Below are 57671 nucleotides of genomic sequence, written 5' to 3'. Positions count from 1 at the left end.
TTGTCAAATGCGTTCTTGGCACCGGAATTTGATAACAATGTATTGAATGCATTCAATGCAAAAAAAGTTGATTTCAAATATGGTGATGCAATGAAAAACTTCATCGATCTTCAAAATAAATACTCTGTACAGCCGACTGTAAGCCTTGATTACTCTCAGCAGGTTGAAGAATTATTCTCCACTGGAAAAGTGGCGATGATTCAGCAAGGAAACTGGGTATACGGTTCTATCGCTGGAATCGATGAAGATCTTGCACAAAATAACGTAGGACTTCTGCCAATCCCGGTTCAAGGCTACAAAGAAGACGCTGTTCCTGTAGGAATTCCAATGTACTGGGCAGTCAACAAAAACAAAGACAAAAAAGTTGTAGCTGAATCCAAGAAATTCTTGGATTGGTTATACACTTCTGACGAAGGAAAGAAAGCCGTATTGCAAGATTTCAAATTCATTCCTGCATACAAAGGATATGATCTGGATAAAATCCAAGATCCAATTTCTAAAGAAATCTATCAATATGCACAAAGCGGAAACACAATCGGCTGGGTATTCATGGGCTATCCAAGCGGGTGGGGAATGGACACACTCGGAGCGGACATCCAAAAATACCTAAGCGGAAAAGCAAGCTGGGATGAAGTTGTGAAAGATTCTCAAAAAGCTTGGGAAGTTGCACGTAAATAATCATTCCATTGAATAGTTGAAATGTGAACAAAGTAGCAGAAGAGGTTCCTGCTACTTTGTTTTGCTAATAAATGTTCCTTTCATCCAGATATATAGACTGAAATGTTTTGGAGGTATTCATATGCGTACTCGCGATCTATCCTATTGGTTATTTCTCGCACCTGTTCTCATTGCTTTGACACTTGTTGTCATCGTGCCGCTCTTATTCGGGGTTTATTATTCCTTTACAGACTGGAACGGGATCACAAGCGGAAATTTCGTCGGATTCGATAACTATATAAAAATGCTTCATGATGATGAATTTGGTAAATCTTTATGGTTCACAGTCAAATTTTCTGTCGCTTCAATCATTCTAATCAATGTCATCGGACTTTCTTTGGCATTAGTGGTGACATCTAAAATTAAGACAAGCAAATTCTTGAGAACGATCTTCTTCATGCCGAACTTGATCGGTGGTTTAATTTTAGGTTTCATCTGGCAATTCATTTTCATCAAAGTTTTTGCAAGCGTTGGCGACGTAATTGGTGTCGAAGCATTAAAAGGATGGCTTTCAACGACTCAGACAGGATTCTGGGGACTGGTGATTCTCATGAGTTGGCAGATGTCCGGCTACATCATGGTTATCTACATCGCTTATTTGGAAGGTCTTCCACAGGAGCTGTTGGAAGCTGCTGATATCGATGGGGCAAATGCATTTCAGCGGTTCCGGTATATCATTTTCCCATTGGTTGCACCAGCCTTCACGGTCAGCATGTTCTTGACATTATCAAATTCGTTTAAATTATATGATCAGAACCTTTCATTGACAGGGGGAGGACCATTCAAATCCACGCAAATGGTGGCGATGGAAATCTTCCAGACGGCCTTCGGTGAAAACCAAATGGCTTATGCACAAGCAAAAGCGGTCATCTTCTTCGTCATTGTGGCGATCATTTCATTGACACAGGTTTACTTCAGCAAGAAAAGGGAGGTTGAAATGTAATGGGCAGAAAGAAATATTATATCATCGAGATCATCGGCGTCATCCTCGCCCTATTATGGCTTTCACCTTTTTATTTGATGATTGTCAACTCCTTGAAATCCAAGAAAGAAATATTCACGGATGTTCTGAAATTGCCTAAGGCATTCAATCTTGACAATTATATTGAAGCATTCAATCAGCTTGAATTCATCAAAACCTTTTTGAATTCCTTGCTGATCACGGTTATCAGCGTTGCCATCATCATCATTTTTTCATCAATGGCAGCTTATGCCCTATCACGGAATAAAGGAAAAATGAGTGGTGTGTTATTCTTCATTTTTGTCGCTGCCATGTTGATTCCTTTCCAATCAGTGATGATTCCGCTTGTAACGATATTTGGAAAGTTCCAGATGCTTAATCGTATCGGACTGATTTTCATGTATCTCGGTTTCGGAAGCAGTTTATCGATTTTCTTGTATCACGGAACGTTGAACGGCATTCCAAAAACATTGGATGAAGCGGCCAAAATGGATGGCTGCAATAAATTCCAAACGTTTTGGTATATCATTTTCCCAATGTTGAAACCAATTACGGTGACCGTGGGAATCCTCAATACCATCTGGATTTGGAATGACTATCTACTCCCATCCTTGGTCATCAACCAGGAGGGGATGCAAACGATCCCGTTAAGGATGTTCTTCTTCTTCGGAGAGTATACAAAGCAGTGGCACCTTGCACTTGCTGGATTGACGATCGCGATCATTCCTGTCATCATCGGGTACTTCTTTGCACAGCGTGAAATAATTAAAGGAATTTCGGATGGCGCTGTAAAATAATAGAGTAATAGGCGTTTATTTGTAAAAAAGCGCATTAAATATAAGTTTTTTCACGAGAGAGAGGATATAGATGAAGAAATTATGGTGGAAAGAAGCGGTAGCATATCAAGTATATCCGAGAAGCTTCATGGATTCGAACGGCGATGGAATCGGTGATTTGCAAGGTATGATCTCCAAGCTGGATTACATTAAAGATTTGGGAATCGATGTCATTTGGATCTGTCCGATGTATAAATCACCAAATGATGATAACGGCTATGATATCAGTGATTACCAGGACATCATGACTGATTTCGGTAATATGGATGATTTCGATCAGTTGATGAAAGAAGTTCATAACCGAGGCATGAAGCTGATCATCGATTTGGTCATCAACCATACGAGTGATGAACATCCGTGGTTCATTGAATCGAGATCCTCAAGAGATAACCCGAAGCGCGATTGGTATATTTGGCGCGACGGGAAGGCTGGTCAAGAGCCGAATAACTGGGAAAGCATTTTCAGCGGATCTGCCTGGGAATACGATGAAAAGACCGAACAATATTATTTGCATATATTCTCACGCAAACAGCCCGATCTAAATTGGAAGAACCCGGAAGTGCGGAGCGAGCTTTACAATATGATCAATTGGTGGCTTGATAAAGGCATCGACGGATTCCGGGTCGACGCAATCAGTCATATTATGAAGGAAGACGGACTTAAAGATATGGCGAACCCGGAAGGACTGAAATATGTTTCTTCCTTTGACAAGCATATGAATGTTCAGGGGATTCAGAAGTACCTTCAGGAATTGAAGGATGAGACGTTTTCCAAATACGATATCATGACGGTCGGAGAAGCAAATGGCGTCAGTGTCGATGAAATCGATCAATGGGTCGATGAGGATAAAGGGAAGTTCAATATGATTTTCCAATTCGAGCATTTAAGTCTTTGGGACGCTGAAAAGAAAAAAGAGCTGGATATCGTCGAGCTGAAGGAATGTCTTTCCAGATGGCAAAAGAGCTTGGAAGGTTCCGGTTGGAATGCGTTGTTCATTGAAAATCACGATAAGGCACGTGTTGTGTCGACCTGGGGAAATGACAAGGAGTTTTGGCGTGAAAGTGCAACCGCTTTCGCTACAATGTACTTCTTGATGCAGGGCACACCATTCATTTATCAGGGACAAGAGCTCGGCATGACGAATGTAAAATTCAATACGATTGAAGAATACAATGATGTCGCGATTAAAAATATGTATCGCATCAAACGCGAGGATGGTGTGCCCCACGAAGAAATCATGGAAAATATTTGGGCAACCGCCCGCGACAACTCCCGCACCCCGATGCATTGGAACGGTGAAGAGAATGCCGGCTTTACGACTGGCACACCTTGGCTGGGCGTAAACCCCAACTACAAGGAAATCAACGTAGAAGCAGAGCTGAAGGATGAAAATTCTGTATTGAATTTTTATAAACAACTGATCAAATTAAAAAAATCAAACGACGTTTTCACGTATGGAACGTACGATCTATTGCTTCCTGAAGATAGTCAAATCTATGCATATACACGAACGCTGGACAATGAAAAAGTCGTCATTGTCACAAATTTGAGTGATAAACCTGCACTTTCCATCGACTTAAGTTTCAAGGTTGAAAGCGATCGTCTACTTCTTTCAAATTTAGACGTTGAAGGTCATTCAGCGACTCCGGTCTTAAATTTGAAGCCGTATGAAGCCCGGGTTTACAGAGTGAAATGATTCAAAAGCACACTTCTTACTTGTGAGTGAAAAAGACAAACATCATATTCATCCTTATAGTGATGAATAAAAAGAGCCAAAAAAATGCCTATCACACTTGATAGGCATTTTTTTCTTCTATAGTTATTGTTAACAGAGAAATTCCCTATATGGTGAAGTATCGTTGCCAATGCTTTTTTAGAACTTTTTAGAAAGATAATCTGCGATGGTTTTTATATCTTTATTGTTTCTAGACTCATTCATCTCTTGAAATAGTTTCGGGTCACAAGTGAATTTTTTGTCAGCATTCTGTAACCAAACAGCAGCGATTCGTTTTCCGTCATTTTCGTTATCAGAAACGATGGTGATGATATCTTTCAATCCATCTTTGTTTACATCCTGAAATGAAACTGCTTGAACATCTACATTATAGGGGAAAGGTGCATCATCAAAGCTATAAAGAATGTTTCCGTTTGCATTGGTTAAATAAAAGACGGTCGGTATGTGATTGCCGCCTGTAATTTTTCCCGATACAAAATTAACATTCCCCCACGATTTGAAATTTACTGCAAAAGACTGATTATCAAGGGCGGTAAAACCTTTTACATTTTTTATATTCTCTGGAGTTTCTGTATCTGCTGGGCTAGTCTTTTCAATTGAATCATTCGTGTTCGAATGATTTGATGGCGGACTACTATCTGAAACTTTAGGTGCATCCGTTTGTGATTGATTTTGTTGTGAAGTATCTACTGATGAACTGCCAGATGAAATTCCACATGCCGATAAGGAGAACAATATCACGGCTGATAGTATTGAGATGATTATTTTCACATTTAAACCTCCGATGTAATAAATATACAAATACCTTCATTCATTTTAACAAAGGTTTATGGATTTGGCTCAGAATTTGTTAATCACTTCATCTTCCGTAACGTTTCCGTGCAGTATTAAGCATTTTATATGTAGGAATTGTTAAAAAACGCTGTTGATTTCCATGCAAGTCTGCGCTTTCCCTCCAAAATAATATTCAAAAATATGGTAATGGACATGGATTGTACCATATTTTTCAAATAATACCCGCTCATCATTATTAATCAGTTAATAATCTTTTCACCTATCAAATTTGTAAAATAGTTCAAATTACCTCTTTGAAATAAGTCGAAATGACATTGAAAATTATAGTATTATAATTTATAATTTTAAGAATATTAGCAATTGGGAAATGGGGGAATTATATGAAATTATATGTTTCTGTGGATATGGAAGGGATTACTGGGCTAGTCGACCATACCCATGTGGACTCGGGGAAGCATAATTATGAACGCGGCCGTGCAATCATGACCGACGAAGCAAATTATGTGATTACATCTGCCTTCGAACAAGGATGCAAGGAAGTGGTTGTCAACGACAGCCATTCAAAAATGAATAATTTATTGATTGAAAAACTGCATCCAGAGACCCAGTTGATCACCGGGGATGTCAAACCTTTTTCAATGGTCCAGGGGCTCGATGATTCCTATTCAGGAGCAGTCTTTGTCGGTTATCATGCACGTGCTGCCCAAAAAGGGGTAATGTCGCACTCGATGATATTTGGTGCGAGGAATATGTACATAAATGACGTGGCAATAGGTGAATTGGGCTTCAATGCTTATGTTGCAGGATATTATGGTGTTCCGGTCATTATGGTGGCTGGGGATGACCAAGCTGCTGCAGAAGCGGAGGCATTAATACCAAATGTGACGACAGCCATTGTGAAGGAGTCGATTTCACGCTCGGCTGCAAAATCACTGACGCCTGTGAAGGCAGGACAGCTCCTTCAACAAAAGACGGAAGAAGCATTAAAAAATAAAGAAAATGTGAAACCGCTTACTCCTCCGGATCATCCGTTGCTTCGCATTGAATTCACCAATTACGGTGAAGCAGAATGGGCCAATTTAATGCCTGGAACTGAAATCGAGCAGGGCACGACCATTGTCCGTTACCAAGCAAAAAATATATTAGAAGCGTACCAAGCGATGCTTGTCATGACGGAATTAGCAATGAGAACCACATTTTGTTAGGAAGTGTGAACTGAATGACTACATACTTATTAAAAAGGCTTCTTGCTATGATCGTGACCTTATGGCTGATCATCACGCTGACATTTTTCTTGATGCATTCAATACCAGGTTCACCGTTCAATGAGGAGCGGAATACGAGCGAAGCGGTCCAACAGAATTTGAATTCTTTCTATCATTTGGATGAGCCGCTGCCAGTGCAATATATGCTTTATATGAAATCAGTTGTCACTCTGGATTTTGGTCCTTCCATTAAAAAATCTTCTCAATCCGTCAACGAACTTTTAGGCCGGGGTTTTCCGGTTTCTTTCGAACTAGGATTCGACACACTGATCATCGCCATCATTTCGGGGATCGCCCTCGGAGTCGTCGCAGCACTTAAACACAATGGAGTAATTGATTATTTGGCAATGACCATTGCTGTTTTAGGGATATCCGTTCCAAACTTTGTCATGGCGACACTCCTGATCCAGGAAGTGGCAGTCAATTGGGGGATCCTTCCCGTCGCCACCTGGACGAGCTGGAAGCATATGGTCCTGCCGATTTTGGCGCTTGCGACCGGTCCGATGGCCATCATCGCCCGCTTGACACGCTCGAGCATGCTTGAGGTTTTGACACAGGACTACATAAAGACAGCAAAAGCAAAGGGCTTGTCACCCATGAAGATCGTGATCAAGCATGCCTTAAGAAATGCGCTCCTTCCTGTCGTGACGCTGCTTGGATCATTGACTGCAGGGATATTGACCGGGACGTTTGTAATCGAGAAGATCTTTGCCATCCCTGGAATGGGGAAATATTTTGTAGAGAGCATCAACCAGCGAGACTATCCGGTCATCATGGGAACAACGGTCTTTTACAGTGCACTATTGATCTTCATGCTATTTTTAGTGGATATGGCTTATGGCATACTTGATCCACGCATTAAGCTGTCCAAGGAGGGGAAATAATGGAGCTGCGAAAACAACATGAATCGAACGTCGCGCCGCATATTCCCGATGAATGGTTTGTGCCAAAACAAAAGGACTTGGCAGAAGCGGAAGCAGTCGTCCGTCCGAGCTTGTCGTATTGGCAGGACGCATGGCGCCGGCTTTTGAAAAATAAATTGGCTATGGGAGGACTGATCTGCCTGATCGTGTTGGTCATCATGGCCACTATCGGACCGATCATTTCACCCCATTCCGTGACGAAACAAAATCTGATTGAGCAGAACCTGGCACCTTCAGGGGACCACTGGTTTGGAACAGATGAACTTGGCCGCGACGTATTTGCTCGTACATGGTACGGCGCAAGAATCTCGCTGTTTGTCGGTGTCATTGCAGCCTTGATCGATTTCTTGATCGGCGTCTTATATGGCGGCATCGCCGGATATAAAGGCGGCCGCGCTGATAACCTGATGATGCGCTTCGTTGAAATCCTGTACGGGCTGCCCTACCTGCTTGTCGTCATCTTGATATCGGTGGTCATGGGCCCAAGCCTTCCGACGATCATCCTGGCATTGTCCATTACCGGCTGGGTCGGGATGGCGAGGATTGTGCGCGGACAGGTGCTTCAAATCAAAAACTACGAATTCGTTTTGGCCTCCAAAACATTTGGAACGAAAACGAGAAGGATCATCCGCAAGAACTTGCTGCCGAATACAATGGGACCGATCATTGTCCAAATGACCTTGACCGTTCCATCGGCCATCTTTGCCGAAGCATTTCTCAGCTTTCTCGGCATCGGGATCCAGCCTCCTTATGCAAGCTGGGGGTCGATGGCAAGTGATGGGCTATCTGCCATTTTGACAGGGCAATGGTGGCGTCTCTTCTTCCCGGCTTTCTTCATCTCATTGACGATGTTTTCATTCAATGTGCTGGGAGACGGGCTGCAGGATGCGCTTGATCCGAAGCTAAGGAGGTAGGCACCATGGAAAAAGTTCTTCAAGTGAACGATTTGCACGTTTCCTTCAAGACATATGGAGGCGAAGTGAAGGCTGTACGAGGGGTGACCTTCGATTTATATAAGGGAGAAACACTGGCAATCGTAGGTGAATCCGGGTGCGGCAAGAGCGTAACTTCTCAGAGCATCATGCGTTTGATTCCAGATCCACCCGGGAAGATCACCAACGGTTCCATCCTTTTTAACAATCAGGATTTAACTAGAATCACTGAAAAGGAAATGAGATCGATCCGAGGGTCGGACATCTCGATGATTTTCCAAGACCCCATGACGGCACTGAATCCCACGTTGACCGTCGGGGATCAAATCATGGAGGGTATCTTACAGCATGAGAAAATTTCACGCTCCGATGCGAAAAAGAAAGCCCTTGAAATGCTTGACCTTGTCGGGATACCAAGTCCGCAAATCCGGTTGAAGCAATACCCACATCAATTCAGCGGCGGTATGCGTCAAAGGATCGTGATTGCGATGGCACTCGTCTGTGAGCCTGAGATTTTGATCGCTGATGAGCCGACAACAGCACTGGATGTCACCATACAAGCACAAATCCTTGATCTGTTTAAAGATATTCAACATAAAACTGGTGTTTCGATTATATTGATCACCCATGACCTCGGCGTTGTAGCCCAAGTGGCAGACCGTATTGCGGTCATGTATGCCGGGAAAATCGTCGAGGCGGGTACGAGAAGGGAAATTTTCTACCGACCTCAGCACCCGTATACGAAAGGATTGCTGAACTCTGTGCCTCGCCTTGACTTGGAAAGCGGTGATTTAGAACCGATTGCGGGTTCTCCGCCGGATTTGTTCTCGCCGCCTGAAGGCTGTCCGTTTGCCGCCCGCTGTGAATATGCGATGGAGGTATGCGACAAAGCGTACCCATTCCAAACCAGTTTGACGAAGGACCATCGCGTCGAATGTTGGCTGCAGGACGAACGGGCACAAAAGATGCTGGCATCAATGAAATAGACATAGATGTGAAATGAAAATTGAATGAGGGGGAAAATCATGAAGAAAAAGGTTTTTGGGGTTTTATCGACAGCCGTGTTGATGTTCGGTCTCGCGGCATGTACGGCCAATGGTGATGCAAACAGTAAAGCGGAGGGCGATAGCAGCAGCTCCAAAGCAGCGAAAGTGCTCTATCTGAATAATGGGCAGGAACCAACCTCGCTAGATCCGCCAATCGGATTTGATTCAGTGTCCTGGAATGCATTGAACAACATCATGGAAGGTTTGACCCGTCTTGGAAAGGACAACCAGCCTGAAGCTGCAACAGCTGAAAAATGGGATGTTTCAGAAGATGGGAAGACGTATACTTTCCATATCAGAAAAGATGCGAAATGGTCAAATGGCGACGATGTGACAGCTGGAGATTTCGTCTATGCTTGGAAACGCCTGTTGAATCCTGATACCGGTTCTTCCGCGGCATTTTTAGGGTACTTCATTGATGGCGGTGAAGCATACAATACTGGTAAAGGTTCTGCAGATGATGTGAAAGTGAAGGCTGTCGATGACAAAACCTTCGAAGTCACGTTGACGAGTCCGCAAGCTTATTTCTTAAGCGTCATTGCAAATCCTGCGTTCTTCCCGATCGATGAAAAAGTGGCGAAGGATAATCCGAAATGGTTTGCTGAAGCCGATTCATATGTTGGAAATGGTCCTTTCAAATTGACAAAATGGGATCACGACAGCCGCATGGTCATGAAGAAGAATGATAACTACTGGGATGCTGACACCGTCAAGCTTGATGAAGTGGATTGGGCAATGGTTGATGATCCGAATACCGAATATCAAATGTACAAAACAGGGAAACTGGATGAGTCAGATGTTCCTGCAGATTTAGCCGACCAGCTTTTCAAAGAAGGAAATGTAAAGGTCGAAGATCAAGCAGGTACCTATTTCTATCGCTTCAATGTCAATATGAAGCCGTTTGATAATGAGAACATCCGCAAAGCATTTGCGATGGCGATCGATCAGCAAAAAATGGTCGACTTCGTAACGAAAAACAAAGAAAAACCTGCCTATGGATTTGTTTCTTATGGATTCAAGGATCCTTCAGGAGAAGATTTCCGCAAGCATAATGGAGACCTTGTGAAAACAGATGTAGAGCAAGCGAAAGCATTGTTGAAAAAAGGAATGGAAGAGGAAGGCTATGACAAGCTTCCGGAAGTGACCCTGACATACAGCACAAGCGATACTCACAAGAAAATTGCAGAAGCATTACAGCAAATGTTCAAAGAAAACCTAGGCGTTGACGTGAAGCTTGCAAACATGGAGTGGAACGTATTTGCCGATGAACAAAAGCAATTGAAATTCCAATTCTCCCGCAGTTCTTTCTTGGCTGACTATGCAGATCCAATCAACTTCCTTGAAAGCTTCATTACTGGTTCTTCCATGAACCGTACTGGCTGGAGCAATAAAGAGTATGATCAATTGATTGCTGATGCAAAAAATGAAGCAGATGAATCCAAACGCTTTGATGATATGTACAAAGCCGAAAAAATTCTTTTCGATGAAATGCCGATTGTTCCAATCCATTTCTACAATCATGTTTATTTACAAAACGACAAAGTGACTGGCGTCGTTCGTCACCCAGTCGGCTACTTAGAGCTTAAGTGGGCTGATAAAAAGTAATTCTTTTTGAGGGGTGTTCGATTCGAACACCCCTCTTTTAAAATGCTGTTTTCCCATACATTGTTGCTTTAGGTAATAAAATAGGATTGTTTAGGCAAAGTTCCAACTTCAATTTAGTGTATATAGGGAGAAAAGAGCCAGGATTCTATATTTAACGAGTGCGGTTGATTTCTGCGGAAGGGTGTTCTTTTTCCGAGGGGCCTCACAGGATGAGAGGTCGTTCGATGTTGGCACATGGACGTGCCGAACTTAATCGAACATCCGCCTAATATCTTCTCGCTACGCTGTGGGATCTAACCTTGCCCGCTGAACCATCCGGAGTCTCGCACCTTCCGCTCCAATCAAAATCCAAAGATAAATGGTTTTTAAGAAATCTTTTAAAAGCAACAATCACTGGGAAACAGACAAAATGAAAGGAGTGCTCCTGATGATCAAGCCTCAACGATTGAAAAAAGGGGATACCGTCGGCGTCATCGCACCAGCTTCTTCGCCCAATCAGGAAAACCTGAAGCGAGCAGTTTCCATCCTGGAAAATCGATTCGGATTAAACGTCAAACTAGGAAAAAACACACTACATACATATGGCTATCTTGCAGGAAAAGATGAGGAAAGATTGGAAGATCTTCACGGAATGTTTGCCGATCGCGATGTGAAAGGGATCATTTGTGCTTGCGGGGGCTACGGAACAGGCCGCATAGCATCTGATATCGACTATAAATTGATTAAAGAAAATCCGAAAATCTTCTGGGGCTACAGCGATATTACCTTCCTTCATACAGCCATTCGCCAACAAACCGGCCTTGCCACGTTCCATGGACCGATGCTCGGATCCGATCTTGGAAAAGAAGAGGCAGATGAACTCTCTATCTCACTGCTGAATCAATTGTTCGTACCAATGGAAACCCAATATAACAAGGATATTGCCCCATTGGAGACAATGATTGAAGGCAGTGCAGAGGGAAATCTTGTCGGGGGAAATCTATGTTTGCTCGTCAGCACGCTTGGGACAGAATTCGAAATCGACACGACAGGTAAGATCCTATTTATCGAAGACATCAATGAAGAGCCCCGCAGTGTTGACCGGATGCTCAATCAACTATACATGGCCGGGAAGCTTGGTGCTGCATCAGGGATTGTCATCGGCGATTTCAAAGACTGTGGTCCAGGCGAGCGAAATCCATCTTTAAGCTTGGATGAAGTGCTTGAGCACTATACAGCAAAAGTGAAAAAGCCTGCTGTCAAAGGCTTCAAGATTGGGCATTGCTCCCCGCATGTCTCTGTTCCACTTGGCGTTAATGCGACCTTGGATGCAACAAACAAACAACTCACCGTCGAATGCGGCGTGGAATAAAGGGTGATGACAAAGTGAAAATCGATAAAATTGAAACCTTCAGAGTGGCCGTGCCATTGACCAAACCGTTCAAAACGGCCCTCCGTACAGTCGAAGTGGCAGATACGATATTTGTCAAAGTTGAATGCGACAACGGAATTGTGGGCTGGGGAGAAGCTCCACCAACCGTTGTCATTACCGGGGACAGCCTCTTAAGTATAGAATCTTCCATTAATTCCGTTTTGAAACCGTTTTTACTAAACAAAAATCTATTGCATTATGAAGCTATTTTCCAAGGAATCCATGCCATCCTCGTCGGAAATACAAGTGCGAAGGCGGCTGTCGATATGGCACTGTATGACTGTCTTGCCCAGCATTGCAAACTGCCGCTCTATCAATTTCTCGGAGGCTATAAGAATCAACTCGAAACCGATTTCACCGTCAGTGTGAATGACCCTGCTGAAATGGGTGAAGATGCGGCTTCCTACGTTGAAAAAGGTTTTAATGTCTTGAAGGTAAAGGTAGGGAAAGATGAAGCTGCTACTGATCTGATCAGAATTCAGGAGGTAAGGAAAAGAGTCGGAAAGGATATTAAAATCCGTTTAGATGCCAACCAAGGCTGGACCCCGAAGGAAGCGATCCGCATCATTTCTAAAATGGAAGATATGGGTCTGGATATCGAACTTGTCGAACAGCCGGTGAAGGCCGATGACATCAATGGATTGAAGCAGGTTACCGATGCCGTCGATACCCTTATCATGGCGGATGAAAGCATCTTTTCCCCGAAACAGGCATTCCATGTCTTGAAAACAAGAAGTGCAGACTTGATCAATATTAAATTGATGAAAGCTGGAGGGATTTATAAAGCCCAGGCAATCAACCAGCTTGCTGAGGTTTGCGGGGTCGAATGCATGGTCGGCAGTATGATCGAGACAAGACTCGGCATTACGGCAGCAGCTCATTTCGCAGCAAGCAAAAAGAATATCACCCGATTTGATTTCGATGCTCCGCTTATGCTGGCAAAAGAAGTAGTGGAAGGCGGCATCCGCTACAATGGACGCAAGATTACTTTCCCTACCTCTACTGGCCTTGGCATTCAGCACATTCATTTAGGAGGAGGTGTCCCGATTGGCAGCTAACGAAAAATGGATTGTCAACGTCCCTGTGGCTACCATTTGGACCAAGTTTGATTCAGCACGCGGCATCGATCGCGGTGCGGTGACCAACCCAACCGATTTGAATGGCTGGTTATCTGGATTGACTTATGAAACAAGGTTGGATTTATGTGAATCAAACCGCGTTCAATCACAACTTTTGTTCGGTGAGGAAGTGAAGGTTCTAGAGGAGAAGGACGGATGGGCGCACATCATCGCGATCCATCAGCCATCCTCCAAGGATGAACGCGGCTACCCCGGCTGGGTGCCGATGGATCAATTAAGCAAATTAAGTGCGTGGGATGTTACACATGCTGAAATTGCTGTAGTTAACGTGGCTAAGGCCAAGTTAATCGGTGATTCTGACGACAGGGTTCTTTTATTGAGCTATCAGACCATACTGCCTGTTTTGGAAAAAACATCAACAATTGTAAAAGTGCAGACACCGATTGGAACAGGTTTTCTGAAAGCTGAAGAAACCACGGTCTATCCATCTGCAGCGCATATCCCGGTGGGAAGTGGCAAAGCGATCATCGCCTATGGTGAACAATTCCTGGGACTCCCATATCTTTGGGGGGGGATGAGCAGTTATGGCTATGACTGTTCTGGATTCAGCTACAACATGTGCAAGGCAAATGGCGTCATCATTCCCAGGGATGCCCATGACCAAGCGGAATCAGGTGAGAAAGTCGAATTGGATCAAATTTCACCGGGAGACCTGCTTTTCTTTGCATATGAAGAAGGAAAAGGCAGCCTTCATCACGTCGGAATTTATTATGGGGATGGGAAAATGCTTCATTCCCCGAATACCGGAAAAACCATCGAAATCATTTCATTGGCAGAAACGGTATACGAGAAGGAACTTTGCGCAGCTAGACGTTATTGGCAGGAGACGGAGGAATAATCATGACGAAACAAGTTCTTTTAGAAGTGAAGGAGTTAAAAAAACATTTTCATCTTGGCAAAAACCAGACATTAAAGGCTGTTGACGGGATTTCATTCAAGATTCACCAAGGGGAAACTTTTGGGATCGTCGGTGAATCCGGGTGCGGGAAATCGACTGCAGGACGCACGATCATCGGACTGTATGATGCAACCGATGGCGATGTCGTATTCGACGGGATGAATGTTCATGACATGAATGAGAAGGAGCGCTTTCAATTCCATAAACAGATGCAAATGATCTTTCAGGATCCATATGCTTCTTTGAATCCAAGGTCGACGGTGGCTGAGATCATTTCAGAACCGATGGAGGTCCATGGATTGTATAAAACCAAAAAGGAGCGATTGAAAAAGGTATATCAGCTGCTTGAGGACGTGGGGCTCAACCGGGACCACGCAAACCGCTATCCCCATGAATTCAGCGGCGGCCAGCGCCAGCGAATCGGGATCGCCCGTGCACTTGCCCTCGATCCGAAATTCATTATTGCCGATGAGCCGATTTCTGCACTTGATGTTTCTGTCCAGGCACAGGTCGTCAACCTGTTGAATCAGCTTCAAAGGGAAAAGGGGCTTACGTATTTATTTATCGCGCACGATCTATCGATGGTCAAACAGATTTCAGACCGCATCGCCGTCATGTACTTAGGCCATATCGTGGAGTTGACAGATAGCAGTCAACTTTATAAAAAACCACTGCACCCGTATACCCAAGCTTTGCTGTCAGCGATTCCCATTCCAGATCCGGACGTAGAGGACAAGCGGGAAAGGATCATTTTAAATGGTGAACTGCCAAGCCCGGTCGATCCACCGAGCGGATGTGTATTCCGGACGCGGTGCGCCCATGCGATGGATGCCTGCTCAGCAATCAAGCCAGCCTGGCAGGAAATTGATGAGAACCATTTTGTTGCCTGCCATTTATACGATAAGAAGATTACCGGCGGCCAAGATCATTCTCAAGTCGCGGCAAGCAAATAAAATGAATTTTAACGACCTAGAACGTGAAATCATGGGGATCGAGGCAGGCTGTGCGGGGCGCATCGGACTTTTTATCTCTGCAGACGAAGGACAGATTATGACCAATGAAGGTGAAAGCTTCCCTTCAGCCAGTCTCATAAAACTACCAATCATACTAGAAGCCTTTCGCCAGGCAGATGCAAGGAAGCTGGATCTCAATGAAAGAATCATGGTTCATCCGGAAGAGAAGGTTGGTGGGGCAGGCGTCCTTCCGGCTTTATCGGATAATATAACGTTCAATATAATTGATTTAATGACTTTGATGATCATCGTATCCGACAATACAGCCACAAATTTGGTAATTGATAAAATCGGCATGAAGTCCATTAATCAATTAATCTCCTGCTTGGACTTGAAGGAGACCTTGCTTTCAAGGAAGATGATGGACTTCGATGCCATCCATCAAGGCAGAAACAATTATACATCACCAAGAGATATAGTGACTCTCTTGAAAGAAATCCATCACGGAGAGATGCTAAATGAGAAAAGTCGACAACAGATCATCGGGATCATGCGGCAGCAGCAATTCACGGACAAACTACCTGCCTTGGTAGAGTCCGATAAAATTCGGATAGCGAACAAAACCGGGGAACTTGACGGCGTCGATCATGACTGTGCGATATTTGAGTATGGCGGAAAAACGGTGTTCGCTGCCGTCTTGATCGATGGATTGGTGGATAAGGTTAGTGGGAAATATACGATGAACCAAATTGGATGCGCCATAACCGATTATCTTTTGAGACAATAGCAAGCACTCCTTTCCAAAATGGGAAGGAGTTTTCTTTATGAGAAAGATCACTTGAACTTGCAACTAATTGGCCCAAATTGAATAGCTATGTAGAATAAAATGTTATTTGTAAGAGGGGAATTAGTTATGAAACTATTTGATCAAATGAGAAATAAGTTCAATAAAGTAAAAGAAGACAGCGGACTTCCAATCCCGATTTATTCCAAGATGCTGAACGAAATCATCAAAAAGACGGAAAACATTAAGGATACACACGTTGAGATAGCCAATGGCCTTATATTAATAACGGGAAAAGCAGAAGTTGGAAAGATGTTTATAAAGAAAACGATCCCATTTTCGATAACACTTCAACCGGTTCAAATGAAAGACAGGGAATTGCTGTTTAAAATCATCGAATTCAAACCAGTTAACATGAAGTTCCTTAACAAAAGAATCTTTAACAAATCCCCACATCTAACGTATCTGGACGATCATATTAAAATTGACTTCAATGGCTGGGGTGTGGTTCAAAGGATCCCGGTCGGAGCCATCAAAAGGTACAAAATAGACGAAGGAAAAATCATTGTAACGATTGGGATTTAACACGCTATTCCATGCTGGATCAAAAATATTTTAATCGATGAAAAATCCGGAAAATAATTCAAATTCTTTAATTAGAATTCGAATGAGTCCGGGTTTTTTAGGCTATTTTTTTCATTTCAGCTTATGCTAGCTGTTGACTGGAGTGGAAGACGAGGGCTTCAGGATCACCGGCCGCCCCGCGATGCGTTATCCTGATATTGTTCATCTTTCAAGTGGTGTGATTTGATTATGTCCCAAACTCTTTTCCTTGTGCATATTGAAACTTTTTCCATTTTTTAATCGTAAATATTTAAAATGAGAAATGGGGTGTCTGGTTATATGAAAATTGAAAGAATTAACGGAGAATACGACTATATGATCATAGCCGTCATCATCATCTGTATCATTAGCAGCTTCATTCTTCCTTTCATTTTCGTCTATCTTATTCAGGAGTCGATTTTTAATTCTGCAAGCAATTGGATTTTCTTCTCGCCTCTTTCCGCGTATTTTACCTTTATGCTTGGAATGTTATGGATCCCAGTTCCTTTAGCAGTACATTTGATCATCAAGAATAAAACTTCCCGTTCATCCAGCCTTTTGACTGGCATTTTGATCATTTTCATCAGCGGGCCACTATTCTTTTCTTCCATCAATAACTATGTATTCATCGACCAGCAAGGAATTCACTATAATGATCTATTTAAGAAAAGCCCTACTGAATTTTCTTGGGATAAGATTCAAAATGTTCATGAAGTTTTCCAAAAGAAAAATGGAAATAATATTCTGATAGAATATGACTTTGTCACAGACAGCAACAAGGTGATAAAACTTCCTTCCACCAAAGTATCTGTGCTCAATAAATCGTTGATCTACCAACAATTAGAGAAACATGGAGTGGAAGTGGACAATAATTTGAAGGATTTGTATGAGTGATGGCGAAATAGTGTAATCGACCAAGGAAAATTTTGGAGGACATACAATGGGATATGTGATGGAATTGAGAAAGAGGGTAGGCAGCCCCCATTAATAATGGTAGGAGCATGCGTTCTTCTGATTGATAAATCAAATAAGATATTGCTGCAGCAAAGAAAGGATAATCAATGCTGGGGCCTTGCTGGTGGCGCGATGGAACCGGGAGAGACCTTGGAAAGAACCGCCTCTAGAGAGCTTTATGAAGAAACGGGCATTAAAGCCAATGACTTGACATTCTTTCGGGTTTTTTCAGGAGAGGATTTTTATTATCAGTATCCCCATGGAGATGAAGTCTACAATGTAATTGCGGCATACATATGTACTGATTTTTCGGGTGATTTAAGGATGGAGGAAAGCGAAGTTCAAGATTTGAAGTTTTTCCATTTAGATGAAATCCCCCCAAATCTTAATCCTCCTGAAGCTCCGATCATCTATGAATATTTGCATCATTTTCGGTAGAGTCAAATCAGAATTTCTGCAGAGGCAGGAATGCTTTTTTTGAATCACTTTCAAACGGGTTTGTTGATCGTGACGGGGAATACGCCACTCAACCAGCAAGAAGCATGCAGGAATGATTATAATTGCTGAAATTTAATAAAAATTTATTGAATTACGATAAAAATAAGTGGTGTTATTTGGCTAAAGCTTATTTGTGAGGTGCTTTATGAATCGAAGTACAACCATCTTTTTGAAAGTCGCCATTGTTATCATCGGGTTAACCATACTTGCTTTATGCCTTTTTGCACTCCCACCATTGGCGAACTATACAGCAGAGATGAATCCGGAGTTTTCCTATTTACTGTATCCTGTCCTAGTAGGATTATATTTGACTACAATCCTTTTTGGCATTGCCTTGTACCAGGCAATGAAGCTATTGGGCTAAATTGAAAGGAAAATTGCTTTCTCAGAGCTTGCTGTACAAGCATTGAAGCAAATAAAGAATTGTGCTGCAGTTATTATGATGATATACCTGGCAGGAAATTTATTGTTGGGAATTGAAAATGGCTTGCATCCTGGCATCTTGATCATAGGTCTTGTCATTATTTTTTCTGCATGTGTGATCTTCCTTTTTACCTCTGTACTTCAAGGATTATTAAAAAGTGCGATCGAAATTAAATCAGAAAATGATTTGACAGTTTGAGGTGAGAATTTGACGATCATTATTAATATAGATGTCATGCTGGCAAAAAGGAAAATGAGTGTAACCGAACTTTCAAAAAGGGTCGGGATCACAATGGCGAACCTTTCTATATTAAAAAACGGAAAAGCAAAGGCTGTAAGATTCTCGACGCTTGAAGGGATTTGCAAAGCATTGGAATGCCAGCCAGGATATATTGTGGAATACAGGGACGACGATAAGAAATGACATAGGAGCTCTTCCATCTGGAACGAGCTCCTTTTTTCAATGGGAGAAAGACATTAGGAAAGACAAAGACTCAAACCTAAGAAGATTTCAAGGTTTGAGTCTGAATGTAACAAGGTATTACTTTTTGAGAGTATCGACCGTTTGATAACGCTTACAATTGATCGCTGGATATTTATATAGATAAGAAGAAAAAATACATGCGTTCGGTATGATCTCAATGAAAGTATATACGATGTCTTTTAAAGCTACTTACCCAGCAATGCGCTTAAGCCTTTATAAATAAGGGTAAGGGAGAAAATTAATATCGTTAGAATGCCAATTACGGTTGTAACTGGTTCGATGCTTGCTAAGAATGTTCCTGCTAAAGGAACCTTTAACAATGAGAAACCAGCTAAAATACTGGCCAGCATTAAAAGAACTAATCGATCCATTACGTCATCCCTCCTCTCAGTATTGGATATGAATGTGCGAGAGGGATGTTGAACGAACTCGGGCCCTAACCGAAAAATGTGTGAATGTCTATAGAGCAAGGATATAACAATCCAATAATCCCTTATTAAGTCTTGAATTTTGTGATTGTGAAAAAGAATGATTTTTGAAATAATTGGTAAAGAAGTGTTCTGAAATTGTTTAAAGAGGTAGTGAAATATATATGGGGAATAATGAAATGAAAAAGTGTAATGATCAATTAATCAAACTGAGTGAAATAAGTGATTTGTGCCATTCTCTTAACATCAATTTATGGCTTAGAGGGGGATGGGCAATCGATTTTCTCATTGGGCGGATATCTCGCGCTCACGAGGATATTGACTTGGTCATTTGGGCGCGGGATAAAATGATATTGGAGAAGGAACTGGATAAAATGGGCTTTATGCGCAACGCCGTAAGCGAAAGACAAACGGATTTTTCCAAAGATGGTGTGGATGTTCAGTTTTTGTATTTAACACAAGTTGAAAATGGCACGATTTTTCCTCTTGGTTTGCCTCAATGGGTATGGCGTGCCGATGCAATGCCGACAAAGCTTTTTCATTTGAATGATATTTCATTATACGTATTACACCCGAATCAATTGCTTGAAGAAAAGCATGTATATCAACAAATCGGCAGGAAACCGCGGACGAAAGACATAGAGAGTATAAATCTTCTTCGCGCGATTATTGATTCAACATTTTACGACTGACAATCTTGCTTTTAAAGGTCAGCAGAACTAAGACCAGTATTTAGAAAGGCGTTTTCTCAACGATTGTTTGTTTTAACAGATTTTTTTCAAATAACTCATCATTTTCTGTTGATTGGAGGGGAAGGTGCGAGACTCCGGGGGGATCAGCGGGCCAAGGTAGACCCCGCAGCGGAGCGAGGGAGATTAGGCGGATGTTCGATTAAGTTCGGCACGTCGTGTGCCAACATCGAACGACCTCACTTCTCGTGTGAGGCCCCTCGGAAAGCGAGCATCCTGCAGCGGAAATCAACCTTACACACTCTTTTACATAAAGAGCGGTTAGAAAAAAGGAGCAATGAAAAAATGGAAATTAGAAATTATAAGCCCAAGGATAAACATGACTAGCTTAGATGCAAAGTCCTTTCTTTTTTGAATACAGCCTATTTTGATAACGTCTAAAGAGAAAAGGAAAGATATGTTAACCCCTCCATCGAATAAATTGCCGATAAGTAATAAGAAACAAGCCCCCACATCATCCTCCGACCATAAGCGCAAGATTGAGGAGGAATTTTGTGAAGAATGTGGCTAAAATAGAAACAAAAGAGGCGTTTACTTAAAGGGAGGGTGATGGATATTGTCGGAAATGAAGTTATCGTTCGAGGAGATGTGGGAAAAGATCATCGCATGCGATAGTGCTTATGATGGAATGTTTTATACTGCTGTGAAAACGACAAAGATCTACTGTCGCCCGTCTTGTCGGTCGAGGAAGCCGAAAAAAATCAATGTTGAATTTTATCGGTATATGAGCGAAGCTGAGGAGGCGGGATTCCGCGCATGCAAGAGGTGTCAGCCAGACTCAGAGCTTTCTCCTCAAATGGTCCTTGTCAAAAATGTATCATCATTCTTGATCGAGCACTTTAAAGAGAGGGTGAAGCTTCAAGATATCGCTCATCACATCGGTGTAAGTCCATTTTATATGGAGAGGGTATACAAAAAGGAAACGGGTGAAACTCCGAATGAATATTTAGAAAAGGTAAGGATAGATAAGGCGGCATTCTTACTGCGGCATACGTCTAAAACCAACTTGGAAATTTGCTTTGAGGCAGGGTACCATAGCCCATCCAATTTTTATAAAGTTTTTCGTAGATTGAAAGGATGTACACCGAGCGAATATCGGAAGTACAAACATGAGGAGAAAGCAAGGTGAGTTTCCTATTGAGCAAGACAGTGATCCCCATTCCGGATGAATTTGATTTTTCCGAGTGCCTCGTTTTTCTGGGAAGGTCAGACAAAGAGGTTCTTCACCACATCGAAGGTGATGTCCTATATAAAGCAATCAAGATGGGGGAAAATAGATACCTGGTCAAACTTAATATGGATGATAGGGGCATGATCGTCGAATTCGTTGATCGAACTCCGAATGAAGGTGACCGAGCTTCAATCATTTCCTTTGTACATGAACTATTTGACTTGGACAAGGATTTATCGGGGTTTTATCGGATGATGAAAGAAGATCCAATACTTCGTTCTATTTCTGGATCGTATGACGGATTAAGGATCATTGGAATGCCGGATTTGTTTGAAGCATTAACATGGGCCGTCATGGGGCAGCAAATTAATTTGAATTTTGCCTATACGCTGAAACAGAGCTTTGTTGAAGCGTATGGAGACAAATTGGAGTTTAACGGACGGACTTATTGGATTTATCCTTCCTATGAGCGCATTGCCGGTCTGGATGTGGAAGACTTGCGTATGCATCAGTTTACGATAAGGAAGGCGGAATATATCATCGGTTTGGCTAAGGCGATGAATGAAGGGATTATTTCGAAGGAACGGCTGAAGGAATTGAATGGATATCAACAAATCCATAAGGCGTTGACTGCGCTGCGTGGAGTTGGAGCGTGGACGGCAGATTATGTGATGATGAAGTGCCTCCTTCATCCTGAAGCATTTCCCATCGCGGATGTCGGCCTTCATAACGCGATCAAGCAACAGTTGAAAATGGATCGAAAGCCGACAGTGGAAGAAATCAAGATTTGGACTCAAAATTGGAGAGGATGGCAGGCCTATGCCGTCTTTTATTTATGGAGGTCATTATATGGATAAACGATTTTATCAATCACCGATCGGGATGCTTGAAATCATCGGAGACGATGAAGGCGTCATTTCGATTCTTTTTACAGAAGATGAGAAATCACCTTTGGAACCCGATTTCTCAAGCCCCGTTCCGGTAAAGGAATGCTATGACCAGTTGGACGAGTACTTCCAAGGTAAACGGAGTACATTTACATTTACCATAAAGTTCAAAGGAACCCCTTTCCAGGAATCTGTGTGGCGGGCGTTAACGGAAATTCCATTCGGAGAAACATGGTCATATAAAGAACTTGCACAGTTCATCGGGAATGAAAAGGCGATCCGTGCAGTCGGCACCACGAATGGGAAAAATCTGCTGAGCATCGTCGTCCCATGCCACCGCGTCATCGGATCGAATGGTAAATTGACCGGGTATTCAGGTGGGCTTTGGCGAAAAAAATGGCTGCTGGAACATGAAGCAAAATAAAAAAAGGTAAAAAAGGTGACAGGCACCATCCATTTTCTGGATGGTGCCTGTCACCTTTTTCTGTTATCGGGACCTTTTGCTCATATGTGAAAGAAATGAATATGACCGAAAAAAATGAAGATAGTCGGAAGGTATATCGATTCTTTATGATTAATATATAGAAGCATATCCATTTTTTGTGAGGACGGTCGATAATAAGAAAAGAAATGTAGATGAAAAAGGGGGTGAAGGTTTGAGGCGTTATAAGTTCATGCGGAATTTGTTCCTTTCGTTTATAGGCATTATTTTGATTTATACGTTTGTGATCGTCGGAATTTACTATTATAAGAACAATCAAATGAACAGGCTGGATCGTATTAATAACCATAGAATGATCCTTCAGCAGACGCTGGAAAATATGGATACCCGTGTGCAGGTCGCTTTAAAGGGAATCAATCAGCTGAAGACAAGCTATGATTTCAAGGAGTACAGTTTCAATACGAATCCAAAACTCGAAAACTATAATAATGTCAGGGTTTTCAACCAGCTCCGGGACAACACAACCGCCTTCGCCAGCTTCGGCTACAATCTTGGCGTGATGAAGGGGAACAAGGATACGGTCATTACCTCGACAAGAACAATTGATAAAAATGATTATTATGAAACGCTAGGACTTTCAGAAAAAAGCAAAAAGTCGCTTCAGCACTACTTGCAGGATAAAGAAGGATCATTTGGCATCTACCGTATTTTGACCCTTCCAAATGACAAGAACAACGATTTTATCACAATCGTCAAAAAAGAAAAGATCGACTATAAAAATGAAGTAATTTTTTTCATTTCCTTCTATAATAAGAGTATTTTTCCTTCACTGTACAATGGCAGTGATGAGACATTCGCCCTGGTTTCCAATGATCAGCTTGTTCACGTAAAGTCGAATGCGGACCATGCGCTCTTAAAAGAGCTGCTTGCACCTGCATCCCTAAAAGCGATTGGTAAAAATGCCGAAAACCAAGGCGGCAAATATTCTGTCAGCAAAGCGGGGTATACAATCAATGCAGTTCCTTCCAATGTGATCAAGGACTGGAGCTATGTGTATATCGCTCCGAAAAAAATCGCAACCGGTCAGCTTCCGCCTTTATTTTGGTCGACCGCCATCGTCTGCTTGATTTTGATTCTCTTCGGTTTTGGAATTGCTTGGTTTGTCGTCCAATACAACTATCGTCCGATCAAACGGATGGTCAACACCTTATCGCCATTTCACCATGGGGAGATAAGGGATGAGTTTCATTTTATCGAGGAAACGACACAGAAAATGAAGGAACTGAACGACCAGTTGAAAACGACTGTGGAGGAAAATCGCCTGCCGCTTAAGGTGAAATTCATTCGTGATTTATTATACGGGCTGGTGCCGAATGAGCTTGTACAAGAAACAATCGAACAGCATGGAATCGAAGTATTAAAAGGGTCGTTCACTGTCATCCTACTTGAATTTTGCCTATTTAGGGAATTGGAGGATCACTTATCGAAAGAAGGAATCTACAAATTAAAGCTGAAGAATTATGATTTGCTTGAGGAATTTCTGCACATGAATTTACGGAGTGAAATGATTGCCCTTGAGAATGAAAAAGTCGTGGTCATCACTGAAGAAACGGCTAAGGAGAGGATCATATCCGTCTTTCGGGAATTAATGAGTAAATTGTCCAGCGATATACAAGAGCAAACGGTAATTGCCATCGGTGAACCAGTCATTTCCTTAGAAAATATCGAAGATTCTTTCAAGCAAACTCAAAAACTTCTAGAATACCGATTTGCCATTGAAAAGAAAACGATCTTGACGATAAGCGATATCAGCCACCTGGAAAACGTCGGCTACTATTATCCGATTGAAATCGAAAAGGATCTCATTCAATTAAGCGTACAAGGGAAAGAGGAAAAAGCGATTCTCATGATGAAGCGAATCCTTCAGGAAAACCTGCATGAGAAAAATCTGTCAAAGCACTCGCTTTCGCAGTTCGTCTTTGCCATCGTTTCCACCGTCAATCGCATCCTGCAGCAGCTGAACATAAATGCAGCTGATATTTACCAGCATGAAGATGGTCTATACGTAGAACTGAAGCAAATCAATGATAAAGGAAGGCTCGAGGAAAAAATAGCAGAGTTGTTTACAACATTGTTGAAGCAGATCAATGAGGAAAAGGATCAGGACGCAAATTCGATTGCCTCACAATTGACCGAATATATATATGAGAATTATCAACAGGACATATCGCTCAATGATCTTGCTGCTCATTTTCATTTATCACCGAGCTACATCAGCACCATTTTCAAAACAGAGACAGGGAAAAACTTTAAGGATCTACTGAACCAATACCGAATTCAAAAAGCCAAGGAAATTCTGTCAGGCAATGAAAACATTAAAATCCATCAAGTAGCTGAACTGGTCGGCTACAATAACGTCAATTCTTTCATCCGTATCTTCAAAAAATACGTCGGTCTCTCTCCAGGGCAATATGAAAAGGAACAAATCCATCTGGGGAAGGATGATATGAGAAATATTATGTAATTATAAGATCTTTGCCGTGAGGGCTGCCGCACAGAAATGATTGAAGATCATTGAGTATCCAATGGGATGCTTATTTTTTTTGCTTATCTTCAATCTTTGCGATAAAGCTTAAAAATGAAATTTTTACACATGGATATGAAATTTTAGCGATGGAAAAGTGCAGATTTCATCCATTACGATAAGGTTACAAAAATATTAGAAAGCGTTTACATTTTTTAGGGAAGGGATGTGGGAGATTGAATACCAGTGAAACCTCCATTGCAAAATCTGTATCAGCCATCAAAGTCGAGGAAGTAAAAGAACTAAAGATATCAAGGTGGAAGCAAATCAAGAATAATATCGTCCGCGATCGCTTCATGTATTTACTGCTGGTTCCATTTATTGCGTGGTACATCATTTTTCAATACAAGCCGATGTACGGTCTGCAAATCGCATTCAAGGATTACAGCCTCTTCAGGGGAATTGCTGACAGCCCTTGGGTAGGATTTGATAACTTCGTACGATTTTTTCAAAGCGAATATTTTCTAAGAACCTTCAAAAATACCGTCATGATCAGTTTTTACAGTTTGATCTTTGCGTTTCCGGCACCGATTATTTTGGCGCTTCTATTAAATGAAGTGCGTCAGCTGTTCGTGAAAAAGGCGATTCAGACTTTGACATATCTGCCTCACTTCATATCCATCGTCGTCGTTGCAGGGATTATCACCAATTTCCTTGCACCCACTCATGGTCTCGTCAATTTGATCATTGAGAAATTCGGCGGAACGAAAACATACTTCCTTACTGAAGCGAAATATTTCAGGACGATTTTCATCGGGATGAACATTTGGAAGGATATTGGATTTAATGCCATCATTTATATTGCAGCCATCGTAGGAATCAATCCACAGCTGTACGAGGCGGCAAAAATGGATGGAGCCAATCGGTGGCGTCAAATGTGGCACGTGACAATTCCGGGGATATTGCCGACGATTATCATCCTTTTCATCATTAATATCGGTCAGTTCCTGGAAATCGGCTATGAAGCAATCATCCTCCTTTATCAACCAAGCACCTATGAGACAGCCGACGTTATCAATACTTACGTATACCGAGCAGGATTGCAGGGCGGCGAGTATGAAATAGGGGCAGCTGCAGGGCTCTTCAACTCTATAGTCGGCTTCATTCTGGTCGTCATCGCCAATAAGCTCAGCAAAAAATTCACACAGAATGGCCTATGGTAGGAGGTGAAATGGTATGAAAAAAAGATTAAGTCTCTCGATGATCGGAATTTACACAGTATTGATCGTCCTTGGGATTGCCTGCATCTATCCGTTCATCTATGTATTTTCATCATCGATCAGTTCTTCACAGGATGTGATAACCGGAAAAGTATTGCTCTTTCCTCGACATATCACATTTGAATCCTACAGCAGGGTATTATCGGAGCCTGGAATTTGGCGAGCATACGGGAACACGATCTTTTACACCGTTGTTGGTACGTTCTTTAACTTACTGCTGACGATATGCGGGGCCTACCCGCTTTCGAAAAAAAGGCTGATGGGCAAAAGCTTCTTCGCTTTCTTCATCGCCTTTACGATGTGGTTCCAAGCCGGGATCATCCCGACCTATTTGAATTTTAAAGAATTGGGTCTTTTAGACACAAGAACGAGCATCATCATAGGATTTGCGATATCGACATTTCTTGTGTTCATTTTGCGGAGCTTCTTCCAGTCTGTACCGGATTCGCTTGAGGAATCCGCGAAGGTGGATGGTGCAAGTGATTTACAAATATTAACGAAAATCTACTTGCCTTTGTCTAAACCCGCTCTTGTCACAGTCGGATTATTTTATGCAGTCGCCAGATGGAACGGCTATTTCTGGACGATGATTCTATTGAATGATCAAAGTAAAATACCGCTTCAGGTGCTGCTGAAAAAATTGATCGTAGAAATGAGCATCAGCGAGCAAATGATGGGTGCAATGGATGTCACGACGCAATATTCAAAGGAAACCATCATTTATGCAACGATCGTTGTATCCATTTTGCCGATCATTATCGTCTATCCTTTTTTACAGAAATATTTTGTCAAAGGAACCATGCTCGGGGGAATCAAGGAATAAGCCAAAATTTGGCGAATATTTGAAGGGAGTGATGCAGCAGCAATCCATGGAACCTATCAATTTGCACTAATTCCAATAAATATGCTAAGGGGGAAAATAGGAGATGGTGAGAAAGTTTTCAATCATTCTAGCGATTGTCTTCATGGTGTTCATGACTGCATGTACGAATAAGTCAAGTGTCGACAGCAAAGATGGAACCAATACAGAATCGGCAGGTAAAAATGATGGATTTCTGGCCAGCAAGAAACCGGTTGAAAAAACTATATTTTTGCACTATAACGATGGCGGCGTCATCTTTGATGATGATTGGCCGACCTTCAAGCAGGCCGCTAAGGAAACAAACGTTACATTAAAAGGGGTTGCGCCCAAAACGTCGACCAACAGTACAGAAGCATTCAACCTAATGATAGCGTCGGGTTCGATTCCGGACTTTGTCATGGATAAAAAGGAGAATTTGAATAAATACGGAATGGAAGGTGCTTTCCTTCCGTTGGAGGACCTGATCAAGAAGTATGCACCGCATATTCAAAAATACTTGGACGATATGCCTGAAATCATGAAAATCTCTCAAGCATCTGATGGCCATCTGTACTACATGCCGTTCATCGCGGATGGGGTGGCAGCAGAAGGCTGGTATATCCGGAAAGATTGGCTCGACAAGCTTGGCCTTCAAGTACCTCAGACAGTTGATGAATTCCATGACGTTCTCAAAGCATTCAAGGAAAAGGATCCAAACGGAAACGGCAAGCAGGATGAAGTTCCATTCTTCACCCGCATCAACAACCGCATCTTTGACCTGGCTAGCCTTTGGGGCGGGTTCGGAGATTTTCATTTAGATGGTGATCAAGTGAAGTATGGCCCATATGAAAAAGAGTTCGGCACAGCGATGGAAAACTTGGCTCAATGGTACAAAGAAGGGCTGATCGATCCTGAAATCTTCACAAGGGGCGGCAATTCCCGCGATGTCCTTTTAGGGAATAATACGGGAGGTGCCACTCACGATTGGTTTGGAAGCACTGCGAATTACAATACAACGTTGAAAGACCAAATACCAGGCATAAATTTTGTCCCATTTGCCCCGCCGGCAGCTCCGAACGGAAAGAGGGTCGAGCCGACGAGACGTTCACCATTCAATAACTTCACAGGCGTGGCCATTGGCTATAAGACGAAGGATCCGGTAGTAGCCATCAAATATTTAGACTACTTCTTCACCAAAGAGGGCAGAAGATTAATGAACTATGGCGTAGAAGGCGATACCTATAATATGGTGGACGGTAAACCGGTCCTCGCACAGAAAGTGCTCTCCAGCAGCGACATCCCTGGTGCTCTACGTGCAGTCGGAGCTCAAATCATGTTTGCTTATCAGCAGGATTTTGATTATGAGAAGCAATGGACGAACGATATCGCATTAAAAGGCGAGGATGAATACGCTAAAAACGATTATTTTATCAAGGAGCTCCCAGCTTTGAACTTCACACAGGAGGAGGAAAAAGTAAACAATGATATCGGACCGCAAATTCAGACGTACACCGATGAAATGATGCAGCGCTGGATCATGGGGGCGGAACCGGTCGACTTTGAAAAATATAAAAAGCATCTTGAGGAATTAGGCATCAAAGATTTCATCAAGGTTCACGAGGATGCATATAAGCGTTATTTGAACAATTAATCGTATGGCGAGGCGCTTGGAATGAGCGCCTCGTTCATTTGAACAGGAGATGAGAGAATGGCGCAGCATTTATTTACAGAGCATGTACATGATGAAGGAATTCAGCGGAAGGAGCGGTTTGAGAAAGTTCCTCCCATTACAAAAGAATATGTCGAGCGGGCAATTGCCCATGTTTTGGCTAAAATTGATCAGAACCTCGATGTTTTCACCGAGCGATTTCCGGACTCCAGCAGCAAAAATCAAATCTATCCTGCGCTCGATAATGTCGAGTGGACGTCGAGCTTCTGGACAGGGATGGTCTGGCTCGCCTATGAGGTGACAGGGGATGGAAGATATCGGAAGACTGCCGAAAAGCATGTCAAAAGCTTCAAGCAGCGGATTGAGGAAAAGATTGAAGTTGATCATCATGACGTCGGCTTTTTGTACACCCTTTCCTGTATCAGCGCCTATAAACTGACAGGGAATGAAGAGGCGAAGGCAGCAGCCTTGAAGGCAGCAGACCTGTTGATTACACGCTTTTATGATCAGGCAGGCATTCTACAGGCATGGGGGGATCTGAATGATCCAGAGCAAAAAGGGAGGATGATCATCGACTGCAACATGAATCTGCCGCTATTGTATTGGGCTTCGGAAGTGACGGGGGACCCGAAATATCAAAAAATCGCCTACAGTCATGTTCAGCAGGCAGCAAAATACATCGTGAGGCCTGATGCATCCACGTTTCATACCTTTTATATGGACCCTGAAACAGGTGGACCGATCAAGGGGACGACTTTCCAGGGCTATGCAGATGACTCGTGTTGGGCGAGGGGGCAAGCCTGGGGGATCTATGGCTTTCCGCTAAGCTACCATTATACCGGTGACCATCGTCTGATTGACACGGCCAAGAAACTAGCGAACTATTATCTTAATAGGCTGCCTGAAGATGAAATCTGCTATTGGGATCTTTGCTTTACAGAAGGACCCGAGGAAAGGGACAGCTCTGCAGCAGCCATTGCAATCTGCGGCATGCTTGAAATGGCGAAGAACCTGCCATTGACTGATCCGGATAAACACTATTATGAACAAGCAGCGGTAAAAATGATTTACAGTCTCTCAGAATATTATACAACCGCCATTGACGGTGAAGCGAACGGCGTCCTAAAGCATGCAGTCTATTATAAAGGCGGTGGCCTAGGCGTGGATGAAAGCTGTATCTGGGGCGACTATTATTATTTTGAGGCACTAGTGCGGCTATTGAAGGATTGGAAGATGTATTGGTAGGGAATTGAGGAGGGACACCGGTGCCAGACCTGGTAAGCTTGAGGCGAAAATGGAAAAAGAGATTGACAGGGAATGGTGCGTTGAGGCGCAATGATGTTGAAGAAGAGCGGATTTTGCAAAGCATTGATGAACGGGCAGATGCATTCAATATTCACTTATATAAAATGAACAAGCGTCCTGCATCTCACCAACTCACAGACAGATTCCGGCAAATACGTGCGGCTGCCATTGCATACAGTACGAAGGGCTGCACGTATCATCAACATGAAGATTTATTGAAGAAGGTTCAGGAAGGTCTCCATTGGAACCTAGACCACCATTATCATGAAAATGCCACGCCATATGGAAACTGGTGGGATTGGGAAATAGGCATACCGCTTCGCCTTGTGGATATCATGGTCCTTCTCTATGAAAACCTTTCTCAGAATTTAATAGAACGCTCTATTTCTGCAATCCACCATTTATGTCCCGATCCCCGGTTCATGATGAAGCAAACCGTGCCGGCGAAGGGAGCAAACCTTATCGATCTTGCAAGGATCAATGCCATTTCCGGAATCATCTGCAATGACCAACGAAAGCTTTTAGAAGCAAGGGGTTTGATACCGCAAGTGTTCAAGGCGGTAGATAGCGGCGATGGGTTCTATGAGGATGGGTCATTCATCCAGCACGGGAATATCCCATATACGGGAAGCTACGGGATCGTCCTGATCAGAGGTTTTGCGGAGCTGGCCCATTTATTCCATGGGAGTGAATGGGGCTTTGATGAGGATTTTCTTTCAAGTGTTCACGAGACGATTGCAAACTCATTCGAACCGTTCGTGCGCGATGGCGTTATGATGGACATGGTGCGCGGACGGGCAATATCCAGACATTTTCTTGAAGATAATATGGCGGGCAAAGACTTCGGCAAGTCCCTATTGCTGCTTTCCGATATTATGCCTTCCAAAGAAAAGGATTGCTTGCAGCATTTTCTAATGTCTAATTTCCGTCACGGACAATTGCACAGTAATGATTTGTTTCTAAATGAAGTAGAAAATAAAACTTTGGACAGAAGGCAGCTGCAGAAATCAGTTCGGAATTCATCCCATCACCAATTTCCGATGATGGATAGGGTCGTTCACCACCGGGAACACTTCGCATTCGGATTATCAATGTGCTCAAAACGAACGGGAACCTTTGAGTATATGAACGGAGAAAACAAGCGGGGCTGGCACACAGCGATGGGAATGACCTATTTGTATCGGGGAAAAGATTCAGCATATGGGGTTGGATATTGGCCGACAGTCGATCCATATCGGATGCCCGGGACTACTGTAATGAATAAAAAGCTTCGGAACGGAGCCAATGTTCAGAACAAAAGGGATTGGACAGGTGGGACTGCCATTGGAAGTGAGTTCGGAACAGCAGGCATGGAGATCGCTTTGGCAAACGGATTGAAAGCAAAAAAATCGTGGTTCATGTTTGGTGATGTGATTGTTTGTTTAGGGTCCGGCATTTCTTGTCCCAATGCTGAAACGATTTTGGAAAACAGAATGATTCAGCAGGATGCCAACCTGCAATGCCTGATCGACGACTGGGTAAGGGTCGACAAAAATGAGCAATTGATGATCGAAAATCCGAAAAAACTTTGGATAAGTGAAGACATGGAGGAGAAAGGAACGGGGATATATTTCCCGCAAGATTTGAAGCTCTTCGTTCAATTTGAAGAGCGGAGCGGATCTTGGATTGATATCAATGAGTCTGGTCCAGCTGATAAGTTATCCAGAGATTTTTTGACTGTTTGGACGGAACATGAAAAGCGGATGAACGGCAGCACCTATTCATATGTGCTCTTTCCACATATCACTGAAGATGATCTAAGTAAATTTGTAGAAGATCCGACAGTCTGTATCCTTGAGAATTCAAACGAAGTGCATGCTGTTTCCATTCAGCAGCTTCAATTAATAGGAATCCATTTTTGGGAGCACCGCAAGAAAAACATGGGAGCCGTAACGGCATATGGGCCAGCAGCTATCTTGATAAAAGATAATGGAGATGAATTGGAACTGGCAATTTCAGATCCAACGATGAAACAGAAGGAAATCAGGATGGTCCTTCGACAGATGGATATTGCAGCAGTACCGGAGGGAATGACCGTTGAGCGGAATGGTGACCAGCTGCATATTAATCTTAGAGTGGCTGAACGCAAAGGCAGGCCGATCCTTGCCAAATTTAAGAAGACTGGTGCATTTTCCTTCGATAAAAGAAAAAATGATGATGATTGAAATTTTTCGTGATTTAAAATGATGTCCTTGCTTTGTACAGTAAAAGAGGAGGACGGTTTCATTAAAATGGGAGCGCTGTCAATCATGTGAAAGGAGGAATGTGAATGCCTAGGCTCACAGGAGGATTGTATACGGTAATGGAATGGATTACCCGTCTTGTTTACCTTCAATTTCTTTGGACCGTATTTTTGATATTTGGATTAGGGGTTCTCGGAATATTTCCATCAACCTTTGCGATGTTTGCAGTTGCCCGCCAATGGATCCGCAGGCAAGAGGACTTGCCGATGACAAAGTATTTTTGGCAAATGTATCGACGGGATTGGCTTATGGCCAACTTGATTGGATGGGGAATGACAGCAGGCAGTTTCATTCTATATTTTTACCATCGCCTGTTCCTGAGCTTTCATGGGGTATTGCCGTTTATTATCTCAGTACTTCTACTTGTTGTCATGGCAGTGTATACCATGATGCTGATCATGGTCATTCCCGTTTATGTACATTATCGCCTTAGATGGAAGGAGTTCATCAAATGCACCGCCTTGATCGCTGTTTCACATCCTTTTCATGTAGCAGCGATCGCTTCTGTTTTATTTGCTGGTGTTCTCTTATTGAAAATGGTCCCCGGTTTTCTTCCATTTTTCAGTGTCAGCCCGGTATGCTTAGCCGTCATGTGGCTGGCCCATCTGGCCTTTCAGCGAATCGAAAAAAGTCGAGTGATGCTGATAAATTGAATGGATTGATCCGATTGCAAAACAGGAAAGTATTTTAGTGAGGAGGCATGGAACTATGGAATTCAGGTATGCAACCAATCCAGAAGAAGCGAAGCATTACACTACACAGGAATTACGGGAGAAGTATCTAGGTGAAAGATTGTTTTTGAATGGGGAAATCAATATGCTCTACACCCATGAAGATCGTATGATCATTGGAGGGGCTGTCCCTGGTACAGAAGAGCTCTTGTTGGAGTCATCCGATGACCTGAAAACGGATTACTTCTTGGAACGCAGGGAATTGGGTATCATCAATGTAGGGGGAGAAGGGCTTGTATTTGTCGAAGGCGATGAATATAGATTGAAGAAAAGGGATTGCCTGTATGTTGGGCTTGGCAATAAAAGAGTCTCATTCAAAAGTGCATCCCCTCAAAACCCGGCAAAGTTTTATCTTGTCTCCACACTTGCTCATCAAGCATACCCCACAAAAAAAGTGGCCATCGATGATGCACAGCCGGCACAGATGGGCTCGCTGAGTGAATCGAATGAACGGACCATTTATAAATACATTCATGCGGATGGAATCCAGAGCTGTCAATTAATGCTTGGCATGACACTTCTCGAACCAAATAATATGTGGAACACGATGCCCGCCCATCTTCATGATCGACGGAGCGAAATCTATTTCTATTTTGATATGCCGGAAGATGGCAGGGTATTTCATTTTATGGGCCAGCCTGAAGAAACGAGGCATCTCGTCGTCAAGAATGAGGAAGTGGTCATTTCTCCTGCTTGGTCTATCCACTCTGGCGTCGGTACGAGCAATTATACATTTATCTGGGCGATGGCAGGTGAAAATTACACTTTCACCGACATGGACGCGGTTGACATGAAAAAGCTTAAATAGGAGGAGGCAGCATGTTCTTGGAGTCAATGTTTTCTTTAAAAGGGAAGACGGCGCTTGTAACGGGTGCCGCGTCAGGGATCGGGCAGGCAATCGCCATTGGATTGGCAAAGGCAGGCGCTGATGTTGTCATTACCGGAAACCGAACAAGCTTGGACGAAACGCTAGGGTTGATTGAACAGGAAGGAAAAAAAGCATTTCCATTGATGATTGACTTAGGAAAGTCAGATCAGATTCATGAAAAAATGCAAGAGCTCCTTGCCGATCGGGCAATTGATATCCTGGTGAACAATGCAGGGACGATCCGAAGGGACAAAGCATCTGAATATTCGTCGGAAAATTGGCGTGAGGTCATGGCTGTGAACTTGGACGCCGTGTTCCATCTCACTCAGATTGTTGCCAGGCCGATGCTGGAAAGGCAGGCGGGCAAGATTATTTCAATTGCATCTTTGTTATCGTTCCAAGGAGGGCTGTTCGTCCCGGCATATGCCGCGAGCAAGCATGCTGTGGCAGGATTGACGAAATCATTTGCCAATGAGTGGGCGAAACACAATGTCCAAGTGAACGCCATCGCGCCAGGGTACATTGAAACCAAAAACACGGAAGCGATCCGTGAAGACCCTGAACGTGCACAATCCATTCTTTCACGCATCCCGGCGGAAAGATGGGGCCAGCCGGATGACTTAACCGGTGCCGCCATCTTCCTTGCATCACCGGCATCCGACTACGTATCCGGCCACACCCTCGTCGTCGACGGCGGCTGGATGGGAAGATAATAAAAAGGTGACAGGCACCATCCAATTTCTGAATGGTGCCTGTCACCTTTTATTGTTGTTTCAGCATGGAAGACATGATTTTGATCATTTCATCTTTTGTAATCAATTCTCCAACCAAAACGAGGTAGTAGCCTTTTTGATCGGCGGTGTCTTGGACTTTGACCATCATTGTTTGGATGTTGTAGTCCTTATTATAGTGAACAATATTGCCATCCAGTTCGAATGGGGTAGACTTTTTATATTCATACCAGAAAGCATTCGGCAGCAGATCCTTTGATGATAGTGGCATCTGACTGACATATATACTGAATTCGCCTTTCATATATTGGGTTTTAATGAAAGGATCTTTATTCGGGCTTTCGTCCTTTGTAGATCCTTTTGCGGAAACAATTTTATATCCATCTGGAATAAATGTCGGGAGAAGTACAGGGTAATCTGCAATTTTTTTAGCTCCTTCAAAGTCGTACTGGGTGACAGCATAGATTTTCTTTTCCAAATGGGAAATCTGAATTCTAATTTCTTTATATCGTTTTCTTTCAGAATCATTCAGTTTCTTCTCATCGAAGATAAACCGGTTGCCATCTTTTGTCCTCATTTTATTTTCAAATGGGAGCATTTCATTTTCCAATCTGCTGTAGGTCTGGAATTCTTCAGGTGAGAGCGTTTTCTGGGCCAATTCGAAATGGTTTTCCAGATCTTTCATTCCTTTTTTCGTCATTTGAGGAACAGCTTGTTTTAGATTTTCCTCTGAACCAAAAACCTTACTGATCAATGTTTCACCGGCATCCACGATATATGTACTGCCATAGCTCCATGCTGTCGCTGTGATTACTATTGCGGCTGCAGCAGTCAATAACAAGCCCTTTGATTTTGAGGGGGATTTTGTTTGATTTCTGCTGTTGCCGAGCTCATTTTTTGCCTTTTTTACACCAAGTACCGAGCGCATATGGAGGTCTTTAGGTATCTCGATTTTTTCCATTTCTTCTCTTACCAGTTTTTTATCATTCATGAGGTTTCGCCCTCCTTAAATTGATGTTTCAACTTGTTCAATGATCGATAGAGTATGGATTTAATCGTTCCAATCGGGACTTGCATGATGTTGGAAATCTCCTTGAATGTGTAATCATAATAATATTTAAGCATTACGATTTTTTTTTCATCTTCTTTTAAGTTGTTAATTAAGCTCTTTAAGGAAATCGTCAATGGTAGATCTACTTCCGTGGATTGAACAGGTGGCTTTAGTTCTGTGTCCAAAAAAACCACTTTCTTTTTCTTCCGAAGTATATCCGTTGCACAGCTCATGGCAATTTTGATCAGCCAGGTTTTGAAATATTTTGGCTCCTTCAGCGTATGGATGTTTTTAAAAGAGCGATAGGCGGTTTCCTGCACCACATCCAATGCATCATCCTGATTTTTCGTATACACATATGCAATTCTGTATAGATCTACCTCATATTGTTGGAATAATGTTATAAATGCATTTTCATCTCCATTTTGAGCAGCGGCCACTAACTCGTTAATCGCAATCACCTACTTTTTCCATTCTTGGTATTTACTTTACACGTATTAGACGCACACATCATCGCTTTGGCTTAAAAAATATTAAAAAGGTGACAGGCACCATCCAGAAAATGGATGGTGCCTGTCACCTGAAAACAGCCTAAAAATAAACAAAAGTAGGAAATTTTTTAAAAATGAATTGACAGACTATTTTTAGTTATGCAAATATTTAATATATTAGTAGGAAAGGAGATTACATATGAATACGGAAAAAAGTCGAAAATCGAAATTTAGCTTTTGGTATGTACTTTTGTTAGTCCCGTTTATCACAACGCTGTTCCCAGGTATGTACGCATTTGATGAACCAAGGCTTATGGGTTTTCCGTTTTTTTATTGGTATCAGCTTGCGATGATCCTGCTATCAGGGGTGTTAACCATCATCGTATACGTGAAAACGAAGGAAAAGTAATTGAACTATCAATGCTTGAAGGAGTGTTAAGAGATGAACTGGACAGCGCTTAGTGTTTTCATTCTATTTTTTATTTTCGTAACCGTTATCGGTTTCTATGCAGCCAGATGGCGTAAAGGAGATTTAACCCAGCTTGATGAGTGGGGACTTGCCGGCAGAAGATTCGGTACGGTCGTAACATGGTTTCTTCTAGGCGGTGACCTATACACCGCGTATACATTTATCGCAGTACCGGCGCTATTATATGGGGCAGGGGCGATGGGTTTTTTTGCTGTTCCTTATACGATAGTTGTTTATCCGTTTATTTTCGTTGTGATGCCTCGTCTTTGGTCAGTTTCTCGAAAACATGGTTATGTAACCGCTTCCGATTTTGTCCGGGGCAGATACAATAGCAGTACATTAGCACTGGCTGTTGCGATAACAGGAATATTGGCGACTATGCCTTACATTGCTCTTCAACTTGTCGGGATGCAGGCAGTCATTTCGGCAATGGGATTTAAAAATACAGGGCTCGCTGGGGAACTTCCGCTGATCATCGCATTTGCCATTCTTGCTGTATATACGTATTCCAGTGGACTTCGAGCACCGGCATCGATCGCTATTGTAAAGGACGTAATGATTTACATAACGATTATCGTGGCCGTCATCGTCATTCCAATGAAGCTAGGTGGTTTTGGAACGATTTTTGATTCAGCAAAGGAGGCTTTATCCACCCATAACCCACCAGGCTCTTTCATCCTAGGAAAAGGGTCATTCATGGCATATGGAACGCTTGCTTTCGGATCTGCACTTGCATTATTCCTATATCCGCATTCCTTGACAGGGGTGCTCAGTTCGAATAGCCGTAATACAATTAAAAAGAATGCCGCTATATTGCCTGCGTATTCCCTAGTGCTTGGATTCATTACATTGCTCGGATTCATGGCTTTAGCAGCACATGTCAATGCAAAGTCAGGTAATGATGCTATTCCAGCTTTGTTTTTGCAAATGTTCCCTGATTGGTTCAGTGGTTTTGCATTTGCAGCCATTGCAATTGGGGCGCTTGTTCCTGCAGCGATTATGTCCATTGCTGCAGCCAACTTGTTTACACGAAATATTTACCGTGAGTATATCAATCCGAATTGTTCACCTAAACAGGAATCAGGGATGGCAAAGCTCATTTCGCTTCTAGTAAAAGTGGGGGCACTTGGCTTTATCATTTTCTTCCCGAAAGAATATGCCATCAATTTGCAGCTTTTAGGGGGGATTTGGATATTGCAAACCTTCCCGTCGGTGATCATTGGGCTCTACACAAATTGGTTTAATCGCTGGGCTCTTGTCATCGGATGGTTTGTAGGTATGCTGGCAGGTACGATGATGGCGTTTTCGCAAAATTTAAAATCAATCTATCCACTTCACTTGTTTGGTTCGACAATAACCGGCTACGCAGCTCTTTATGCGCTTATCCTCAATTTTATCGTAGCGATCATCCTAACCTATGTCTTTAAGGCAATGGGAATGAACAACGGAAAAGACCAAACGACAGAAGAAGATTACAAAGCAGCATAATAGTTTAGAATTAAAATATTAATGAAAAAAAAGGTGACAGGCACCATCCAGAAAATGGATGGTGCCTGTCACCTTTTCTTGGTTACCACTATATAGAAGAATAGGGGGAGGCATTAAGAAAAAGAACTCTCATCTTCCAGGGGAAATATAAAAAGAAAGCATAATCATCAGCGGTTATTTTTTCTTTTTTCAATATTGAAACGTCTCCAACTATAAATAGAAACCCCACAGCAAATCAAGAAAAACAGTGCTCCTCCGAACCATAGTAAATAATCTTCATTGATATTTTTCAGTAAAGGAAAATCCAACTTTTTGATGATCCAATCTGATAACGTGACGAAAACCCATAAAATAGCCGCTTGGGGAAGAAGCAGCTTCCATTTCATCTTCTTCTGATCTTTGTCAAAATTGATTAGTAGAAGTAAAAAGGATAGGATAAAAACTTTATTCATATGACCAATCTCCCTAAACACAGCATTTTTAATAATATTAGCATATTTTGGTTATCAAAAGCGGATTTCCAAAATGCATTCACGGCAAGGTATAAAAATCCAAAAACCATCCATTCTAAAAATGATATAACTTGAAGGATGGTGTACATAAATGAATCTATTGAAGGAATTGACGGAAGCTTATGGAGCGCCGGGATTTGAAGGGGCGGTCCGTAAAATCATAAAAAAAGAGTTGGAAAAAGCCGGCGCCAGTATTTTAACGGACCGTTTAGGCGGGATCGTGGGTGAGAAAAAAGGAACTGAATCAGATGTAAAGATCCTGCTTGCGGGCCATATGGATGAAGTCGGCTTCATGGTCAAGGAGATCACGAAGGAAGGGTATTTGTATTTTGCACCTCTTGGCGGCTGGTGGGATCAGGTTTTGCTGGCGCAGCGGGTAAAAGTCATCACTGAAAAGAAAGAATTTACAGGTGTGATTGGCTCGAAGCCACCGCATATCCTGACAGCTGAAGAACGAAGCAAAGTGTACCCGATGAAAGAAATGTTCATCGATATTGGGGCAAAAAGTGATGAGATGGTAAAGAAGTGGGGGATTCAAGTAGGCGATCCGATCCTCCCGATCTGTCCATATGAACTCCTTTCCGACAACGATACGATTTTGGCAAAAGCAATGGATAACCGCGCGGGCTGCTATCTCGCTCTTGAGACACTGAAAGGGCTGCAAAATGGCCAGCATCCGAATACGGTTTATGCAGGGGCGACCGTGCAGGAAGAGGTAGGATTGCGCGGGGCCACTACACTGCCATATATCATCGACCCCGATATCGCCATTGCGCTCGACATGGGGATATCCAAGGATGACCCGAGCCATAGTGGAAGCAAAAACGTCAGCCTTGGAAAAGGACCGCTTATTACGTTCCTGGATTCTTCAATGATACCGAACGTACGGTTCCGCAATTTCATCATTGAAACGGCGGAGAAAAATAACATCCCGTATCAAGTCGATCTGCTCCTCGGAGGCGGAACCGACGCAGGTAAATTCCACATGCACAAAGCTGGGATCCCAAGCATCGTCATCGGCGTCGCCACGCGCTATATGCACAGCCACGCCTCGATGGCCAGCAAGCAGGACCTTGAAAATGCAGTCAAACTGCTGGTTGCACTGGTCAACGCGCTCGACAAGAAAACCGTGAACCAATTTATTAATTATTGAAATAAAAAAGGTGACAGGCACCATCCATTTTCTGGATGGTGCCTGTCACCTTTTTCAAATAAAACAAATGACATACCAGTTATTTATTTATATGATGTTATTAGGTCAATTGGATTTCTACGAGAAAGGGTGTGGGGTTTTGGGGATATGCTGAGATTTTTGCTGCAATTGGGATTTCTGACAGTGATTTATTACGTATCTGCATGGGTGGTTGGCATACTCAATTTACTCATTCCAGCTGGGGTATTCGGCATGATATTAATGTATGTCCTCCTTTCGACAGGTGTAATAAAGATGTCTTACATATCAAAAGGATCTGCATTTTTGATCCGGCATTTAGGGTTCTTTTTCATCCCGATTGCGGTTGGCCTGATGGCTTATGGGGGACTGATTAAAACGAGCGGTATTCAAATCCTGATCATGATTGTCTTCAGTACGGTCATTGGTTTGGGAGTGACGGCTGGCGTATCCCAGCTTTTTTCGAAGAGGGAGGAGGCCAGGCATGGGCACAACGCTGATTAATATTCTCATGACCATAATGGTTTATGCCGGAGCCCGCCAGCTGGCAAAGAAGGTAAACTCACCGCTTGCTACCCCGGTTTTTACATCAACTTTAGTCATCATTGCTCTACTCATCGGATTTCGGGAAGACTATGACCAGTATAAGCCGGCAAGGGATATCATGACTTTTTTGCTGGGGCCGGCAACTGTGGCGCTAGCGATTCCCATCTATGAAAATCGTGAACTAATTAAGAAGCGCCTTGTGCCTGCAGCTGCGGGGCTTGTAATCGGAATCATTTCTACGATTCTCTCTGCTGTTTGGTTGTCGATTGCGCTTGGACTATCTGAAAAAATCCAAGCCACAGCAGCGGTTAAAGCGGTGACGACACCGGTAGCGATTGAGACGACAAAATTAATCGGGGGAGATCCCGCACTTGCAGCTGCCTTTGTTATAACCGCAGGAATTTTTGGGGCAGTTTTTGGAGCGGTTCTTCTGAATATAATGGGAATCACAGATCCATTTTCAAGGGGATTGGGAATCGGGACGGTCTCCCATGGCATCGGGACAAGTCAAGCCATTGTACAAGGACCAATTCAAGGTGCGGTATCCAGTGCAGCGATGGGATTGTCCGCAATCATCACTGCGTTGATCCTTCCATGGATTTACCCTTGGATTCAATAGGGGGAGCAATTTTTATTCGGTTTTTTTGATAAGAATAGGGCGTTGATTGGAGCGGGTGGCGCGAGCCTCCGGATGCTCACCGCCCGCCCTATTAAATCGTCAAGAGAACAAAATATAGATGGGGATATGATTGGAATTTGAAATTAATAGAGAGAAGGGTGAAATTATAAATGAAAGTAATCGAAACGGAACGTCTGATATTGCGCAGGTTCATGCCAGATGATGCACCATTTATGCTTGAGCTGATGAATGACGCGGATTATATAAAAAATATCGGCGACAGGGGAATCCGGACAAAAGAGGAAGCAAAAAATAGCCTATTGAATGGGCCCATGAAAATGTATGAGGAGCACGGCTTCGGCCTCTTTTTAACTGAATTGAAGGAAAATCATACGCCTATGGGGATGTGCGGCCTGATCAAAAGAGAGGGTCTCGAGGATGTCGATATCGGATATGCCTTTCTCCCTGGGTACCGTGGAAAGGGATACGCAGTGGAAGCCGCAAAAGCTTCATTGGAATATGGCAAAAATGATCAAAAACTAAAAAGGGTCGTTGCCATTACATCCGTCGACAATGAAGGTTCGATCAAACTTCTAGAAAGAATAGGCTTGCAATACGAAAAGCTGGTCACTTTGCCGAATGATGATGAGGAATTAAAGCTATTTGGAATCAATTTTTAAAAGATTATGGGGCTGGGAAAAATGGATATCTTCTCGATGAACAGCAAACTATTAAAAAAGGAAAAGACCATTCGCGTCTATGTGCCAGTAGATTATGAAGTGACGAAAAAGCGATATCCTGTCTTATATATGCATGATGGACAGAACGTATTTGAAGACAAGGATGCCATTCGTGGAAAGTCTTTAGGATTGAAGCGATTTTTGGATGAGCAAAGACTCGATATCATGGTCGTGGCAATTGACACCATCCCTATTTTGGAGGAAAGAATCAATGAATTGTGTCCTTGGGTGAACGGTGCTTATACGGAAAAGCTTCTCGGGGCACCTAGTACACTTGGCGGTAATGGGGAAACGTATCTGTCCTTTATCGTTGAGGAATTAAAACCATACATCGATCAAGCTTATCGTACGATTCCTGACGCGACTGCCATGGCAGGGATTTCACTTGGGGGATTGATGTCGACTTATGCAGCTTGCCGCCATCCTCACATTTTCAAAAGAATTGCCGTTTTTTCTTCTGCATTCTTCAGAAATCAAGAAAAAATCGAAGAATTGATTCAAGAAACAGATCTATCATCGGTCGAAGCATTTTATATGGATTGCGGAACGGCTGAGAGCATGGATGCCCGAACGAGTCAGGAATTCCTCAATTCAAATAAAAGGGTTCATCAACATCTTCGGCAGAAATTCACGTTTCTTGAATTTAAGATCCTTGAAGGAGAAGAACACGATTATTCCAATTTTAGAAAGAGAGTTCCAGAAGTGATAAAACAACTGTTAGGATCTTAAAAGCTCAGGGAGTCCTTTCTCTGAGCCTAAGTTAATTATATAGTTAGATTAATTTCTTTGAAAAAACTAAAGGTGCATCTAAACTCCCTTTACTCTCTCCAACAGACATTTCAATCAAACCTATCTCTACAATCTCCCCAGCGATTTTTTCGCTGTGTTCCAGACAGTATTGAAAAGCTTTAGAAAGTATATCGGGTTCAAGTTTATTTGCTAGAGTACAATGAGGGATCCACTTACCAGGTAAATATAATGGATTCGCATGGTCACTATATTTTATGAATCCTTCATGATGCAATCGATGAAATTGCAACAGTTCACTAGTTACAGTGGGTTGAAGAAATAACGTTCCATAATTTAAAAATGATCCAACGGTATTGAATGTGACGTTCATACGAGGTTTCCTATCATAAAAGATTTCAAGATCTTTTATGAATTCCATTTTATTTAGATTCTTATAGCTCCCAAGCGTGATGTGTGGACGGGCATCCTGAAACTTCTCTCCATAAAAAGAAATTTTCTCATTACTAAGCTCATTCCAGAGCGATTTTATTTGTCCTTCAGTATTTTCATCAAACAACATAATGATCCAGTACATATATATCCTCCAAATATTTGTTTATTGACATAATAGTAACATAATAAACTTCACCTGGAATTTTATGTTAAAATTTAATGTGGGATAATTATCAAAATGGAGGGTGATGTCGATGGAACCAGTTAAGGAAAGAGTGATGGGGCATTTAAGATATTTGGCTGAGGAGATTGGGTGCCGGCCGATCGGGACTGATGCGAATGATGCTGCGGCTGAATATATCGAAAAAGTTTGGAAGAATGCTGGATTAATAGTTGAAAAACAGGAATTTGAAGTTCCGAACTGGGAATGTGAAAAAGCGTGTTTGATCCTGAAAGGTGAACAGCTGGATGCAAGAGCAAATTCGTTTTCGGCAGCATGTGATATCACTGGAGAGATAATGCCAATTTGTACGTTGGAAGAGCTTGAAGCAACCCCGCATTTAGCAGGGAAAATTGTCTTGCTTTATGGAGAGCTTTCCAAAGAAAATTTTATTCCTAAAGGCTTTACGATTTACAATCCAGAATCTCATAAGCGTGTCATCCAGCTGTTAGAAGAAAAAAATCCTTCTGCCATCATCACAGTCCGGATGGAAAAAATGAACGATGAACCCATTTTTAATGACTGGGATCTGGATATTCCCTCTGTAACGATATCAGCAGAAACAGGATTAATGATAAATAATTGTAGTAATGCAGCACAAATAAGATTGATTGTTGATAGTAAGAGAAGTCCAGGTAAAACAAGAAATATCATCGGGAGGCTAAACGGCAATGCAAAAGAGAAGATCATCCTGACTGCGCACTATGATTCCGTATTTAAGACTTACGGTGCCTTCGACAATGCTTCTGGCGTTTCAATCATCCTCGCGCTGGCCGAAGAAATCAGCACTCGGGATGACCTCCATATGGGGTTTGAGTTTATTGCATTCAGCTCTGAGGAGTACCTTGGCTTAGGGGATCAAATCTACTTGAGCAACTTTGACAGAACATTACAAGATGGGATAGCTGCCATCAATTTTGACGGGATCGGACAGTCGCTGGGCACTAATAATATGACGTTGATGGCAGGGTCACTTGGACTCGAAAATCTTTTGAAGACAATCAAGAAAGGTTTCCCGGCTGTACAATGGGTAAACCCTTGGTATGAAAGCAACCATTATACATTTTTCTCAAATGGTGTCCCAAGCATCCCATTCAGCTGTACAGGTGTTTCTGATCTACTTCATACACCGGATGATCGATTGAAATGGATCAGTCCCGAAAAAATGAATGAAGTTTTTTCAATTGCGCTTCATGTGATCGAAAATTTGCAGGACAAGACGAGTGAATGGACAAGGAGTGCAGATCATAAAGTGGTTGGCACTTGAAAAGGCTCAGATATTTCTGAGCCTTTCTCAATCTTTATGATCGTCCGTTCTGACGGTGATAGTTCCGTAAAATCATGCCATTCGTTTTCACCATCTTGAATTTTTCATAGAATGGTTTAAGGTCCTCGTCGCAGCAAAGGTCGACCATATAGATATCATCTAGCTCCATGATCATTCTTTTCATTAATTCACTGCCGATGCCTAACCCTTGGTAAGCTGGCAGTACTTCCAACAGAGGGATATAAGCAGACAGCACATGATCAGAGATCGCTGTGATAAATCCGATTACTTGCTTTTCCTCAACAGCCAGAACAATATGGCTGCTGTTCTGGAGCAGCTTCCAATGAGCTGCGGGTGAAGGGGGATTGGGCCACCCTTCAAAAAAACCGTTCAACATTTCTTCAGTAATCCCATCTAGAGATGATTTATATTCCATTTGAAACACTCCCCTGATAAAAAAATATTCTACATATAATTTTTCTTGTAGAATGAGGGATTCCCTTTTTTAAGGAAGGAATCTTTAAAAAATTCTAAATATTTTCCAAGAGTTTATGATACACTCTCACTAGGGTCTTTCGAGTGAATGTAATGGAGGAAAATAGAATGTCGAATATACAGATGGTTAAAGAGGTCAATGCAAAGGATAAGGGGCATATCCATGACATGCTTTATCAATTCAATTTAAAACACTTTCCAGAAGACTTAAGAGGAAGATATGAGGAAATCAATATATTTTTAAAAGGCGATGATGGAGCGGTCCTGGGTGGAATCCTTGGAGAGATTTGCTGGAACTGGCTTGAAATCCATACGCTCATACTCGAAGAGGAAATGAGAAAGCATGGTTTTGGCACCAAGCTATTAGTGGCGATCGAACAAGTGGCCAAAGAGAAGGAGTGCAATTTCATCAAGGTGGATACCCTAAGCTTTCAGGCTCTGGACTTCTATCAAAAGAATGGATATGAAGTGTATGGCACCTTGGATGGAGTAGGCAGGGATTTTCAACATTATTATTTAAAAAAAGATTTGTAATCGGATATTAAGGAGGGTTTCAATTGGGTATCGGGATCATCATAACAGGACTGATCATCTTGGGTTTAGGATTATTGACGCCGATCAACGATTTATTTACGATGCCTTTTGCAGTGATACTATTTATTTTAGGGATTACACGTTTATCGGGCAATCAACAATATGGTTCTAAACAAAAATAAATTTGACAAGAAGGTACGTAAGATGAAACTCTATACAAGTTTATCAATATGATGCGTTCAGCAATACACCTAATAAGGGAAATCCAGCAGGGGTCGTATTCAGGGCGGATGGATTATCAGAAAAGGAAATGCAGGAAACAGCAAATAAAGCAGGATTCAACGAAACTGCATTTCTCCTGAAATCGGAAAATGCTGATCTCCGGATCCGATATTTTTCTCCCGGCACTGAAATGGATTTGTGCGGACATGCGACAGTTGCTTCCATTTATGCGTTATTCGCTAGAAACGAATTTGCAGAGCAAAAGAGTATATTAATTGAAACAAAAGCGGGAATCCTGCCTATTTACATACAAGCTTTACCGGGAGGCGATGTTCAAATCACGATGCAGCAAGCAACGCCTGATTTCAGGGAATTCAATGGATCATTGTCTGAGTTGGCTGCATCCATTGGATTAACAAAGGAAGATATCGATGATCAATTACCTGTTTTATATGGAAGTACAGGAACTTGGACGCTGCTGATTCCGATAAAATCGCTCGAAGCTTTTAAAAAAATGGAACCAAAGAATCAACTTTTCCCATCAATCTTAAAGGAAATGCCCCGTGCCTCTGTCCATCCATTTTGTTTGGATGCTTATGACGCAAGTGCAGACATGCATGGAAGGCATTTTTCTTCTGCCTACTCAGGCGTCGTAGAAGATCCCGTCACTGGAACAGCTTCAGGTGTGATGGGGGCCTATTATGCACAGTTTGTTAAGCCTCAAAGGAAAGATCAGCTAGAAATAGTGGTTGAACAAGGAGACGAAATGAATAAAGATGGCCGTGTTATGGTGAGAGTCATAAATAAGGATGAGCAATATGAAGTGGAGATTTCTGGAAGTGCTGTATATGTGGGAGAAAAGCACATCAGCTTGGATGGAAAAAAAGCATGATGAGTATTCACAAGATTGGCTTGTTGACTGTTACTCATGACCCTTTAGGGAAAAATATAGACCTTTTCAAACGATTAAAAAAAGTAATTGAAGATTTGTATCCTGAACTCTATATGGCAATCAGCGAGGAATCCTCTATCAAGCTTATCAGGGAAATAGAAAATAGCAATTTCAATATAAAGATCATACCCAAGAAAGGGGCAGCTTTTGCCCGGCGTGCAGTCTTGAACTTCGGATTGACTGGTGAATGTGGATTTTATCATTACGTGGATTTCGATCGGTTGCTGACTTGGGCGAATAATCATCTTGTTGAATTGAAAGAACTGAAGAAGATGCTTACAAATCAAGATTATATGATCATTGGCCGTACAGAGAGAGCCATGAACACACACCCGGTCGAATGGATCGAAACCGAAAGAATCACCAACAAAATCTGTTCAATCGAACTCAGCATGGACGTTGACATTACGGCAGGCTCGTGCGGTTTTTCACGGGAAAGCGCTGAATATATACATAAGTACTCAAACGATAAAATGACTGATGGAGAATGGCCAATGATTGTGGATAGAATGGCCGATCTAAGAATCGGTTACATAGCTGTGGAAGGCTTGGAATACTTTGAGGAAATCAATGGCATATCCAGGCCTATTTCCGATTCGGAAAAATGGTTGGACCGGCTGAGGCTGAGCCTCATTATCAGTGAATCTGCGATAAAAACAGGCAGGTAATGGGCGTTTTCGGTGAAGGCGTGAAAATATGGTAGTAAACACGACGGAATGACCCCCATTTATAAGCCACCGAGCAAAACGGACATCGGAAAATTAGATCTAGGAATTTTGAAGTCTCAAAATTCCACGATTTACATATAATACTGCATGCCGTTGTTCGGAGGTTTGATAAGAGGTGTATAGTTCCAAAAACCAAATGGATGATGAAGCAAATCATGAAAAGAGAATCTTAGCCCTTGAGAGGCAGGTAGCACTTGGCCTTTGGATTCAATCCCTTGGGCAGCTCATTGAAATTAACGGACTTTCAGGTTTGCTGCAGATGGAAGAGGATATGGATTCATCTGGAGAAAAAACCATTTTGGCGGGAAACTGGGTGAAATTCACTGGAATTTTAACTGAAGCGTTGTCTGTCTCAAAGCAAATTGGTGAGACGGACAAATCGAAACTCATCAAGGAGCAGGAGGCTGCCATTACCGGCGACCTATTAGCTGCATTGGGTTCCCTGATAGAAGTCTTCGGAGGAGTCGAAGTCCTTCAAGAAGAGAAAGAAAATATTACTTTCTTGGTACCATAATGAGCGTTTTTCGAAATCGAAAAAGCTTGGGAATTGATATTGTCCCCTTTAAGTAGACATTCAAAAAAACCTTCATGTTACCATGAAGGAAAGAGTGCTACTTGGAGGGGATTTTTCTATGGCGAAGAAAGGACAAACTTTTAATAACTATTCAGATGAGTTCAAACTTAAGGCTGTTATGAAATATGTGAATGGTTCAAAGAGCTATACGGTCTTGGCCGAAGAGTTGGGAATTCGTAATTGTAGTCAGCTTAAAGTATGGGTCAAAAAATGGAAACAAGGAGTTCCTTTTGATGAAAGAAAGGGTGTATCAAATCCTTTAAAAGGCAGACCTAGAACTAAATTTAAATCGGTGGAAGAAGAACGGGATTATTTAAAAGCACAGGTTGAATATTTAAAAAAGCAGTATCCAAATCTGGTAAAGGAGGACATGACATTCCCAGAAGAATGAAATATGAATTAATTGAAGAAATGAGGTGTCATTATCCGGTCTCTTGGCTGTTGGAGATTGCTTACATCTTGCCAGCTAGTTATTACAAATGGAGGAATACCACTACCCTACGGGTAGAAAGGGCTGAGAAGGAACAAGACATTTGCGAACACATTATGGGCATTCATTTTATCAATTCTGAATTTGGTCGGGAGCGTATGACGGATGAATTAAATGAAATTGGGTATTTGATCAACCATAAAAAAGTCTATAGGCTAATGACCGAAATGGGTATACATTCAATCATTCGGAAAAAGAGAAAACGTCATGGACAGAGTCCTTCAGTCATCTTCCCTAACCGACTGAAAAGGAACTTTAAGGCTGTTGGTCCCCAACAGAAGATGGTTACAGATATTACTTATATATCTGTCGGAGAAGAATTTTATTATTTGTCTGTTATCCAGGATCTTTTCAATAATGAGATAGTAAGTTGGGAGTTATCCAAGAGAAACGATTTGGAACTTGTCTTAAACACAGTAGATAAATGGACTAAGAAAAAAGACGTAGATGGAGCTGTTTTACATTCGGATCAAGGCTTCCAATATACGTCAAAGCTGTATAACAACCGATTAGCTGTGTTTGGCATTAAGGGCAGCCATTCTCGTAAGAGAAACTGTTAGATAATGCCTGTGTAGAATCGTTTTTCTCCCACCTCAAAACAGAGAAATTGTATGTAAAAAAGTGTACGTCTAGAGAAGAACTAGAACAAGTTCTTGAAGAGTACATCTACAACTACAAACGAAGACAAAAGAAACTTAAAAAACGCGCGCCGATTGAATATCGACACGCGCTTGTTGCTTAGTTTTTTTATGTTGTCTACTTGAGAGGGACAAGACCAAATCCCCAGTCTTTTTTGTGAAGGAAAGAGAGGCAAGCATCCCGAAAAAAGAACTGATGGATACATAAACCAGTGGGACATCGGTAAAGCTTTTTGATGAAATTAGACGGGTTGCTTTTATAGGTCACCACCTAAAATGTCCATGACTGGATATAAACGGGGCACTGAGAGATTAATTCATCGTCCCAGTAAATGCTTTAACATGAATGCACTCCAAAAGAAATTGGAAGAGTACGGGAGGCGGAATGATGATTGAACTAAAACCGATGACATCTTATGAATTTGAAAAATACATAAAAGCAGTGATAAAGGACTATGCGGAGGAGAAAGTGGCAGCGGGAAACTGGAAAGCTGAAGAAGCCATGAAAAAATCAGAAGAAGACTTCCATTCTCTTCTGCCTCAAGAAGAGAAAACAGAAAATAATCATTTGTTTACGATCGTGAACGACAATTCGAATGTGGGTATGATCTGGCTGGCGAGAAGGCAGGATGATTCTGGTTTTATTTATGATATTCTCATTTCAGAAGATCAGCAAGGAAAGGGATTTGGGAAAGCTGCGATGTATGCCATTGAAGGTGTAGCAAAGGAACTTGGTATGAATAAGATTCATCTTCATGTGTTTGGCCACAACAAAATTGCTCGGAGTCTCTACGAAAAAATTGGATATGAAACGACGAATATTAAAATGGAGAAAAAATTATAATTGTGCGGCGTACTATGAAGTGCGCCTTTTCGTTTGTAAAAATGAAGGAATCCTAGTGAATCTATCGAATTGGATAAAGATGCTCATTTCATATTTAAAGAGCAATTGCGATGAATACAGCCGTTTCCGTGTGAATAGACCGCATATTACTGATTTCGACAAATAATTGGATGGTGTAAAAAATGAAAATCTCTGTATTAGGATGTGGCCGCTGGGGCACATTTTTAGCTTGGTATGTTAATAAAGTCGGGCATCAAGTCATGTTGTGGGGGCGAGATAACTCCAGGAATTTTCAAAGATTACAAGAGACTCGAAATAATGATTACCTAGCACTTCCGGAGGATGTTGAATTAGGCAGTTCGCTGGAACAAGCAGTATCTATAGCAGAAATAATCATTATTTCCATCAGTGCCCAAGAGCTCCGTTCCTTTTTGAAAACATTAAACACACTAAACGTGATAGCAGGGAAGACGATTATATTGTGCATGAAAGGCTTGGAAGCTGAGAGTGGGAAAAGACTATCTCAAGTGGTTGGAGAGGAAATCGGGAAGAACGTAAACGTAGCAGTCTGGGTGGGACCGGGACATGTTCAGGATTTTGTCGCGGGTATTCCGAATTGTATGGTAATAGGCTCTGAAGACGTTGAGGTCACCAAGCAGATTGCCCAAGCATTCAATAGTGACCTCATACGCTTTTATTATGGTCAGGACCTGATTGGAAATGAAATTGGTGCAGCGACTAAAAATGTGATGGGACTGGCAGCAGGAATGCTCGATGGGTTGAAATACAGCAGTCTAAAGGGTTCGCTCATGGCTCGTGGAACACGGGAAATCTCCCATCTTATAAGAGCAATGGGAGGGAATGACATCACGATTTACGGGTTGAGTCATTTGGGGGATTATGAAGCAACTTTATTTTCTCCTCATAGCCATAATCGAAAGTTCGGTCAGGCATTAGTCGAAGGAGAGCGGTTCGAAAAGTTGGCTGAAGGAGTCTCAACCGTCAAGGCACTAAAGGAATTATCGATTCAATATGATGTGGAGCTTCCGATATCAAATGCCCTTTATAAAATCTTATATGACAATCATGATGCCAAAGACACACTGGAGGAATTATTTCTAAGACCCCTAAAATTTGAGTTTTGACGTCAGGTTTTGAATGGGAGTAGCTAAAAGAGATTAAGGAGGATAGTTATGAAGGTCAGAGGCTTGAATCACTTCTTGTTCTCCGTTTCCAATTTGGAAAGGTCGGTTGAATTTTATCAAAATGTATTCAATGCTAAGCTCCTTGTGAAGGGAAAGAGCACGGCGTACTTTGATCTGAATGGAATGTGGCTGGCATTGAACCGGGAGGATAATATCCCAAGAAACGAAATCCACGATTCATACACACATATTGCATTTACAGTTGATGAATCAGATATGGCCACGATATATGAAAAATTGAAAAGGTTGGATGTGCATATTCTCCCTGGCCGTGAAAGGGATGCACGCGATAAAAAATCGATTTATTTTTCGGATCCCGATGGACATAAATTCGAATTCCATACGGGTACGTTGGCAGAGAGGCTGGAATATTACAAAAAGGATAAACCGCATATGGAGTTTTTTGAGTGAAGATTTATCATTTGCTGTTCTTTGATTCCATTTAAAATAGTCTTTCTTAATGGTTGATACTTGCAATATTGGAGCATATTAATTTTGAAAATGAATGGAAGGAGCCATATAGAATGAAAAAAGATCAGGACTTTCATGGAAAAGTGGAAGCCAATTCAAAAAACGAAATGGAAACAATCAAGAAAATATCCTCAAAAGAGAATGGACAGCCAGTACCGCAGCCGAAGGACTATGATGAAATCGAATATTGAATGATAAGGGAAAGGAGCACTGATATAAAGGAACAATCAGTGCTCCATTTTGTGATGAAGTCGCAAAACTACCCATTAATGAGCCGAAGTGATGGAACTTGTGGCAGTTTACCTGTAATTAGCGTTTTGTGTGGTTTACCCAAACCATAACCTTGTCCAAAATGGACACCGTTCTTTTGTAGAAAGACAAGTTCTTCTGCTTCTTCTATCCCTTCTGCAATGACGAAGGTATCCGATTGATTGGCAAAGTCAAGTAACATCGATACTAATTTCTGCTGGACTGAATCTTGGTCGATATGCCGGATGAGTGATTTATCCAGCTTGATGAACTCAGGCTTCAAATAAACGAGCGTTTTCAAACTATTGTATCCGGATCCAGCATCATCAATCGCAATCCTGAAGCCTTGGGATCGATAGTTGTTTAGAACCTTTTCAAATTGTACAAAATCTGTGACAGCTTGTTTTTCGGTCAATTCGAATACGACTTGTTCAGGAGAGATCCCAAATTCTTGGAGCAGTTGCACCGTTTCTCCGCTTTTATAATTGGAATCCAACAGAACCTGTGGATGAATATTTAAAAAGATTAGGTTATCCCTGCATAGGGTATCCGCTGACAAACTGTTGAAATAGCGCTGGATTGATAAATTCCTACAAAAACATTCAAATGAAAATACTTGATCTGTTTGGCCGATAAAATCGTAGAATGATTCTGTCGTTGGAAACATTTTCGAAGAAGGCGGTCGATTCAGGATTTCGAATCCTATCGTATTGCCTCCGTTCAAATCTAAAATCGGCTGAAAAAAAGTAGAGAGTGATTCATTGTTAATGATGTTTGTCAGTTCCAGGAATTTTTTGTGGTTGACCAATCCCTTTTTGCGAATATCATTGAAATATTTCAAACTTGAGTAAAATGTACTGTTGTTTATTTTTGAAATCATATCTTTAAGCATTCCATCATTCCTATATTTTTTCTCAAATGAATCAAATTTCCTATTCATAAGTTTACATTGCCATTGTAAAAGGAAAATGAATCCATTGTAAATTTTTTCATCTGTGAAAAAAATGATTAATCTTGTGGTGGTTATATAGGGGGATATAAATTGAACAACTCAATCAAAGAAACGTATAATCGATTGGCAAAGACTTATCTCAGAAATGATCAACGAGATAATCCTTACAATGCCTATTACGAAAGGCCGGCCATGATGGCTGAGATGCCATTGGACCTTAAAGGGAAATCCGTGCTCGATGCAGGCTGTGCGGCCGGTTGGTACTTAGAGCGGCTGGTTGAGCGAGGAGCCGTTGCAACAGGTATAGACATCAGCCCGGAAATGATTAAATGTACACACGAACGATTGAAGGAAAGGACAACAGCATTCTGTCATGACCTCCATGATCCACTTCCGTTTCAAGAGGATTCATTTGATATCATCATCAGTTCACTTACCCTTCACTATATAAGAGAGTGGGGATTTGTTTTTAAGGAATTTGAGCGTGCTCTTAAAAGGGGAGGGACCATTTTGTTTTCTGTCCACCATCCCTTCATGGATTTTTCAAAACACGCAAGTGAAAATTACTTTCAGACAGCGCTGCTGACAGAGACATGGAAGAAGCTTGATACCACCATCGATATCAGTTTCTACAGAAGATCTTTGCAGGAAATGATCAATGTAACGGTTGAACACTTTCAACTTGAGAAGGTGATTGAGCCAAGACCGCAAGAAAAAATGAAACAAATCAATGAGACGGATTATCTGCACCTCATGTCAAACCCTCATTTTTTGATAATCAAAGCAGTTTCAAAAAAATAGCAGTTAAATATGGTCTTCCTATAATGGCTTTCCATATCTGACTAAAACATGCCACAATAGCTTAAGTTCCTGAAGAATCTCTTTAACAGGCCCGCGATCTTTCCAACTTTGAGGATTACGGTGAAGATCCATGATGGCAGAGCCGATTAACCTCGCGTTGATTGTATCATTTTGTGCAATCCGTTTTGCAAGTGATGGCATAGAGGGACCTCTAAAATTTGAGGGAACTTCACTTATCTGTAATTCAAAGCCCTTATGCCAAAATAGATCAATTGAATACTTAAGACCCAGCATCTCTAAAGTTTCCCCAGTAGTGGTCCCTTTAAAAGAAGGGTCTGCTACAAGGACATCTACGTCTTCTTTGAGTGAAATATTCCCATGGATTTGGGCTTCAATGTAGTGATTAAGATTCCGATGTGGTTCTTTCCTTTCGAAATCTGCCTTTTTATCGAGGTTAACCAGTAAATGATTCATTAATTTTGTTGGAGGCAGATCCCTTTCACCAAGTGCACACTCCCTCGTAAACGCATCCTCTAAGAGTGCAGCCAATATCATGTCAAACTCAACATACGTCCCTTTTTCCTTTGGGTCTTGGTGGGAATCTAAATAGGTAAATGTAGAGCGTGATGAAACCTTCGGAGATAAAAGGAAGTAACATGAACCGAATCGAGGAGCAGGCCCATCTGCGTGCAACATGATATTCAATGCGCCATATTTTGGTCGGTGGGAGTTCGTTGTCCCTTCCGATTGATAGGCTCCCCCGAAAATTTTATTCTCCCAAATATCACGCTCACCACCTGGAAGGGCAGATACACTGCCATTGGATATGAGTGTTTCAAATTGGCTCTTATATATTCCTTGTTCATATAGTGCCTCGGCAACTTCCTTCATGGCTGAATCAGGTCGATCAGGATGGAAATGGAGTGCGATACGAGCATTGGATTTTAAATTATTTACTGCAGTTTCAAATACATTTATCGGAGTGTTAGACATTTTTAAAACATGATTTAAGATAGCTTCAGCTTCAAGATTATGACTTCTGGCATATTCTGTTATATGGTCGATTGCCATTTGTTGAGAACGAGATAATTCCACCAAGTATGCCTTCCTCCCTTCGGAAAGTAGTTCACACCTTTATTTTACAAAATTGTGAATCTGGCTGTATATAGCTGTTTCCTTACAAAAGTGAATTTTGAAGATCGACCATCGATGACAGTATCAGTAAAAACGCCATAAAAAAAACCTTAATCCAATCGGTATAAGGTTTGATGCAGAAATAACAATATACAATTGTTCAATGGATACTTATTATTTCTGATAAATGAAGGGTGAGTGAGTTTTGTTTCTCATCCCTCAAAGATAGAATCTGTTCAATGAGGTTAAGCCCCGATATCCTGCCCCTGAATGTTGCCAGCGCCCCATTCGAATAATAGTCGATGGTGATCAATCTCTTTTCGGTAAGTTTTTTAAGATACATATAGATTCCTCCTTTCATTTTCACTTTATTTTAATAGATTAATTTTAATTTCAGATGAAAGAAATATTAAAGTAGTTTTATATTTTGTAAAGACCGATTTAAAAATTGTGGTTGGTCCATCTGCCGATTATGAGAAGAAGCCTTAAAGATGTGGAAGTCATGGAAGGATTTATTGCGATGTGAAGAGAATGTATCGTGTATAAGGACAAAAATAGTGAGATGGAGGGAGATTGAAAGTGAAAACATTGCAATATCAAATTGTAACAATACCAGCCTATCGGGGAATCGGATTGAAGTGGGAAGGGGCATATTCGGAAGTCGATGAATTGAAAAAAATGATAGCGTCCATGCAAGGGAGAGTGAGTGAGCTTGAGCATGCTCTTCATCCAGAGCTTCAACTAGGTTTGTCCTATCATCTCCGACCAGATGGGTTTGTTCATTATTCTGTTTACGAGGTGGATGAAAAGCAACAGGTTCCAGAAGGCATGATCGAAATAAATGTCCCCGAGATGACTTACTTCACAACCCATCACGCCAAAGGGGAAAGCATTGGGGGAACATACAGCAAGATTCATCAATGGATGGACGAGAACGACTATCATCCGTACGGGGAAGCGGAAGTCGAGTATTTTGATTCTCTTCCGATCAAGCATGAAAGATACCCGCATGACCGGGATGTAGATGATCCGCATTTTGATATTCGAATCCCGATTGTGAAGAAGTGATATTTAACTTTTGACCAAGTAGATTCACATGTCAGCGAGGTCATAGAGAAATTATGATTGGGTGGGGAGGGAAATATCGACATGGAATAGCGATTGAGGGGTTTTGAATATATCCCCATTTCCAATAGCTTATAATCAAGCTGTTTCCGTCCATACGGATGAAGATATTGAACATACGATCAACGCTCATGAAAAAGCCATTAAGCTCATTACGAACTCTTGAGTTTGACAATAAAGACAATAGGCACTCGGAAATTTCGGGTTTGTCTATTGTTTTTTTTGGGATGTTTTGGGGACGAAAGATTATTATTTCGTATCTATACAATCTTGCATGAAGATAGAAATATCTAGATGATCAAAAGGATTATCTGGATTTTTTTGTGTTCAAGTATTGAAAGTATCGTCATTAACTTAGTGGTGAGTTGCTAAGGAGATAGGTTTATCGATTTTTCTCTATTTGACAGTAGATTCTACCAAACTTTTCATGAGAGGTTCCTTGATAAAGATAAAAGTTGGATTAGAAAGGGATGTGAAAAATGATAAGGAAATGGCACCAATTCCTTAACGAATCTAAAAAATATTTTCAAGGCGGAGACATGGAGGATTTTTCACTTGAGGAGAGAGAATCCATAGAGAAGATCCCATCACAGAATCCTTACGGAGTCATTGTACTGGTTTTGGGTGGGGCTTCTTTTATGTTTGGACCAACTTACGGATTTCTTCCAATAGTGAATCTCATCCTATTTTCATTGACACTTATTACATTTGATAAAGAAAAAGAGGACAACCCTTGGACATTTTATTTAGGGGCTGCCCTCTCGTTTATAGGGTTATATATGTACATAATGGGATTCACGCACCATTTTACTCTCTAGCATAGGAAAACTCCGTGCGTTTTTGCATCATTTATTTAGGCTCTTTTCTCAAACTTTGTTGCTTTAGCTACTAAAATAGGATTGTCCATACAGTTTTTTAACTGTAAAAATTGCTCAATGAGCGAGAAAAGAGCCGGGATTCTATATTTCAACGCGCCAAACATCTATTTTCACGTTAAAATCGGCACTAAGATTTTAACAACAATCTTTGCGAAAACAGCCTTTATTTAAGCTTGCCCAATTCACTAATCACGATACTCGTACATACGGTAATTACGCTGCTTAAATAAATTAGAGAGTAAGATATAGCTGAAAGCATCGATAATTCAGGATCATTTCCATTATCGGAAAAATAACTTACAGCCAACATACCAACTGCAAAAACGATCATTCCGTATATAAGGTTCTTTAGAATTAACTTCAATAGAATCCCTCTCCAAATAACAATAACATATTTTCCCTTTGTTTACTTTGGCAATTAAAAGAGGCTGGGACATAACTTATTCACTCCGCTCTAAAGACGAACAATATATTTTTAGCTTCTATTAAACTGCTGTTGATTTCCGCGCATGACTTCGCTTTCCGCGGGGCCTCACACGAAGTGAGGCCGTTCGATGTTGGCACACGACGTGCCGAACTTAATCGAACATCCGCCTTACCTCTCCTCGCTTCGCTGCGGGGTCTCACCTGTCTAGCTCTGGGGCTTAGGGGCTCGAGGTCATAAGCCGAATCTGCCAAAAAGGCAAAGGACGCCTTTCCGACAGATTCTTCTTATGCTTGTCGCCCCTAGGCAAAGCCCCGACGCTTTTCTAT

Annotated in this window: 63 protein-coding genes and 2 pseudogenes (1 of these 65 cut by a window edge); 55 read left to right on the top strand and 10 right to left on the bottom strand. The window is 41.9% G+C overall.

Annotated features, from left to right (window positions below):
- The 4 genes from D9X91_RS14770 to D9X91_RS14755 form a co-directional block, all read left to right on the top strand.
- Positions 1-678 carry the 3' portion of an ABC transporter substrate-binding protein gene (locus tag D9X91_RS14770; protein ID WP_121681408.1) on the top strand. 606 nt of this gene lie to the left of the window's left edge, so only the last 678 of its 1284 coding nucleotides appear in the window; its start codon lies beyond the left edge, outside the window; it ends in the stop codon at positions 676-678.
- A gap of 121 nt (positions 679-799) precedes the next feature.
- Positions 800-1660, top strand: coding sequence for a carbohydrate ABC transporter permease (locus D9X91_RS14765; protein ID WP_121681407.1), 861 nt, complete (start codon positions 800-802; stop codon positions 1658-1660).
- Positions 1660-2475: a carbohydrate ABC transporter permease gene (locus D9X91_RS14760; RefSeq protein ID WP_121681406.1), complete on the top strand. Its 816-nt coding sequence runs from the start codon at positions 1660-1662 to the stop codon at positions 2473-2475. The genes D9X91_RS14765 and D9X91_RS14760 overlap by 1 nt, the downstream gene beginning before the upstream one ends.
- A gap of 70 nt (positions 2476-2545) precedes the next feature.
- Positions 2546-4210, top strand: a complete 1665-nt coding sequence (locus tag D9X91_RS14755; RefSeq protein WP_121681405.1) for a glycoside hydrolase family 13 protein — start codon at positions 2546-2548, stop codon at positions 4208-4210.
- Positions 4211-4387: 177 nt separating this feature from the next.
- Here D9X91_RS14755 and D9X91_RS14750 read toward each other — a convergent pair whose 3' ends face one another.
- Positions 4388-5020 (bottom strand): hypothetical protein, encoded by a 633-nt coding sequence (locus tag D9X91_RS14750; protein ID WP_121681404.1) that lies wholly within the window; start codon positions 5018-5020, stop codon positions 4388-4390.
- A gap of 404 nt (positions 5021-5424) precedes the next feature.
- Between D9X91_RS14750 and D9X91_RS14745 the strand changes: the two genes are divergently transcribed.
- The 15 genes and pseudogenes from D9X91_RS14745 to D9X91_RS14675 all read left to right on the top strand — a co-directional run bounded on the left by D9X91_RS14745 (position 5425) and on the right by D9X91_RS14675 (position 18902).
- The gene (locus tag D9X91_RS14745; protein WP_121681403.1) at positions 5425-6249 is read left to right on the top strand and encodes a M55 family metallopeptidase; all 825 of its coding nucleotides are present in this window, start codon (positions 5425-5427) and stop codon (positions 6247-6249) included.
- Between the two features lie 14 nt (positions 6250-6263).
- Positions 6264-7193, top strand: coding sequence for an ABC transporter permease (locus D9X91_RS14740; RefSeq protein ID WP_121681402.1), 930 nt, complete (start codon positions 6264-6266; stop codon positions 7191-7193).
- Positions 7193-8146: an ABC transporter permease gene (locus D9X91_RS14735; protein ID WP_121681401.1), complete on the top strand. Its 954-nt coding sequence runs from the start codon at positions 7193-7195 to the stop codon at positions 8144-8146. The genes D9X91_RS14740 and D9X91_RS14735 overlap by 1 nt, the downstream gene beginning before the upstream one ends.
- A gap of 5 nt (positions 8147-8151) precedes the next feature.
- Entirely contained in the window at positions 8152-9150 is a 999-nt protein-coding gene (locus D9X91_RS14730) for an ABC transporter ATP-binding protein (protein WP_121681400.1), read from the top strand.
- A 39-nt stretch (positions 9151-9189) separates the two neighbouring features.
- Positions 9190-10815: a peptide ABC transporter substrate-binding protein gene (locus D9X91_RS14725; protein ID WP_407644196.1), complete on the top strand. Its 1626-nt coding sequence runs from the start codon at positions 9190-9192 to the stop codon at positions 10813-10815.
- Between the two features lie 427 nt (positions 10816-11242).
- On the top strand, positions 11243-12166 hold the full coding sequence (locus D9X91_RS14720) for a S66 peptidase family protein (RefSeq protein WP_407644195.1): 924 nt from the start codon (positions 11243-11245) through the stop codon (positions 12164-12166).
- A 14-nt stretch (positions 12167-12180) separates the two neighbouring features.
- Positions 12181-13284: a mandelate racemase/muconate lactonizing enzyme family protein gene (locus D9X91_RS14715; protein ID WP_121681398.1), complete on the top strand. Its 1104-nt coding sequence runs from the start codon at positions 12181-12183 to the stop codon at positions 13282-13284.
- Positions 13274-14203, top strand: a complete 930-nt coding sequence (locus tag D9X91_RS14710; protein WP_121681397.1) for a C40 family peptidase — start codon at positions 13274-13276, stop codon at positions 14201-14203. The genes D9X91_RS14715 and D9X91_RS14710 overlap by 11 nt, the downstream gene beginning before the upstream one ends.
- A 2-nt stretch (positions 14204-14205) precedes the next feature.
- Entirely contained in the window at positions 14206-15216 is a 1011-nt protein-coding gene (locus D9X91_RS14705) for an ABC transporter ATP-binding protein (protein WP_121681396.1), read from the top strand.
- Positions 15131-16003, top strand: a complete 873-nt coding sequence (locus D9X91_RS14700; protein WP_121681395.1) for a serine hydrolase — start codon at positions 15131-15133, stop codon at positions 16001-16003. The genes D9X91_RS14705 and D9X91_RS14700 overlap by 86 nt, the downstream gene beginning before the upstream one ends.
- Before the next feature lie 126 nt (positions 16004-16129).
- Complete coding sequence (locus tag D9X91_RS14695) at positions 16130-16585, top strand: hypothetical protein (protein WP_121681394.1); 456 nt, start codon at positions 16130-16132, stop codon at positions 16583-16585.
- Between the two features lie 318 nt (positions 16586-16903).
- A complete protein-coding gene (locus tag D9X91_RS14690; protein WP_121681393.1) occupies positions 16904-17497 on the top strand; it encodes a hypothetical protein in 594 nt (197 codons plus the stop codon).
- A gap of 46 nt (positions 17498-17543) precedes the next feature.
- Positions 17544-17995, top strand: a pseudogene (locus D9X91_RS14685) (NUDIX hydrolase).
- 205 nt (positions 17996-18200) lie between these two features.
- Positions 18201-18677, top strand: a pseudogene (locus D9X91_RS14680) (DUF2975 domain-containing protein).
- 9 nt (positions 18678-18686) lie between these two features.
- Positions 18687-18902 carry a helix-turn-helix domain-containing protein gene (locus D9X91_RS14675; RefSeq protein ID WP_121681392.1) on the top strand — a complete coding sequence of 72 codons (216 nt, stop codon included), beginning with the start codon at positions 18687-18689 and terminating at the stop codon, positions 18900-18902.
- A 245-nt stretch (positions 18903-19147) separates the two neighbouring features.
- Here D9X91_RS14675 and D9X91_RS14670 read toward each other — a convergent pair whose 3' ends face one another.
- The gene (locus D9X91_RS14670) at positions 19148-19333 is read right to left on the bottom strand and encodes a hypothetical protein (protein ID WP_121681391.1); all 186 of its coding nucleotides are present in this window, start codon (positions 19331-19333) and stop codon (positions 19148-19150) included.
- A gap of 236 nt (positions 19334-19569) precedes the next feature.
- Between D9X91_RS14670 and D9X91_RS14665 the strand changes: the two genes are divergently transcribed.
- The 13 genes from D9X91_RS14665 (at position 19570) to kduD (ending at position 34852) form a co-directional block, all read left to right on the top strand.
- Positions 19570-20082 (top strand): nucleotidyltransferase domain-containing protein, encoded by a 513-nt coding sequence (locus D9X91_RS14665; protein ID WP_233569807.1) that lies wholly within the window; start codon positions 19570-19572, stop codon positions 20080-20082.
- Positions 20083-20704: 622 nt separating this feature from the next.
- The gene (locus D9X91_RS14655; protein WP_407644197.1) at positions 20705-21268 is read left to right on the top strand and encodes a bifunctional transcriptional activator/DNA repair enzyme AdaA; all 564 of its coding nucleotides are present in this window, start codon (positions 20705-20707) and stop codon (positions 21266-21268) included.
- Positions 21265-22167: a DNA-3-methyladenine glycosylase family protein gene (locus D9X91_RS14650; RefSeq protein WP_121681387.1), complete on the top strand. Its 903-nt coding sequence runs from the start codon at positions 21265-21267 to the stop codon at positions 22165-22167. Before D9X91_RS14655 ends, D9X91_RS14650 begins: the two co-directional genes overlap by 4 nt.
- Positions 22160-22621 (top strand): methylated-DNA--[protein]-cysteine S-methyltransferase, encoded by a 462-nt coding sequence (locus D9X91_RS14645; RefSeq protein WP_121681386.1) that lies wholly within the window; start codon positions 22160-22162, stop codon positions 22619-22621. The genes D9X91_RS14650 and D9X91_RS14645 overlap by 8 nt, the downstream gene beginning before the upstream one ends.
- 232 nt (positions 22622-22853) lie before the next feature.
- Positions 22854-25163, top strand: a complete 2310-nt coding sequence (locus D9X91_RS14640; RefSeq protein WP_121681385.1) for a helix-turn-helix domain-containing protein — start codon at positions 22854-22856, stop codon at positions 25161-25163.
- Between the two features lie 236 nt (positions 25164-25399).
- Positions 25400-26386, top strand: a complete 987-nt coding sequence (locus D9X91_RS14635) for an ABC transporter permease (RefSeq protein WP_233569806.1) — start codon at positions 25400-25402, stop codon at positions 26384-26386.
- Positions 26387-26399: 13 nt separating this feature from the next.
- Positions 26400-27266 (top strand): carbohydrate ABC transporter permease, encoded by an 867-nt coding sequence (locus D9X91_RS14630; protein ID WP_121681384.1) that lies wholly within the window; start codon positions 26400-26402, stop codon positions 27264-27266.
- 103 nt (positions 27267-27369) lie between these two features.
- A complete protein-coding gene (locus D9X91_RS14625; protein WP_121681383.1) occupies positions 27370-28935 on the top strand; it encodes an extracellular solute-binding protein in 1566 nt (521 codons plus the stop codon).
- Positions 28936-28992: 57 nt separating this feature from the next.
- Positions 28993-30198, top strand: a complete 1206-nt coding sequence (locus tag D9X91_RS14620) for a glycoside hydrolase family 88 protein (protein ID WP_121681382.1) — start codon at positions 28993-28995, stop codon at positions 30196-30198.
- A gap of 20 nt (positions 30199-30218) precedes the next feature.
- Positions 30219-32462, top strand: a complete 2244-nt coding sequence (locus D9X91_RS14615) for a polysaccharide lyase 8 family protein (RefSeq protein WP_121681381.1) — start codon at positions 30219-30221, stop codon at positions 32460-32462.
- A gap of 104 nt (positions 32463-32566) precedes the next feature.
- Positions 32567-33193, top strand: a complete 627-nt coding sequence (locus D9X91_RS14610) for a YesL family protein (RefSeq protein WP_121681380.1) — start codon at positions 32567-32569, stop codon at positions 33191-33193.
- A 55-nt stretch (positions 33194-33248) separates the two neighbouring features.
- Positions 33249-34079, top strand: coding sequence for a 5-dehydro-4-deoxy-D-glucuronate isomerase (kduI, locus tag D9X91_RS14605; protein ID WP_121681379.1), 831 nt, complete (start codon positions 33249-33251; stop codon positions 34077-34079).
- Positions 34080-34090: 11 nt separating this feature from the next.
- Positions 34091-34852 (top strand): 2-dehydro-3-deoxy-D-gluconate 5-dehydrogenase KduD, encoded by a 762-nt coding sequence (kduD, locus tag D9X91_RS14600; protein WP_121681378.1) that lies wholly within the window; start codon positions 34091-34093, stop codon positions 34850-34852.
- A 49-nt stretch (positions 34853-34901) separates the two neighbouring features.
- Here the strand turns inward: kduD and D9X91_RS14595 are convergent, their stop codons facing one another.
- Positions 34902-35861 carry a hypothetical protein gene (locus tag D9X91_RS14595; protein WP_121681377.1) on the bottom strand — a complete coding sequence of 320 codons (960 nt, stop codon included), beginning with the start codon at positions 35859-35861 and terminating at the stop codon, positions 34902-34904.
- Complete coding sequence (locus D9X91_RS14590) at positions 35858-36382, bottom strand: sigma-70 family RNA polymerase sigma factor (protein ID WP_233569805.1); 525 nt, start codon at positions 36380-36382, stop codon at positions 35858-35860. The genes D9X91_RS14595 and D9X91_RS14590 overlap by 4 nt, the downstream gene beginning before the upstream one ends.
- A 229-nt stretch (positions 36383-36611) precedes the next feature.
- Here D9X91_RS14590 and D9X91_RS14585 point away from each other — a divergent pair, with 229 nt between their 5' ends.
- Together D9X91_RS14585 and mctP are read left to right on the top strand one after the other, a co-directional pair.
- Positions 36612-36821, top strand: a complete 210-nt coding sequence (locus D9X91_RS14585; RefSeq protein WP_121681376.1) for a DUF3311 domain-containing protein — start codon at positions 36612-36614, stop codon at positions 36819-36821.
- Positions 36822-36854: 33 nt separating this feature from the next.
- Positions 36855-38369, top strand: coding sequence for a monocarboxylate uptake permease MctP (gene mctP, locus D9X91_RS14580; RefSeq protein WP_121681375.1), 1515 nt, complete (start codon positions 36855-36857; stop codon positions 38367-38369).
- Positions 38370-38536: 167 nt separating this feature from the next.
- Here mctP and D9X91_RS14575 read toward each other — a convergent pair whose 3' ends face one another.
- Positions 38537-38821, bottom strand: a complete 285-nt coding sequence (locus D9X91_RS14575) for a hypothetical protein (RefSeq protein WP_121681374.1) — start codon at positions 38819-38821, stop codon at positions 38537-38539.
- Between the two features lie 151 nt (positions 38822-38972).
- Between D9X91_RS14575 and D9X91_RS14570 the strand changes: the two genes are divergently transcribed.
- The 5 genes from D9X91_RS14570 to D9X91_RS14550 all read left to right on the top strand — a co-directional run bounded on the left by D9X91_RS14570 (position 38973) and on the right by D9X91_RS14550 (position 42686).
- Positions 38973-40034 (top strand): M42 family metallopeptidase, encoded by a 1062-nt coding sequence (locus D9X91_RS14570; RefSeq protein ID WP_121681373.1) that lies wholly within the window; start codon positions 38973-38975, stop codon positions 40032-40034.
- A 147-nt stretch (positions 40035-40181) separates the two neighbouring features.
- Positions 40182-40556: a CidA/LrgA family protein gene (locus tag D9X91_RS14565; protein WP_121681372.1), complete on the top strand. Its 375-nt coding sequence runs from the start codon at positions 40182-40184 to the stop codon at positions 40554-40556.
- Complete coding sequence (locus D9X91_RS14560) at positions 40537-41217, top strand: LrgB family protein (RefSeq protein ID WP_121681371.1); 681 nt, start codon at positions 40537-40539, stop codon at positions 41215-41217. Before D9X91_RS14565 ends, D9X91_RS14560 begins: the two co-directional genes overlap by 20 nt.
- A 170-nt stretch (positions 41218-41387) precedes the next feature.
- On the top strand, positions 41388-41897 hold the full coding sequence (locus tag D9X91_RS14555) for a GNAT family N-acetyltransferase (protein WP_121681370.1): 510 nt from the start codon (positions 41388-41390) through the stop codon (positions 41895-41897).
- Between the two features lie 21 nt (positions 41898-41918).
- A complete protein-coding gene (locus D9X91_RS14550; RefSeq protein ID WP_121681369.1) occupies positions 41919-42686 on the top strand; it encodes an alpha/beta hydrolase in 768 nt (255 codons plus the stop codon).
- 43 nt (positions 42687-42729) lie between these two features.
- On the opposite strand, the gene D9X91_RS14545 is transcribed toward D9X91_RS14550, so the two are convergent.
- The gene (locus D9X91_RS14545; protein WP_121681368.1) at positions 42730-43281 is read right to left on the bottom strand and encodes a 2'-5' RNA ligase family protein; all 552 of its coding nucleotides are present in this window, start codon (positions 43279-43281) and stop codon (positions 42730-42732) included.
- A gap of 112 nt (positions 43282-43393) precedes the next feature.
- Here D9X91_RS14545 and D9X91_RS14540 point away from each other — a divergent pair, with 112 nt between their 5' ends.
- Positions 43394-44626: a M28 family metallopeptidase gene (locus tag D9X91_RS14540; RefSeq protein ID WP_158598335.1), complete on the top strand. Its 1233-nt coding sequence runs from the start codon at positions 43394-43396 to the stop codon at positions 44624-44626.
- A gap of 34 nt (positions 44627-44660) precedes the next feature.
- Here the strand turns inward: D9X91_RS14540 and D9X91_RS14535 are convergent, their stop codons facing one another.
- Positions 44661-45062: a GNAT family N-acetyltransferase gene (locus tag D9X91_RS14535; RefSeq protein ID WP_121681366.1), complete on the bottom strand. Its 402-nt coding sequence runs from the start codon at positions 45060-45062 to the stop codon at positions 44661-44663.
- Between the two features lie 167 nt (positions 45063-45229).
- On the opposite strand from D9X91_RS14535, the gene D9X91_RS14530 reads away from it, so the two are divergent.
- From D9X91_RS14530 to D9X91_RS22550, 12 genes are all read left to right on the top strand, one after another.
- Positions 45230-45655 (top strand): GNAT family N-acetyltransferase, encoded by a 426-nt coding sequence (locus D9X91_RS14530; protein ID WP_233569804.1) that lies wholly within the window; start codon positions 45230-45232, stop codon positions 45653-45655.
- Between the two features lie 23 nt (positions 45656-45678).
- Entirely contained in the window at positions 45679-45837 is a 159-nt protein-coding gene (locus D9X91_RS22555) for a hypothetical protein (protein WP_158598334.1), read from the top strand.
- 32 nt (positions 45838-45869) lie between these two features.
- The gene (locus tag D9X91_RS14525) at positions 45870-46769 is read left to right on the top strand and encodes a PhzF family phenazine biosynthesis protein (protein ID WP_121681365.1); all 900 of its coding nucleotides are present in this window, start codon (positions 45870-45872) and stop codon (positions 46767-46769) included.
- On the top strand, positions 46766-47497 hold the full coding sequence (locus tag D9X91_RS14520; protein ID WP_121681364.1) for a hypothetical protein: 732 nt from the start codon (positions 46766-46768) through the stop codon (positions 47495-47497). Before D9X91_RS14525 ends, D9X91_RS14520 begins: the two co-directional genes overlap by 4 nt.
- A 175-nt stretch (positions 47498-47672) precedes the next feature.
- Positions 47673-48071, top strand: coding sequence for a hypothetical protein (locus tag D9X91_RS14515; protein WP_121681363.1), 399 nt, complete (start codon positions 47673-47675; stop codon positions 48069-48071).
- Positions 48072-48189: 118 nt separating this feature from the next.
- Entirely contained in the window at positions 48190-48522 is a 333-nt protein-coding gene (locus D9X91_RS23150; protein WP_121681362.1) for a helix-turn-helix domain-containing protein, read from the top strand.
- Positions 48519-49181 carry an IS3 family transposase gene (locus D9X91_RS23145; RefSeq protein ID WP_121681361.1) on the top strand — a complete coding sequence of 221 codons (663 nt, stop codon included), beginning with the start codon at positions 48519-48521 and terminating at the stop codon, positions 49179-49181. The genes D9X91_RS23150 and D9X91_RS23145 overlap by 4 nt, the downstream gene beginning before the upstream one ends.
- 47 nt (positions 49182-49228) lie before the next feature.
- Positions 49229-49363: an IS3 family transposase gene (locus D9X91_RS23140; RefSeq protein WP_158598333.1), complete on the top strand. Its 135-nt coding sequence runs from the start codon at positions 49229-49231 to the stop codon at positions 49361-49363.
- Between the two features lie 284 nt (positions 49364-49647).
- Entirely contained in the window at positions 49648-50103 is a 456-nt protein-coding gene (locus D9X91_RS14495; RefSeq protein ID WP_121681359.1) for a GNAT family N-acetyltransferase, read from the top strand.
- A 182-nt stretch (positions 50104-50285) separates the two neighbouring features.
- On the top strand, positions 50286-51248 hold the full coding sequence (locus D9X91_RS14490; protein WP_121681358.1) for an NAD(P)H-dependent glycerol-3-phosphate dehydrogenase: 963 nt from the start codon (positions 50286-50288) through the stop codon (positions 51246-51248).
- A 48-nt stretch (positions 51249-51296) separates the two neighbouring features.
- Positions 51297-51719, top strand: coding sequence for a FosM family fosfomycin resistance protein (gene fosM, locus D9X91_RS14485; RefSeq protein WP_121681357.1), 423 nt, complete (start codon positions 51297-51299; stop codon positions 51717-51719).
- 113 nt (positions 51720-51832) lie between these two features.
- Complete coding sequence (locus D9X91_RS22550) at positions 51833-51970, top strand: hypothetical protein (protein WP_158598332.1); 138 nt, start codon at positions 51833-51835, stop codon at positions 51968-51970.
- Positions 51971-52038: 68 nt separating this feature from the next.
- Here D9X91_RS22550 and D9X91_RS14480 read toward each other — a convergent pair whose 3' ends face one another.
- Entirely contained in the window at positions 52039-52920 is an 882-nt protein-coding gene (locus D9X91_RS14480) for an EAL domain-containing protein (protein ID WP_121681356.1), read from the bottom strand.
- A gap of 150 nt (positions 52921-53070) precedes the next feature.
- Here D9X91_RS14480 and D9X91_RS14475 point away from each other — a divergent pair, with 150 nt between their 5' ends.
- Positions 53071-53781 carry a class I SAM-dependent methyltransferase gene (locus D9X91_RS14475; protein WP_121681355.1) on the top strand — a complete coding sequence of 237 codons (711 nt, stop codon included), beginning with the start codon at positions 53071-53073 and terminating at the stop codon, positions 53779-53781.
- Between the two features lie 18 nt (positions 53782-53799).
- On the opposite strand, the gene D9X91_RS14470 is transcribed toward D9X91_RS14475, so the two are convergent.
- On the bottom strand, positions 53800-54876 hold the full coding sequence (locus tag D9X91_RS14470) for a DUF3626 domain-containing protein (RefSeq protein WP_121681459.1): 1077 nt from the start codon (positions 54874-54876) through the stop codon (positions 53800-53802).
- A gap of 199 nt (positions 54877-55075) precedes the next feature.
- Entirely contained in the window at positions 55076-55258 is a 183-nt protein-coding gene (locus D9X91_RS14465) for a YolD-like family protein (RefSeq protein WP_121681354.1), read from the bottom strand.
- Positions 55259-55494: 236 nt separating this feature from the next.
- On the opposite strand from D9X91_RS14465, the gene D9X91_RS14460 reads away from it, so the two are divergent.
- Entirely contained in the window at positions 55495-55983 is a 489-nt protein-coding gene (locus D9X91_RS14460; protein ID WP_233569803.1) for a GyrI-like domain-containing protein, read from the top strand.
- A 536-nt stretch (positions 55984-56519) separates the two neighbouring features.
- On the top strand, positions 56520-56858 hold the full coding sequence (locus D9X91_RS14455) for a cell division protein FtsK (RefSeq protein ID WP_121681353.1): 339 nt from the start codon (positions 56520-56522) through the stop codon (positions 56856-56858).
- Positions 56859-57671 lie beyond the last annotated feature (813 nt).

Source organism: Falsibacillus albus, from assembly GCF_003668575.1.
GTDB lineage: Bacteria > Bacillota > Bacilli > Bacillales > DSM-25281 > Falsibacillus > Falsibacillus albus.
This window is presented reverse-complemented; position numbering and strand designations above follow the sequence as displayed.

What these genes read in the sequence shown, in the direction of transcription:
- D9X91_RS14765 (WP_121681407.1), top strand. Translation starts at nt 800, where the DNA reads ATGCGTACTCGCGATCTATCCTATTGGTTATTTCTCGCACCTGTTCTC.
- D9X91_RS14760 (WP_121681406.1), top strand. Translation starts at nt 1,660, where the DNA reads ATGGGCAGAAAGAAATATTATATCATCGAGATCATCGGCGTCATCCTC.
- D9X91_RS14755 (WP_121681405.1), top strand. Translation starts at nt 2,546, where the DNA reads ATGAAGAAATTATGGTGGAAAGAAGCGGTAGCATATCAAGTATATCCG.
- D9X91_RS14745 (WP_121681403.1), top strand. Translation starts at nt 5,425, where the DNA reads ATGAAATTATATGTTTCTGTGGATATGGAAGGGATTACTGGGCTAGTC.
- D9X91_RS14740 (WP_121681402.1), top strand. Translation starts at nt 6,264, where the DNA reads ATGACTACATACTTATTAAAAAGGCTTCTTGCTATGATCGTGACCTTA.
- D9X91_RS14735 (WP_121681401.1), top strand. Translation starts at nt 7,193, where the DNA reads ATGGAGCTGCGAAAACAACATGAATCGAACGTCGCGCCGCATATTCCC.
- D9X91_RS14730 (WP_121681400.1), top strand. Translation starts at nt 8,152, where the DNA reads ATGGAAAAAGTTCTTCAAGTGAACGATTTGCACGTTTCCTTCAAGACA.
- D9X91_RS14725 (WP_407644196.1), top strand. Translation starts at nt 9,190, where the DNA reads ATGAAGAAAAAGGTTTTTGGGGTTTTATCGACAGCCGTGTTGATGTTC.
- D9X91_RS14720 (WP_407644195.1), top strand. Translation starts at nt 11,243, where the DNA reads ATGATCAAGCCTCAACGATTGAAAAAAGGGGATACCGTCGGCGTCATC.
- D9X91_RS14705 (WP_121681396.1), top strand. Translation starts at nt 14,206, where the DNA reads ATGACGAAACAAGTTCTTTTAGAAGTGAAGGAGTTAAAAAAACATTTT.
- D9X91_RS14700 (WP_121681395.1), top strand. Translation starts at nt 15,131, where the DNA reads ATGAGAACCATTTTGTTGCCTGCCATTTATACGATAAGAAGATTACCG.
- D9X91_RS14695 (WP_121681394.1), top strand. Translation starts at nt 16,130, where the DNA reads ATGAAACTATTTGATCAAATGAGAAATAAGTTCAATAAAGTAAAAGAA.
- D9X91_RS14690 (WP_121681393.1), top strand. Translation starts at nt 16,904, where the DNA reads ATGAAAATTGAAAGAATTAACGGAGAATACGACTATATGATCATAGCC.
- D9X91_RS14670 (WP_121681391.1), bottom strand. Translation starts at nt 19,333, where the DNA reads ATGGATCGATTAGTTCTTTTAATGCTGGCCAGTATTTTAGCTGGTTTC.
- D9X91_RS14665 (WP_233569807.1), top strand. Translation starts at nt 19,570, where the DNA reads ATGAAAAAGTGTAATGATCAATTAATCAAACTGAGTGAAATAAGTGAT.
- D9X91_RS14655 (WP_407644197.1), top strand. Translation starts at nt 20,705, where the DNA reads ATGAAGTTATCGTTCGAGGAGATGTGGGAAAAGATCATCGCATGCGAT.
- D9X91_RS14645 (WP_121681386.1), top strand. Translation starts at nt 22,160, where the DNA reads ATGGATAAACGATTTTATCAATCACCGATCGGGATGCTTGAAATCATC.
- D9X91_RS14630 (WP_121681384.1), top strand. Translation starts at nt 26,400, where the DNA reads ATGAAAAAAAGATTAAGTCTCTCGATGATCGGAATTTACACAGTATTG.
- D9X91_RS14625 (WP_121681383.1), top strand. Translation starts at nt 27,370, where the DNA reads ATGGTGAGAAAGTTTTCAATCATTCTAGCGATTGTCTTCATGGTGTTC.
- D9X91_RS14620 (WP_121681382.1), top strand. Translation starts at nt 28,993, where the DNA reads ATGGCGCAGCATTTATTTACAGAGCATGTACATGATGAAGGAATTCAG.
- D9X91_RS14610 (WP_121681380.1), top strand. Translation starts at nt 32,567, where the DNA reads ATGCCTAGGCTCACAGGAGGATTGTATACGGTAATGGAATGGATTACC.
- kduI (WP_121681379.1), top strand. Translation starts at nt 33,249, where the DNA reads ATGGAATTCAGGTATGCAACCAATCCAGAAGAAGCGAAGCATTACACT.
- kduD (WP_121681378.1), top strand. Translation starts at nt 34,091, where the DNA reads ATGTTCTTGGAGTCAATGTTTTCTTTAAAAGGGAAGACGGCGCTTGTA.
- D9X91_RS14595 (WP_121681377.1), bottom strand. Translation starts at nt 35,861, where the DNA reads ATGAATGATAAAAAACTGGTAAGAGAAGAAATGGAAAAAATCGAGATA.
- D9X91_RS14585 (WP_121681376.1), top strand. Translation starts at nt 36,612, where the DNA reads ATGAATACGGAAAAAAGTCGAAAATCGAAATTTAGCTTTTGGTATGTA.
- mctP (WP_121681375.1), top strand. Translation starts at nt 36,855, where the DNA reads ATGAACTGGACAGCGCTTAGTGTTTTCATTCTATTTTTTATTTTCGTA.
- D9X91_RS14575 (WP_121681374.1), bottom strand. Translation starts at nt 38,821, where the DNA reads ATGAATAAAGTTTTTATCCTATCCTTTTTACTTCTACTAATCAATTTT.
- D9X91_RS14570 (WP_121681373.1), top strand. Translation starts at nt 38,973, where the DNA reads ATGAATCTATTGAAGGAATTGACGGAAGCTTATGGAGCGCCGGGATTT.
- D9X91_RS14565 (WP_121681372.1), top strand. Translation starts at nt 40,182, where the DNA reads ATGCTGAGATTTTTGCTGCAATTGGGATTTCTGACAGTGATTTATTAC.
- D9X91_RS14560 (WP_121681371.1), top strand. Translation starts at nt 40,537, where the DNA reads ATGGGCACAACGCTGATTAATATTCTCATGACCATAATGGTTTATGCC.
- D9X91_RS14555 (WP_121681370.1), top strand. Translation starts at nt 41,388, where the DNA reads ATGAAAGTAATCGAAACGGAACGTCTGATATTGCGCAGGTTCATGCCA.
- D9X91_RS14550 (WP_121681369.1), top strand. Translation starts at nt 41,919, where the DNA reads ATGGATATCTTCTCGATGAACAGCAAACTATTAAAAAAGGAAAAGACC.
- D9X91_RS14545 (WP_121681368.1), bottom strand. Translation starts at nt 43,281, where the DNA reads ATGTACTGGATCATTATGTTGTTTGATGAAAATACTGAAGGACAAATA.
- D9X91_RS14540 (WP_158598335.1), top strand. Translation starts at nt 43,394, where the DNA reads ATGGAACCAGTTAAGGAAAGAGTGATGGGGCATTTAAGATATTTGGCT.
- D9X91_RS14535 (WP_121681366.1), bottom strand. Translation starts at nt 45,062, where the DNA reads ATGGAATATAAATCATCTCTAGATGGGATTACTGAAGAAATGTTGAAC.
- D9X91_RS14530 (WP_233569804.1), top strand. Translation starts at nt 45,230, where the DNA reads ATGTCGAATATACAGATGGTTAAAGAGGTCAATGCAAAGGATAAGGGG.
- D9X91_RS14520 (WP_121681364.1), top strand. Translation starts at nt 46,766, where the DNA reads ATGATGAGTATTCACAAGATTGGCTTGTTGACTGTTACTCATGACCCT.
- D9X91_RS23150 (WP_121681362.1), top strand. Translation starts at nt 48,190, where the DNA reads ATGGCGAAGAAAGGACAAACTTTTAATAACTATTCAGATGAGTTCAAA.
- D9X91_RS23145 (WP_121681361.1), top strand. Translation starts at nt 48,519, where the DNA reads ATGAAATATGAATTAATTGAAGAAATGAGGTGTCATTATCCGGTCTCT.
- D9X91_RS14495 (WP_121681359.1), top strand. Translation starts at nt 49,648, where the DNA reads ATGATTGAACTAAAACCGATGACATCTTATGAATTTGAAAAATACATA.
- D9X91_RS14490 (WP_121681358.1), top strand. Translation starts at nt 50,286, where the DNA reads ATGAAAATCTCTGTATTAGGATGTGGCCGCTGGGGCACATTTTTAGCT.
- fosM (WP_121681357.1), top strand. Translation starts at nt 51,297, where the DNA reads ATGAAGGTCAGAGGCTTGAATCACTTCTTGTTCTCCGTTTCCAATTTG.
- D9X91_RS22550 (WP_158598332.1), top strand. Translation starts at nt 51,833, where the DNA reads ATGAAAAAAGATCAGGACTTTCATGGAAAAGTGGAAGCCAATTCAAAA.
- D9X91_RS14480 (WP_121681356.1), bottom strand. Translation starts at nt 52,920, where the DNA reads ATGCTTAAAGATATGATTTCAAAAATAAACAACAGTACATTTTACTCA.
- D9X91_RS14465 (WP_121681354.1), bottom strand. Translation starts at nt 55,258, where the DNA reads ATGTATCTTAAAAAACTTACCGAAAAGAGATTGATCACCATCGACTAT.
- D9X91_RS14455 (WP_121681353.1), top strand. Translation starts at nt 56,520, where the DNA reads ATGATAAGGAAATGGCACCAATTCCTTAACGAATCTAAAAAATATTTT.